This window comes from Pseudomonas sp. Pdm06 (assembly GCF_014851795.1).
Classification (GTDB): Bacteria; Pseudomonadota; Gammaproteobacteria; order Pseudomonadales; family Pseudomonadaceae; genus Aquipseudomonas; species Aquipseudomonas fluorescens_AA.
This window is the reverse complement of sequence record NZ_JACVAH010000001.1, coordinates 459,637-515,659: the sequence shown is the minus strand read 5'-3', so window position 1 is coordinate 515,659 and position 56,023 is coordinate 459,637. Positions and strand designations below refer to the sequence as shown.

Below are 56,023 nucleotides of genomic sequence, written 5' to 3'. Positions count from 1 at the left end.
CACGATGCGCTCGACCTGCCGGGCCACGCCATGGTCCGGCGGCACGGCCAGCACGCCGTAGACCGGGCGCGCGCCCGCTTCGGCCAGCACCAGTCCGGCCAGCGACGTTCCAGTGCCGCAGGCCAACCACCAGCCGTGGTAATCCACCCATCCCAGTGCCGCCAGTTGTTCACCGACACTGGCCACCCACGTCATGCAACCTTGCGCCCCAGGCAATCCCGAACCGCCCTCGGGCACCGGATGCAAATGTGGATAGCGGAGCTGCCACGGTCCCCAGAAATCCGCTGCGTGCCGCTCTCGGTATCCGCCATAACCCAACCAGTGCAGGTCCATGCCAAACGCTTTCAGGTCGCGCACCGTCGGCGTGTCCTGGGGATGACCGCGCAACAGCCCGGCCGTGGGAAAGCCGAAGCGCTTGCCCGCCGCCGCCAGCGCATGCAAATGGTTGGAGTAGGCACCGCCCAGGCTCATGATCCCTTCGGCACCGGCCTCATGGGCGGCACGCAGATGATGGACCAGCTTGAACCACTTGTTGCCGCTGATCAGCGGATCGATCCGGTCCAGGCGCAACACCGCCACTTCGACACCGGCACGGGCGAGCCAGTCCAGGTGAAGGGGTTCGAGGCGGGGTTGGGGATGCCAGTCGAGGGCGGGAAGCAGCATGGCGGCAGGCCGGGTGGGAACAGGCCGGTATCTTAACAGCTTGGTGGCGGGTGACTTCAGGTTCACCCCTCCCCACTGTGGGAGCGAGCTTGCTCGCGATAGCGGCGGATCAGCCAACATCATGCAACTGACTCACCGCAATCGCGAGCAAGCTCGCTCCCACAAGGGTTTTCCTGGAGTTGAGCCTTACAACTGCGCCGCCAACCGCGAACCCTGATTGATCGCCCGCTTGGCATCCAGTTCCGCCGCCACGTCGGCACCGCCGATGAGGTGAACGGTCTGTCCCGCCGCTTCCAGGCCTTCCTGCAGCTCACGCAGCGGATCCTGGCCGGCGCAGATCACGATGTTATCCACGGCCAGCACTTGCGGCTCGCCGGTTTCGCCGATGCGAATGTGCAGCCCGTCATCGTCGATCTTCAGGTATTCGACGCTGTTGAGCATCTGCACCTGCTTGTTCTTCAGGCCCGTGCGATGAATCCAGCCGGTGGTCTTGCCCAGGCCGTCACCGACCTTCGAGGTCTTGCGTTGCAGCAGGAACACCTGGCGCGCCGGTGCATGGGGTTCAGCCTTGATCCCGGCCACGCCACCACGGGCCTCGAGATGGGTGTCGATGCCCCACTCCTTCCAGAACGCCTCGCGGTCCTGGCTGGTGGCGACGCCTTGGTGAACCAGGAACTCCGACACGTCGAAGCCAATACCGCCAGCACCGATCACCGCGACGCTGCGGCCCACCGGCTTGCGCTCGAGGATCACGTCCAGGTAGCTCAAGACCTTGGCATGCTCCACCCCGGGAATCGCCGGCACGCGTGGGGCGATGCCGGTGGCGAGGATGATCTCGTCGTAACCGCCAGCCACCAATTGCGCCACATCCACCCGCGTGTCGAGGCACAGCTCGACATGGCTGGTCTGCAATTTGCGTTTGAAATAGCGCAGGGTTTCGAAGAACTCTTCCTTGCCCGGCACGCGCTTGGCAATGTTGAACTGACCACCGATTTCACTGGCCGAATCGAACAGCGTCACCTGGTGCCCACGTTCGGCCGCCACCGTGGCCGCAGACAACCCGGCCGGGCCGGCACCGACCACGGCGATTTTCTTCACCTGGGTCACCGGCAGGTAGTTCAGCTCGGTTTCATGGCAGGCCCGTGGGTTGACCAGGCAACTGGTGAGCTTGCCGCCAAAGGTGTGATCCAGGCACGCCTGGTTGCAGCCTATGCAGGTGTTGATTTCATCGCTGCGGCCGGCAGCGGCCTTGTTGACGAACTCTGGATCGGCCAAGAACGGCCGCGCCATGGAGACCATGTCGGCATCGCCTTCGGCCAGGATCTGCTCAGCCACTTCCGGGGTGTTGATGCGGTTGGTGGTGATCAGTGGGATGCTCACCGAACCGCGCAGCTTGGCCGTGACTTTGCTGAACGCCGCCCGCGGAACCTTGGTGGCGATGGTGGGAATTCGTGCTTCGTGCCAACCGATACCGGTGTTGATGATCGTCGCGCCGGCCTGCTCGATGGCCTTGGCCAATTGGACGATTTCGTCCCAGGTGCTGCCACCTTCCACCAGATCGAGCATCGACAGGCGAAAGATAATGATGAAATTCGGGCCTACCGCTTCGCGCACCCGACGGACAATTTCCACCGGCAGGCGCATGCGGTTTTCATAGCTGCCGCCCCAACGATCGGTGCGGTGGTTGGTGTGGGCCGCCAGGAACTGGTTAATGAAATAACCTTCCGAACCCATGATCTCGACGCCGTCGTATTCGGCCTTCTGGGCCAGGACCGAACAGGTGACGAAATCGCTGATCTGCTTCTCGATACCCTCCTCGTCCAGTTCCTTGGGCTTGAACGGGTTGATCGGCGCCTGGATCGCGCTCGGTGCCACTTGCTTGGGGCTGTAGGCATAGCGTCCGGCGTGAAGAATCTGCATGCAGATCTTGCCACCGGCCTCGTGCACGGCCCGGGTCACGATCCGGTGCTTGAGCGCCTCTTCTTCCGTGGTCAGCTTGGCCGCGCCGGAGTAGACCCCGCCCTCGTCGTTCGGCCCGATCCCACCGGTGACCATCAGGCCCACGCCGCCCCGGGCGCGCTCGGCAAAATACGCCGCCATGCGTTCGAAGCCACCGGGTTTCTCTTCCAGGCCGGTGTGCATCGAGCCCATCAGGGTACGGTTGCGCAACGTGGTGAAACCCAGGTCCAGCGGGGCCAGCAGATGCGGGTAATGAGAGGCGGTCATTGGTAACTCCACAACGGGCGATCACGGAAAAAAGCGCAGCTCTGCGGCGTGCGTCTGTCATGGCCCACAGCGTAAGAGCCCGGATGCGGGTGCTCAATGACCGTAACTGACAAGTTAATGATCCAAATGTGCAGCGCACCGATCAGCTGTGCGTGACTCTCGGTGGAATGCACCAGTCCTATCAACGCTGGTCCAGGTGCTCAACCCTAAAATAACCCTAATAACACGGTCGCCCTCGCATGCATCCCCAACGAAAAATGCTGCACAACGAGTTGCACGCCCGCCCGTCGCTGTACTTCGACGAACCGGCTCACGTCTTCCACCTGGCGTTTCTGGGCGACAACGCCCAGTGCAACGCGCTGCTCGAGCGACTGTGTCCCGATACCGTTACCGCAGAGACCGCACAGGGCATCACCCGCCTGGAAGGACATCCGCTGAAGTGGGAACGCCACGCCGAGTTCTTCACCCTGACCCTGGTCGTGCCGGCCAGCAGCAATGAGTTGCACTGGACGACGCTGCCCGAAAGCCTTGCCCGGGGGATCGAAGGTCACGCCCAGCACCTCATCAATGCCGTTCAGGTGGTGGTGCGCGCAGAAGCCGGTCTCGACCTGCCCAGCTACGGTTTCAAGGACCCTTGCGGCTCATGCGTGGGCGGTGGCGATGCCGTGGTCTGGAGCGATTTTCGCCTGACCGAGGACGGCACCAATCGCCTGCTGTTCATCAACCGACGGCTCAACGCGTATCGCCAGGGGCGCATGATCCGGCGCCTGCTGGAAATCGAGACCTATCGCATGATGGCGTCCTTGTCGCTCAACATCGCCAAGGCACTGGACCCGCAACTGAACGAATTTGATCGCACCCTGGTGAGCCTGTCCGAACGCAACGCCAATGCCAGCGGCGTGCATGCCAAGGCCCTGCTGGAGGACATCGCCCTGCTGTCTCGCCAGGTGGTCAGCAGCACGGTCAGGAATCGCCACCGTTTCAGCGCGACCCGCGCCTACGCACAATTGGTGTTCGAACGCCTGGGGGAGTTGCGTGAAAGTCACCTGGGGGATTGTCAGCGACTGGGCGTGTTCATCGAACGGCGTTTCAAACCCACGGTGCGTTATTGCGCTGCCACCGAACAGCGCCTTGAACAACTGGCGATGAGCGTCGCCAACCTGGGTGATCTGCTGCAAGCCCGCGTGCAAGTGGAGATGGAAGACCAGAACGCCGAAATCCTGCGCAGCCTCAATGCCCGTGCCGATGCACAGATCAAGATCCAGCGCGCGGTGGAAGGCCTGTCGATCATTGCCATCACCTACTACCTGATCAACCTGTTCAAGTTGGTCTACAGCGGGTTGCATACCTTGGGCGCGAGCCTCTCGGCCCGTGAAGCGCTGCTGGGCATGACGCCACCGGTGCTGTTGATCATGCTGCTGATTCTGATCCGGATCAGAAAGGCCAAAAGTCACTAGCGCGCCTTGCCAGCGCAGAGGGTGTCCAAAGATTCCTGGGACACCCTCTGCGGGTGCCTGCCGTGCGTACAAATCAGCGTCCGCCCTTCGCTAATCCCTTGTTTTACCGTACCCTGCCCCGTAGCTCCTGATGAAAAATCACGAACCTGCACACGGCCGCTGACTGTTCCCCCATGCGCAAATTTCTGTACCTGCTGTTTTCACTGGCCTTGATTGCCGCCCTGGTCACCTACGCACTGTGGACGACCGATCGTCCCGCGGGTCATTACCTGTCAGACCTGCGTATCAACCTGGCGGTCGACCAGGGCACGCGCGCCGACCGCGGCAACCTGCTGGGCATCCAGCCTGAACTGTTCCCCACCGACTACCAGAACCCCGAGCGCCTGCACCGCAAACTGGCGGCCTACCTGCAGGCGGCTCGCGACCAGGGTTTTCTCAATGCCAAGACCGTGGTGGTCCTGCCCGAGCACATCGGCACCTGGTTGATGATCGGTGGCGAAAAAGACGAGTTGTACCAGGCCACCACCCTGAAGGAAGCCATGCACTGGCTGGCGGTCAGCAATCCACTGGCGTTTATCCAGGCGCTGGTCAGTGCCCAAGGCGATAACCGCCTGGAGGATGCCTACCTGCGTATGAAAGCCCAGGGCATGGCCCGCGACTATCAAGCGCTGTTCGGCGGGCTGGCCAAGGAGTTCGGCATCACCCTGGTGGCCGGCTCCATTGTGCTGCCCGAGCCCAGCGTCAGCGACGGCGAGCTGAAGATTGGCCGCGGCGCGTTGTACAACAGCAGCCTGGTGTTCAGCAGCGATGGCCGGCCCATCGGCCAGCCACAACGCCAACGCCATCCGGTATTCGAACAGCAGGATGTGCTGGGCGCCGACCATCCGGTCCCCCCCCTCGTCATAGACACCCCCGCCGGGCGCCTGGGCGTGCTGATCGGCAGCGACAGCTGGTACCCGCTCCACTACCGGCAGCTCAACGAACAGGGCGCGCAACTGATCGCGGTGCCCGCCTTCATCATCGGTCGCGGCGCCTGGGACAAGCCTTGGAGCGGGTATAAAGGCCTGTCCACACCGAGCGAAGTGAGCCTCAAGCCCGGTGAAGTGAGCGAGGGGCAAGCCTGGCATCGCCTGACATTGACCGGTCAATTGCCCATCAGCCAGGCCCGGGGCGGTGTCAGCGTATTCCTGCGTGGCCAGTTCTGGGACAGCGGCAGCGCCGGCCAGAGTTTCATCAGCCACAACGGCCAGCACTTCCCCGATGGCGAAGCCCGTGGCGCGCGCCTGCTTAACCTGTGGTTGTGAGCATGAAACCGCAGCCGATGCGCCTGGGGGACCTGTCAGTAGGTTTCGTCCACAGCCTGGCTGACGCAATTGCCAGCCATGGGCAAGACCCCAAGCCTCTGCTGGAGCAGTACGGCCTCGATGCCGCGCGCCTGGCCGAGCCCGGCGCACGCCTGTCGATCCCACGCTACATGCGCCTGGGCCACGCCGCGATTCAACAGACCCAGGACCCGGCCCTGGGCCTGCGCATGGGTCAGCTCGGGCGCTTGAGCCAGGCCGGGCTGGCGGGCGTTACCGCTGCCCAGGCACCGACGGTGCGCGAGGCGGCCCGCTGCATGATCCGCTTCGAGCCGCTGTATGGCTCCAACTATCGCGGCCAATCGAGTTTTCATGAGGATGCCCGCGGCGCTTGGCTACGGTTCTATTCCATCAGCCCGTACAACGCCTACAACCGCTTCGTGGTGGATTCGATCATCGCCGGCTGGCTGGCCCAACTGTCCAGCGTCAGCGGAATCGCGCTGCGGCCCGAACGCATCGAAATCGAATTCGAGGAACCGGCGTACCTGGAGGCTTATCGCACGCTCGGTGACTGCCCGATCCAGTTTGGCGCCGAACAGAATCAACTGCGACTGGGCCTGGACAGCCTCGCCCAGCGCAACCCACAGCATTGCCCCAGCACCTGGCACCACCTGGTTCAATTGTGTGAACGGGAATTGGAACAACTGACCCGCACCCGCAGCCTGCGTGAGCGCATCATTCAACTGCTGGGACCGTTGCTCAGCGGTGGCCGGGAACCCGACCTGGAAGAAGTGGCGGCTCGCCTGAAACTGCCGACCTGGACCCTGCGGCGCAAGCTGGCCGAGGAAGGCACGCAATTTCGCGCCATCCTCAACGACACCCGCCGCGACCTGGCCATGACCTACATACGCGATACCGAACTGGCGTTCGGCGAAATCGCCTACTTGTTGGGGTTTGCCTCAGCCGAGGCCTTTCAACGAGCCTTCAAGCGCTGGAACGACCAGACGCCTGGGGAATTTCGTCGTAGTCACAGAGGGCGTTGAGCTTCAAGCGCTAGCTTGCTCTCTTACAACTCCGTTGCATCTTCGGCGGGTTCCAGCGGGTCCAGTTCATAGGCCTGGTATTCCAGCAGCTCTTCCTGATAATCGTCCATTACGTGTCCTTCCCCTGTCATTGAATCCAATGCCTGATGGCGCTGGCATCAGCATAAAGCTGCTTTATGAACAAAACATGAAGCAAAGGCTTCATGAATTAAACGTAGCACAGGGTCGGGAAATTACCGCGTGAAGTGTGACAGGGCGTAACACCCTGCCACGGGAAGCTCAGGAAGCCGGAAGCGGCTGGATCGGCTCGCTCGGGGCCGGCAAAGAGCTGGACGGTGGTGGTGGCGGTGTCACGGTTTCCGTCGTCGGCGCAGACTCGAACGACTCAGGCGCAATCGGCGCTGGCTCGCTCGGCGGTACGACGGGCTCCGACACCGCAGGGGCGGTTTCGACGGGGGCCGGCGCAGCCTCCTCTACCGGCGTGGCTGCTGCGGGTGCAGGCGCAACCGGTTCCGACGCAGGTGCTGCAGCTGGAGCCGGAGCCGGCATCAAGGCGGCCGGTTCAGCCTTGGTTTCCGGGACACCCAGCTCAGTTTTTGGCTTATCGGCATTCTCGGCCTTCTCGGCAGCTTTCTTCGCTTCGGGGGGCAGGAACAGCTCCACCAAGGCAAAGAAACGCTCATAGAACTTGGCCGCCGACACGGTTTCGCTGGCGACCTTGACCATCGAATCGTCCGAAGAGCCGATCGGCATCGACACCGAACCCAGCACGCCCACCCCAAGGCTGGCGGAGTTGTTGGTTTTCTTCAGGGCATAACGGTCCTGCAAAGCGTTGGCGAACATGGTCGCACGGTGTCCGGCACCGCCGTCCTCGGCACAGACCAGGTTGAAACTGATCTCCATGTGGGTCTCGCCGGTCTGCTGGAAACTCTTGTGGCCACTGACCAGCTTCGGATCGCTGCTGGTGATGATGTAGCCCTGGCTGAGCAACGCCCGGCGCCCGGCCTCGCAGGTCGCCGCGTCGCTCACTGGATAAGTGCGCGAGAACGTCCCGGAGTCATCGAAGTTCTCGTGCTCGTAGATGGCGGCTTTCTTCGACGAGCAACCGGCTGCGGCGGCCAGCACCAATGCAAGCCCGACGGTGCGCATGTGAAATGATTTGAACATTGAACATCCTGAGAGAAACGGTCCGGGGCGTATTGTGCAACAGAACGCGACCTGGCAGCGTGGCTAATCTTGTTTCAAGGGGGTTACAAGTTTACTGGGGGTTGTTTGCAGGAAAAAGACGCTAGCGGGGTAGATCGACGAACACCCGTGTTTGAGCAACAAGCAGATACAAAAACCCTGGCATTTTGGCCTGACGCCGTTCACTTGAGCCGTTACCGAAGAAATGGATATCCCCCACCCCCCCAAAAAAACCCAAAAAAAACGGCGCTTCCCATTTCTGAAGAAGCGCCGTTTTTTCAAGTGAGCAGCATCACAGCCAGGTTTGAAAAAGCATCAAGCGATTAGAAACGCTTGATGTCCGCCTGACTCTCCAACTGCTTGCGATAGGCCGCGAAGTCCTGCTGACCAACACGGGACGCAAGGTAGCGACGATATTCCGCTTTCTCTTCGTCAGTCGGTGCCGCCGCTTCGTTCACGCCGTTCAGACGCACGACCACCAGGCTGCCGTCAGGCAAAGTCACGCTGCTGAACGTCGGCTTGTCCTTGGACTCAGGCTTGGGCATGCGGAACAGTGCTTGCAGCACCGCTGGGTCGATGCCTTCCTGGTTGCGGGTGGCCGCCTCGGTGGGTTTCCAGCCTTGGCCGTCAACCGCTTTGTCCAATGCCGTCTTACCGTCGCGCAGACTGGCGATCAGCTCGTCGGCGCGGGTCTTGGCCGCTGCGCTGGCGTGTTCCTTGGTCAGTTGCGCACGAATAGGCCCGGCCACTTTTTCCAGGGGCAGTTGCTCAGGCTTGCGGTGTTCCTTGGCACGCAGCACCACGACGGTTTCCGGGTCCAGTTCGATGGCGGTGCTGTTGGCACCCTCATCCAGCACTTCCGGGCTGAACGCCGCAGTGACCACGGCACGGTTGGCCGCGATCCCTTCACCGCCTTCACGACCGAACGGGGCCGATGTGTGGACGGTCAGCTTCAGGTCCTGGGCCGGCTGCGCCAGGTCGGACGCTTCGAACGAGGCATCCTCCAGTTGCTTGGTCGCCTCCACGAAACGCTGCTCCACCTGCTGAGTCTTCAACTCGCGAGTCAGCTTGTCCTTGAGACTGGCGAAGGTCGGCACTTCAGGCGCTTCGACACCCAGCAGCTTGATCAGGTGCAGACCGAAATCGGTGCGGACCGGTGCCGAGACCTGGTCCTTGCTCAAGGCGTACAAGGCCTTTTCGAATTCCGGATCGTAGACACCTGGACCGGCATAGCCGAGATCGCCGCCATTGTTCGCCGAACCCGGATCCTGGGAAAACTCCTTCGCCAGGGCTTCAAACGACTCGCCTTTGGCCAGGCGAGCCTGGATCTCTTCGATCTTCGCCTTGGCCTGGGCTTCGGTCACCTTATCGTTCACTTCGATCAGGATGTGCGCAGCGCGACGCTGTTCGGACAGGTTGGCGATTTCTTTCTGATAGGCCGCTTGCAGGTCTTCGTCCTTGACGCTGACCTGATCGAAGAAAGAGGCTTTCTTCAGTTCGAGGTAATCGATGACCACCTGGTCAGGCGTCATGAATTCCTTGGCGTGTTGGTCGTAGTAAGCCTTGACCTCATCATCGGTCAGCTTCACCGACGCAGGATCGGCCTTGATGTTCAAGGTGGCGAAATCACGGGTCTGCTTTTCCAGGCGGGCGAATGCCAACACTTGGGCATCGGTGACAAAACCGCTGCCCGCCAGGCCGGCGCGCAACTGACCGATCAGCATTTCCTGAGCCAGCATCTGGCGGAATTGCATACGGCTGTAACCCAACTGGCGAATCACCTGATCGAAACGCTCGGCACTGAATTTGCCATCGACCTGGAACTCAGGCGTTTGCAGGATGACTTGATCGAGCGCAGCTTCCGAGAAAGCGAATTTCGCATCGTGTGCGCCTTGCAGCAACAACTTGCGGTCGATCAGGCCCTTGAGCGCCGAATCGCGCAGCATTTTTTCGTCCAGCAGGGAGGCGTCGAAATCCTTGCCCAGCTGTTGCATGAGCTGACGGCGTTGCATGTCGACCGCCTGGCTCAGCTCGTTCTGGCTGATATTTTCGCCGTTGACCTTGGCCGCGTCGTTACTGTTGGTAGTAGCTTGGAAAATGGCATCGAAACCGGTCAACGCCATCAATGCGACGATGACCCCGATGATGGTCTTGGCAATCCAGCCTTGTGAATTGTCCCTGATATTCTGCAGCATGCGTCCCCCAGAAACGGTTGAACTTCAAATTTAGGCAACCGTGGAGCGTGGGTAGAATCCGGATAGAAGAAAGGCGCATCCGAGGATGCGCCTTCTCGTAACTGGCGGAGCGGACCAGGCTCGAACCTGCAAGCCCTGGCGTGCCAGGCCGGTTGTAACCGGCCATATTACCGCTCCGCTGCCAAGCCAGGCATGACCCCGACCCGGATAAACTCAACGAAACCTTAGTTAACGGCTTCTTTCAGTGCTTTACCAGCTTTGAAGCCTGGCTTTTTGGCAGCAGCGATTTCCAGCGTCTTACCGGTCTGCGGGTTGCGACCGATACGAGCAGGACGATCGGTCACGGAGAAGGTGCCGAAACCAACCAGAACAACAGAGTCGCCAGCCTTGAGAGCGCCAGTGACGGATTCGATTACAGCGTCCAGCGCACGGCCAGCAGCAGCTTTCGGGATATCAGCGGATGCAGCGATAGCATCAATCAGTTCCGACTTGTTCACTCTAAGTCCCCTTATATCTATTTGAGATGATTCTAAGTTTTTTTGGTGAAAGCAAAAACGAGTGCTGAATGGCCTGCAGACACTTAAGAGCCGCTTTATAACAAGGGCTCTAAAAAACTGTCAAGGAAGGCCCTCCAGGCCAATGCGTATTAATGCGTGCTAATTCTTTCCTTAGAGTCAGACTCTCGCTTTTCTTCCTTCGCGACAATCTCAGGAGCCACATCCGGCAAGGGCTCCGGCGCGTATTGCAGCGCAATTTGCAGGACCTCGTCAATCCATTTAACCGGTTTGATCTGAAGATCTTGCTTGATGTTGTCAGGAATTTCCTTCAGATCGCGGACATTCTCTTCGGGAATGATCACGATCTTGATCCCGCCACGGTGTGCCGCCAGCAGTTTTTCCTTCAGGCCGCCAATCGCCAGGACCTGGCCGCGCAGCGTGATTTCACCCGTCATGGCGACATCGGCGCGCACCGGGATGCCGGTCAATGCCGAGACCAGGGCCGTGCACATGCCTACACCGGCGCTTGGACCGTCCTTGGGCGTAGCCCCTTCAGGCATGTGGATGTGTGTGTCGCGCTTCTCATGGAAGTCCAGGGGAATGCCCAGGCTTCGGGCACGACTGCGCACCACCGTCAGCGCCGCGGTGATCGACTCGACCATCACGTCGCCCAGGGAACCGGTCTTGATCAGTTGCCCCTTGCCCGGTACCACGGCCGCTTCGATGGTCAGCAACTCACCACCGACCTGAGTCCACGCCAGGCCAGTCACCTGGCCGATCTGGTCCTGCTGCTCGGCCAGGCCGTAGCGGAACTTGCGCACACCCAGGAAGTGCTCCAGCAGGTCCGCAGTGACCTTGACCGCGAAGCGTTTTTCCAGCGCATGTTCCTTGACCGCCTTGCGGCAGACCTTGGCAATCTGCCGCTCCAGACCACGCACGCCGGCTTCGCGGGTGTAGTAGCGGATGATGTCGCGAATCGCTTCCTCGTCGAATTCCAGCTCGCCTTTTTTCAGCCCGTTGGCCTGGATCTGCTTGGGCGAAAGGTACTTCACGGCGATGTTGATCTTCTCGTCCTCGGTGTAGCCCGGTAGACGAATCACCTCCATCCGGTCCAGCAATGCCGGCGGAATGTTCATGGAGTTCGAGGTGCAGAGGAACATCACGTCCGACAGGTCGTAGTCGACCTCAAGGTAGTGATCGTTGAAGTTGTGATTCTGCTCAGGATCGAGCACTTCGAGCAACGCAGAAGCGGGATCGCCGCGCATGTCGCTGCCCATCTTGTCGATTTCGTCCAAAAGGAACAGCGGATTGCGCACGCCGACCTTTGTCATTTTTTGAATCAATCTTCCTGGCATCGAACCGATGTAGGTCCGGCGATGACCACGAATTTCCGCCTCGTCACGCACACCACCCAAGGCCATGCGTACGAATTTGCGGTTGGTCGCGTGGGCAATCGACTCCGCGAGGGAGGTTTTACCGACCCCGGGAGGACCGACCAGGCACAGAACCGGGCCGCGAATCTTTTTCACGCGTTTCTGTACGGCGAGATACTCAAGGATGCGCTCCTTGACCTCTTCCAGGCCGTAATGGTCGGCGTCGAGGATGTCTTCAGCCCGCGCCAGGTCCAGACGCACCTTGCTCTGGGCTTTCCACGGCACCTGGACCAGCCAGTCGATGTAGGAGCGCACCACGGTGGCTTCGGCAGACATCGGCGACATTTGCTTGAGCTTGTTCAACTCAGCCTGAGCCTTGGCCAAGGCATCCTTGGGCAAGCCAGCGGCATCGATGCGCTTTTTCAGCTCTTCGATTTCGTTGTGACCTTCGTCGCCATCGCCCAGCTCCTTCTGAATGGCCTTCATCTGCTCATTCAGGTAGTACTCGCGCTGGCTGCGCTCCATCTGCTTCTTGACGCGACCGCGAATGCGCTTCTCGACCTGCAACAAATCGATCTCGCCGTCGAGCAATGCCAACACATGCTCGACACGGGCCGACAGGTCGATGATCTCGAGGATTTCCTGCTTCTGCTCGATCTTGAGGGCCATGTGGGCCGCCATCGTATCGACCAGCCGCCCAGGCTCGTCAATGCTGTTGAGCGACGACAGGACCTCTGCAGGCACCTTCTTGCCCAGTTGCACGTATTGTTCGAACTGCGACAGCAGGCTGCGGACAAACACCTCTGATTCACGCTCGGGCGCATCGACTTCTTCGATCAGCGACACTTCGGCCCGGCAATGGCCGTCCACTTCGCTGAAACGTTCGACAGTCCCGCGCTGCTCGCCTTCGACCAGGACCTTGACGGTACCGTCGGGCAACTTGAGCAATTGCAGAACCGTTGCAATCGTACCTACGCGATACAGTGCGTCTTCGCCGGGATCATCGTCGGCTGGATTTCTCTGAGCCAGCAGAAGAATCTGCTTGTCACCCGTCATCGCAGCCTCGAGGGCTTCGATGGACTTCTCGCGCCCCACGAACAGCGGGATAACCATGTGCGGATACACCACGACATCGCGCAATGGCAGGAGAGGCAATTCGATGGTTGTCTTCATGATTTCGCCTCTACGGCGGCCCTAGGGCCGGAAACAGATGGAAGTAAGCTTGAAACCAAGATGGGGGCAGCCTTGAAAAAAAACAAGCGCTAAGACACGTCTAAAACACGCTAAAAGCAAAGGGGCCCGAAGGCCCCTTCTTTATTCCGGCAGCGGGACGCTTATGCGTCCGGTGCGGCCTTGGCAGCCGGCTCACTGTTTTCATAGATATACAGTGGCTTGGACTTGCCTTCTATAACGCTTTCGTCGATCACGACTTTACTCACCTCGGACTGCGAGGGGATTTCATACATCGTGTCGAGCAATACGCCTTCGAGAATCGAGCGCAACCCACGGGCACCGGTCTTACGCTCCAGGGCACGTTTGGCGACCGATTTCAGCGCGTCGGAACGGAATTCCAGGTCTACACCTTCCATTTCGAACAGCTTGGCATACTGCTTGGTCAGGGCGTTTTTCGGCTCGGTCAGAATCTGCATCAACGCCGCTTCATCCAACTCATCCAGCGTCGCCAGGACTGGCAGACGACCGACGAATTCCGGGATCAGACCGAACTTGACCAGATCGTCAGGCTCGACTTCACGCAGGGACTCACCGACCTTCTTGCCCTCTTCCTTACTGCGTACTTCGGCATTGAAACCGATGCCACCACGGGTGGAACGGTTTTGAATAACCTTTTCCAGGCCGGAGAACGCACCACCGCAGATGAACAGGATGTTACGGGTGTCGACCTGCAGGAATTCCTGCTGCGGATGCTTGCGACCACCTTGGGGTGGAACGGAAGCGACCGTACCTTCAATTAACTTGAGCAAGGCCTGCTGCACGCCTTCACCGGAAACATCCCGGGTGATGGACGGGTTGTCGGACTTGCGGGAAATCTTGTCGATTTCATCGATGTAGACAATACCCATCTGGGCTTTTTCCACATCGTAGTCGCACTTCTGCAACAACTTCTGAATGATGTTCTCGACGTCTTCACCTACATAACCCGCCTCGGTGAGGGTGGTTGCGTCGGCGATGGTGAACGGAACGTTCAGCAAACGAGCCAGGGTTTCGGCAAGCAGGGTCTTACCCGAGCCTGTCGGGCCGATCAGCAGGATGTTGCTCTTGCCGAGTTCGACCTCGTCATTCTTTTTGTCACGCTGGTTCAGGCGCTTGTAGTGGTTGTACACCGCTACGGCCAGTACCTTTTTCGCACGTTCCTGACCAATCACATACTGATCAAGGATGCCGCTGATTTCTTTAGGCGAAGGCAATTTATGCGCGCTGCTTTCGGCCTGGGCTTCCTGCACCTCCTCGCGGATGATGTCATTGCACAGGTCGACGCACTCGTCGCAAATGAAGACCGAGGGGCCGGCAATCAATTTGCGCACTTCATGCTGGCTTTTGCCACAGAAGGAGCAATAAAGCAGTTTGCCGTTGTCCTCGCCGTTGCGGGTGTCAGTCATTCGATCGATCCAAATCCGATAGGCTTGCAACACAAGATGAAGGCAATTGCGGGCTTTTTCAAGCCCGCAGGCGGCCGGTCATCCCAACCACCTGCATTTTGAGCGGCTTAGGCAGGCATTTGACGCTTGTTGATCACAGAGTCGATCAGGCCGTATTCGGCTGCACGCTCGGCGCTCATGAAGTTGTCACGTTCGGTGTCGCGCTCAATGGTTTCGAGGCTCTGGCCGGTGTGATGGGCCAGCAACGAGTTCAGGCGCGAACGAATGTGGAGGATTTCCTTGGCATGGATGTCGATATCCGACGCCTGGCCCTGGAAGCCACCCAATGGCTGGTGAATCATCATCCGCGAGTTAGGCAGGCAGTGACGCTTGCCCGCTGCGCCACCGGCGAGCAGGAAGGCCCCCATGCTGCAGGCCTGACCGATGCAGATGGTGGAGACGTCAGGCTTGATGAACTGCATGGTGTCGTAGATCGACATGCCCGCAGTCACCGAACCGCCAGGTGAGTTGATGTACAGATGGATATCCTTGTCCGGGTTTTCCGCTTCAAGGAACAACAGCTGCGCCGCGACCAGGTTGGCCATGTAGTCTTCAACGGGGCCGATCAGGAAGATGACGCGTTCCTTGAGCAGACGCGAGTAGATGTCATAGGCACGTTCGCCGCGGGCGGACTGCTCGATAACCATCGGGACCAGGCCGCCTGCGGCCTGGATGTCAGAGCTCTGCTGATAAAAAGAATTGCGGGACATGTCTCGCAGTCACTCCCAAATAGTTATGTCTTGAATACGCATAAGCCAGCACGAAGGCTGGCTTATGGGTGTTTATTTCTTACCGCAGAACCATCAATCGGCTTGTGGAGCTTCCACCGGCTTGACCGCTTCTTCGTAAGAGACCGCTTTATCGGTCACGCTAGCTTTCTGCAGAACAGTATCCACAACTTGTTCTTCCAGCACAACAGAACGGACTTCGTTCAGTTGCTGGTCGTTCTTGTAGTACCAGGACACGACTTGCTCAGGCTCTTGATAGGCCGAGGCCATTTCCTGGATCAGCTCACGAACGCGGGCTTCGTCAGGCTTGAGCTCGAACTGCTTGACCACTTCGGCAACGATCAGGCCCAGCACGACGCGGCGCTTGGCCTGCTCTTCGAACAGCTCGGCCGGCAGTTGGTCCGGCTTGATGTTGCCGCCGAACTGCTGAACAGCCTGCACGCGCAGACGGTTCACTTCGTTGTCCAGCAGGGCCTTTGGCACTTCGATCGGGTTGGAGGCCAGCAGACCGTCCATGACCTGGTTCTTGACCTTGGACTTGATGGCCTGGCGCAGCTCGCGCTCCATGTTCTTGCGAACTTCGGTGCGGAAACCTTCCAGACCGGTTTCCTTGATGCCGAACTGGGCGAAGAACTCTTCGTTCAGCTCAGGCAGTTTCGGCTCGGAAACGCTGTTGACGGTCACGGTGAACTCGGCGGCTTTGCCAGCCAGGTCCAGGTTCTGGTAATCCTCAGGGAAGGTCACGTTCAGAACGCGCTCTTCACCGGCCTTGGCGCCAACCAGGCCGTCTTCGAAGCCAGGAATCATGCGACCGGAGCCCAGTACCAGCTGGGTGGCCTTGGCGGAACCGCCAGCGAACACTTCACCGTCGACCTTGCCGACGAAATCGATGTTCAACTGGTCTTCGTTCTGGGCAGCGCGCTCGGTCACTTCGAAACGGGTGTTCTGCTTGCGCAGGATGTCCAGCATCTTGTCCAGGTCGGCATCCGACACGTCAGCGCTCAGGCGCTCGACAGCGATGGACTCGAAACCGGCAACCGTGAACTCCGGGAACACTTCAAACGTGGCGACGAATTCCAGGTCCTTGCCTTTTTCCAGCACTTTAGGCTCGACGGACGGTGCGCCAGCCGGGTTCAGCTTCTGCTCGACGACCGCTTCGTAGAACGAAGACTGGATCACGTCGCCCACGGCTTCCTGACGCGCATCAGCTTCGTAACGCTGACGGATCACGCTCATTGGCACTTTGCCTGGGCGGAAACCTGGGATTTTGGCCTTTTGGGCAGTCTGCTGCAGACGCTTGTTGACCTGAGTCTCGATGCGCTCAGCCGGCACGGTGATGCTCATGCGGCGCTCAAGAGCAGAAGTATTTTCAACAGAAACTTGCATGGATATTCCTCGTTGCACAGACGTTGGCCGGGCGTTTCCGACCCCAGAATCAAGGGCATGCATTCTAGTAGGTCAAACTCAAGAAGTCACCCTACTGAAAACGCGCTGGAAACAGGCGCCGGATTTAGGACGGGGCAAACGGTCATGCCCCACCCGGATTGCAAATACAGTCGATTCAGTCCAAGGCTCTGCGCCAACGCTTCTATATATAGAAGCGGCTTGTCCGGTCGCGCAGCGCCCCGCCCCACAAGGAGACCAACGGGCATACCGCGCATCATCACGAAACACATTCGCGACAAACCGACCGCTGCGCACAACCGCAAAAACAGTACCGATGCCAAACACAGAACCACTGAAAACAAAAACGGCGCAGCCCCTTTCAGGTACTGCGCCGTTTTCTGCTATTTAAATAGCCACTTGTATGGTGCGGACGGAGAGACTCGAACTCTCACACCTTGCGGCGCTGGAACCTAAATCCAGTGTGTCTACCAATTCCACCACATCCGCGTATCAAGCTTTTAAAGCAAAGGCGCCAGATTGTTAGATCTGGCGCCTTTCTAGAATATGGGGTGGACGATGGGGATCGAACCCACGACAACGGGAGTCACAATCCCGTGCTCTACCAACTGAGCTACGCCCACCATATTGCCTTGTTGCCTTACTTGTGCCAAAGCTGCCTAATTGGCGCACCCGGCAGGACTCGAACCTGCGACCATCCGCTTAGAAGGCGGATGCTCTATCCAGCTGAGCTACGGGCGCCTTTTTAATCTGTATTCTTGGACGATTACAAACTAAGTGCTTTCAGTTTTGCCGAGTTGAAACAACCAACTCCGCTCCACCTTCTTAACCAGTGCTAGGCTGTGCCCGACAAGTGCGACGAATGTTATAGACGGCCTGATAGGTCGTCAACTCTTTTTTAAAAAAAATTCATTTAATTAAAGGGGTTAGGGGAATTTGCAGACCAAGCGCCTTTGCCCTCACGCCCCGGCATGCGAGAATGCGTTCTCTTTTTTTCCCCTCTCGATGGTTAACCACGCGCAATGACTGCACAACTTATCGACGGCAAATCGATCGCCGCCAGCCTGCGCCAGCAGATCGCCCAACGAGTCACCGAGCGCCGCCAGCAAGGCCTGCGTACGCCCGGCCTTGCGGTGATCCTGGTCGGCAGCGATCCTGCCTCTCAGGTTTATGTCTCGCACAAGCGTAAAGACTGTGAAGAGGTCGGCTTCCTTTCCCAGGCCTACGACCTGCCTTCCGAAACCACCCAGCAAGCGTTGGCCGATCTGATCGATCGCCTGAACGACGATCCGAACATCGACGGTGTTCTGCTCCAGTTGCCGCTGCCTGAACACCTCGACGCCTCCAAGCTGCTGGAGCGTATCCGCCCGGACAAAGACGTCGACGGTTTCCATCCTTATAACGTCGGCCGTCTGGCCCAGCGTATCCCACTGCTTCGTCCCTGCACCCCCAAAGGCATCATGACCTTGCTGGAAAGCACTGGCGTGGACCTGTATGGCCTCGATGCCGTGGTGGTGGGGGCGTCCAACATCGTCGGCCGCCCGATGGCCATGGAGTTGCTGCTGGCCGGCTGCACCGTGACCGTGACCCATCGCTTCACCAAGGACCTGGCCGGCCATGTCGGCCGTGCCGACCTGGTGGTGGTGGCCGCTGGCAAACCCGGGCTGGTCAGGGGCGAGTGGATCAAGGAAGGCGCCATCGTCATCGACGTGGGTATCAATCGCCAGGACGACGGCAAGCTGGTGGGCGACGTGGTCTACGAGACCGCCCTGCCCCGCGCTGGCTGGATCACCCCGGTACCCGGCGGCGTAGGCCCGATGACCCGGGCCTGCCTGCTGGAAAACACGTTGTACGCGGCCGAGACGCTGCATAGCTGATCGACGCGCCAACAAAGACCCTGTGGGAGCGAGCTTGCTCGCGATAGCGGTGCATCGGCCAACATCCAAGTTGACTGACACACTGCCATTGCGAGCAAACTCGCTCCCACAGGTGTTTCCGGGGCCTGGACTTAGCCGCCAGGTATCGATCGCGCAAACTACAAAATTTTCAGATTCGATTCGCCAGAATCGCCCTTCATTAAACTTTATTTATTCACAAGCCTTGGCGATACAGGCATATAGCGCTGCTATCGCCCATACTCCTAAAATGCGACGTTTTCTTTAAAAAGTCGTTGCTCAACGGCACCTTCAACTCCATCGAGTCTACTCGCGTGAAAATCCGTCTTTCGATCATCAGCCTGTTCATCGCTTTCACAGGCCCCTTCATCACGCAAAATGCCGTTGCACAGGAAACCATCGCGGCCCCTCGGGATGCGGCCAAGCTGCAAGTCGCCTCGGGCAGCGCGATGCTGTTGGACCTGCAGACGGATAAAGTCGTTTATTCGAGCAACCCGGACGTGGTGGTGCCCATCGCTTCGGTGACCAAGTTGATGACCGGCCTGATTGTGCTGGATGCCAAACAGAACCTGGACGAATACATTTCCATCACCATCGCCAACACCCCAGAGATGAAGGGCGTGTTTTCCCGGGTCAAGCTCAACAGCGAACTGTCGCGCCGGGACGTACTGCTGATCGCCCTGATGTCTTCGGAAAACCGCGCCGCCGCCAGCCTCGCCCACCACTATCCGGGCGGCTATGCGGCATTCATTGCCGCCATGAACGCCAAGGCCAAGGCATTGGGCATGACCAGCACTCATTACGTCGAACCCACAGGCCTGTCGATCAACAACGTCTCCACCGCCCGGGACCTGACCAAGCTATTGATCGCCGCCCGCAAGTACCCCCTGCTGAGCGAACTGAGTACGACCAAGGAAAAGACCGTTACCTTCCGCAAGCCTGTGTACAGCCTGGGATTTCGCAACACCGACCACCTGGTCCACAAGGCCAACTGGGATATCCAGTTGACCAAGACCGGCTTCACCAACCAGGCCGGCCACTGCCTGGTGCTGGTGACGAAAATGGGCAATCGCCCGATGGCGCTGGTGATCCTCGACGCCTTTGGCAAGTACACGCACTTCGCTGATGCCAGCCGGATTCGTAGCTGGGTGGAAACCGGAAAAAGCGCCGCCGTGCCCGCGGTGGCCCTGCAATACAAGGCCGCCAAGAATCTCAAGAGCCGCCAGAGTGGCGTGGTGGAAGCCTCCAAATAATTCAGCGGCACAAAACTGTGGGAGCAAAGCTTGCTCGCGATAGGGATGGGCCAGTCGACAATACCGTTGACTGGTCTGCCACCATCGCGAGCAAGCTTTGCTCCCACAGGTTATTTATGGCTTCAAGTCACCCAGCGGATCATAGGGCTTGGGCTTGCGCTCATCCTTCTTGTCCAGGGGCGCCTTGGCCGGCCCTACCGGATCGACCTGGGGATCCTCAAGGTCCGGCGAATCCGGATCGAACCCCAGGTCATCACCGCTGGAATGCTCTGATGAATGTGGCCCCGTAGGTGTTTTCGACTGTGCCATGCGTGCCTCCTCCAATCACGGTCGGAAAAATCCCCAACCCTGACGATAAGAGCCTCAAGCCCGCGGGGTCGTGCCCGGCAAGTGACGAACGGGACGCTCGATCAATGCGCAGCGCCCAGGGCCTTGGTGGCCCGCGCCGCGGCTTGTTCCTGCCCTGCCCCACCCAGATCAGCCGCCGCTTTCAGCCAACGCTGCGCGTCGACATTGGCGGGAAGCTGCGTGGGTCGCTGGACCAGCACCGCCCAACCGCCGGCGCTCTGGAAGGCCGACTCGAAGGCACTGAAGCTCATCAACTGCCGCCGGTTCATGCCTGCACGCAGCAACACCGTCTGCTTCTGACGGTTGTAGCCGGCGAGAATCCCATACCGAGGCGCCGCCCAGAACGCCGAACCGTCGACATAGCGCACCAGCACCGGATAGCCCGCCGCGACCTGCTCCAACAGCGCAGGCAGCTTGGCGTCCAGGGGATACACCAGCAACCCGTACTCCCGCGCCAGGGTGGGCATATTCTGCTGCAAATCGGCTTCGCCACCGGGCAGGTGCAATGGTTTTTCCAGCAGCCCCGGGGTGATCACAGTGCCTTGCAACGTCAGCAAGGCGGCCAGGGACTGCGGAGCCCCCTGGTACATTTCGCCACGGTAGAACGGCACGCTATTGAGCTCCACCCGCTCGGGCAGGCGCTGGATCTGCGGCGATACGCTGCCCGCGCAACCCGCCAGGGCAACGAGGCAGGACACCGCCAGTACCAGTGATCGAAACGATGAAATGACCGGCGACATGACGACTCTCTTGTTCAGGCACCCGGCATCCGGGCCAGGCTTGGGTCGACGATCATAAGGTGCGCACAGCCCTGGGTATAGCCATAACCATCGTTTTACGGCGGCAATAGAACGAACCGATCCGAACCCCAGCGCCATGGATCGATTAGCTGCAACACTTGAGCGACTAGACTGTCCATTGTACTGGGTACGATATCCCGAACCGGGGATAGGAAGGAGGCACAAATGAGCCTGACCACGACAATCCTGATGCTGATATTCGGCTGGCTGAGCGTAGCCACGGCCATGCTGTGGGGGGTGCTTCGAATCGCTCGACGCCATCATCACGCGCCACCTGCGCCATCGGAAAAAGCCGCCAAACCTGCCCGGCGCCACGCCGCCGCACACTGAGCTTTCACGTTCAAACCCATAACGCTCAAATAAAAAAAGCCACCCGGGCCTGGACCCGGGTGGCTTCTGTCTGCCTGGAATCAGGCGTTGTCGGCCAGCACCTTTTCCTTGGCCCGGCGGGACAACATGTTCAACACCTCGATCGCCGCCGAGAACGCCATGGCCGCATAGATATAGCCTTTCGGTACATGGGCGCCGAAGCCTTCGGCGATCAGCGTCATGCCGATCATGATCAGGAAGCCCAGGGCCAGCATGACCACCGTCGGGTTGTCATTGATGAACTTGGCGAGCGGTTCAGCCGCCAACAGCATCACCAGCACCGATACGACGACGGCGATGATCATGATCGGCAAATGCTCGGTCATGCCCACGGCGGTGATGATGCTGTCGATGGAAAACACCAGGTCCAACATCAGGATCTGACCGATGGCCGCGGCAAAGCCCAGGGTCACGCCGGACGTGGCCGACTTGGGATCATTTGGCGCAGGATCCATGCTGTGGTGGATTTCAGTGGTCGCTTTCCACAGCAGGAACAGGCCACCGGCGATCAGGATCATGTCTTTCCAGGAGAACGCCTGGCCCAGGATTTCGATGACCGGTTCGGTCAACTGCACAATGAAGGCAATGGTGCTCAACAAGCCCAGGCGCAGGATCAGAGCCATACCGATACCGATCCGCCGCGCCTTGGCACGATGCTGTACGGGCAGCTTGTTGGTCAGAATCGAAATGAAGATCAGGTTATCGATGCCTAGCACGATTTCCATCACGACCAGAGTCGCCAGGGCAATCCACGCGGTGGGGCTGGCGGCGAGCTGTAAAAGATAATCCATGGGTCAGTCCTGACTGATGTGACGCGTTAGATGGTTTTAGTAGGGGTTTGTGTTTCGTCAGCTTCGTCCGCCGGCTCTTTCTTCGGGCTGATCAAGCCACCGGTGGCTTCGCTGATCGCCTGTTCGGCGGCTTTGTGGGTGTCGTCGATGGCCTGCTTGGCGGTTTCCGCTGCCTGTCCCATCAGTTGCTGGGCACTTTTTTCAGCCTGTTCACAACCTGCCAGTGTCGTTACGGACATCACCAACAGGGCTGCCAGCCCCAGGGATTTGTATGTCATGGAATGAATGCCTCTTGGGAGAATAAAAGGAGCACGAAAAGTGGCCCACCAATGGCGAGGCATTCTAGAGACGCGAATACTTCAGGAAAATTCGTATTTTCAGCGGTTATACTTCGGTTTTTACGAAGCAATGTGATCCCATGCTCAATTATCGACAACTGCATTACTTCTGGGTGGTGGCGAAAACCGGCAGCATCGTGCGCGCGTGCGAGCAGTTGAACCTGACGCCACAGACCATCAGCGGCCAGATTTCCCTGTTCGAGCAGACGTATAACATCAAATTGTTTCGTCGTGTCGGGCGGCAGTTGGAACTGACCGAAGCCGGCCGCCAGACGCTCCCCTACGCCGAACACATGTTCCAGTTGGGCGGTGAGCTGGAACTGATGCTGCGGGCCCAGCCCAACGAACAGCAAACCCTGTTCCGGGTCGGGGTGGCGGATGTGGTGCCCAAATCCATCGTCTATCGACTGCTGGCGCCGACCATGGAGTTGAGTGAACCGCTGCGCATCACCTGCCGCGAGGACAAGCTCGAACGACTACTGGCGGACCTGGCGATCCAGCGTCTGGACCTGGTGATCTCCGACAGCCCGATGCCGACTCACCTGGATATCAAGGGTTACAGCCAGAAACTGGGGGAATGCGGGATCAGTTTTTTCGCCACCGCCGCGCTGGCCGAACGCTACGGGCAGGATTTCCCCCATGGCCTGCATGACGCTCCGCTGCTGATTCCCGGGCCCGAAACCGTGGTGCGCAGCCGCTTGCAACGCTGGTTCGCCGAACAACAGATCCAGCCGCGCATCGTCGGCGAATTCGACGACAGCGCACTGATGCAGGCCTTCGGTCAATCCGGCAGCGGGATTTTCATCGGCCCGAGCGTGATCGCCGAAGAGGTCAAGCGCCAGTACGGCGTTGAAGTGATCGGCCAGACCGATGCGGTGAGTGAATCCTTCTACGCCATTTCCGTGGAACGCAAGGTCAGCCACCCCGGCATCGTCGCGATTGCCGAAGGTGCGCGTCGCGAGTTGTTCAGCACTTAGCCATCCATGCAAGCCGCGCGGGGCTTGACGGTCATCAGCAGCAACGCCAGCAGAATCGATACAAAGATGAACCCGGCCGCCGCGAACCCGACACTGCCCAGGCCCAGGTTATCGATGACTCGGCCACCGACCATCGCCCCCAGGCCAATCCCCAGGTTGGCCCCTGCAATGTTCAACGAGGCGGCAAACGCCGGGGCCTGCGGGGCCGCCTTCATCAGCCGCACATGGCTGACCAGGAACAACGCGGCCTGGGTCACGCCCCAGATGCCCATCGCCGCCGCCAGCGCGAGGGGCGAATGAATGCTCGGCACCAACGCCACCATGCCGCCGATCAGGAACAGGCAGAACACCATCGACGCAATCAACGGATGCCGGTCCACCGCACGACCGCCCAGGGAATTGCCCAACAGCCCGACTGCGCCAAAGCCCATCAGGCACCAGCCCACCAGGGTGCCATCGAAACCGGCGAGGCGTTCGAGGATATCCGCCAGATAGGTGTAGGCGGTGAACATGCCGCTGAACACCAGGATCGACAACAGCACGTGCCCCTGCATCAATGGGCTGCGCAGGATCTTCAATTGGGAACGGAAGCTCACCTGATGCTGGTGCAAGTTGGTTTTCGGCAAATAGATAAACAGCAACAAGGCCTTGGCGAAGGCAATGACCGCCAGGATCGCAAACGCGCTGCGCCAGCCAAACGCATCGGCAATCAACGTGCCCACTGGAATGCCGAACACCGTGGCGCAGACGATGCCGAAGCCGATCCGGGCGATGGCCCGCCCGGCCAGCTGCGGCCCGACAATGTCCACCGCCGTTTCACTGGCCAGCGCCCAGAACACCGGCAGGCCCAGGGCCGGGATCAACCGGGCAATGGCCATCACCCAGATGTTGGGGGCAAAGGTGGCCAGCAGGTTGGCCAGGCCGAACATCACCAGCACGCTGATAAACAGCTTGCGCCGCTCGAAGCGAGCGAACCAGGCCGTCAGGAATGGCCCGAACGCCGCCACCGTAAACGCGAACAACGTCACCAGCAGCCCAGCCTGGGGAATGGTGACGTGCAGGTCGCGGGCAATGGACGGTAACAGGCCAACGATGACGAATTCCGTGGTCAGCACGGTAAAACCGGCGGCCGACAACAGGAAAATGGGTAACAACATGCAGAACTCCAGCAAAACGAAGACACCAGCGTTAGCCGGAGGCCCGCTGGCGGAAAGAAAGTGAGAGCGACAAAGCCTAACAGAATGCGCGCGTCATACAAACGCTCGGCATGACCCGGATAAGGGTGACGGACTGCCACAGGTCCGTCAGATTTTTCATCGGCTGTGATAAAGTCCGCGGCCTGCAAATGCCCTACTTTCTCTCGGTCCGCTCATGTGGCCTGCCCGCTTGTTGCCCTGATTCGTCGACCGTTGAACACAATAAAATCAGAGATGCCGCTATGACAGCTTCGTCCGTTACCCCTTTGCAACGCCTCAAACGCACCAGCCTGGTGGCGCAAATCATCATTGGCCTGATCGCCGGTATTGTCCTGGCATGGCTGGCGCCCGACCTGGCGAAATCCACCGCATTCATCGGCAAGGTCTTCGTGGCCGCGCTCAAGGCCGTGGCGCCGATTCTGGTGTTCGTGCTGGTCATGGCGTCCATCGCCAACCACAAGCACGGCCAGGAAACCCATATCCGCCCCATCCTGTTTCTCTACCTGCTGGGCACCTTCGCCGCGGCGGTGGTCGCGGTGGTTGCCAGTACGCTGTTTCCGTCCAGCCTGGTGCTGTCGACCCAAGACGTCGCGGTCACAGCGCCCGGTGGCATCAGCGAGGTGCTGCAAAGCTTGCTGCTGAGCGTGGTGGATAACCCGGTCCGGGCGCTGATGGACGGTAACTTCATCGGCATCCTGGCCTGGGCCATCGGCATGGGCATCGCCATTCGTCATGCGGGCCAGACCACGCGTACCGTGCTCGAGGACCTGTCCAACGGCGTGACAGTGATCGTGCGCCTGGTCATCCGCTTCGCCCCGCTGGGGATCTTCGGGCTGGTGGCCTCGACCCTGGCCACGTCCGGCTTCGGCGCCCTGCTCGGCTACCTGCAACTGCTCACCGTGCTGATCGGTTGCATGCTGTTCGTGGCGTTGGTGGTCAACCCACTCATCGTGTTCTGGAAACTGCGTCGCAACCCTTACCCACTGGTGTTCACCTGCCTGCGGGAAAGTGGCATCACGGCATTTTTCACGCGCAGCTCGGCGGCGAATATTCCGGTGAACCTGGAACTGAGCAAACGCCTGGGCCTGCACGAAGACACCTATTCGGTGTCGATCCCGCTGGGCGCGACCATCAACATGGCCGGCGCCGCCATCACCATCACCGTACTGACCCTGGCGGCCGTGCACACCCTGGGTATTGTGGTCGACGTGCCAACCGCCGTGCTGCTGAGCGTGGTCGCCGCCATTTGCGCGTGCGGTGCATCCGGGGTGGCCGGCGGTTCGCTGTTGCTGATTCCCCTGGCGTGCAGCCTGTTTGGCATTCCCAGTGAGATCGCCATGCAAGTGGTCGCGGTGGGCTTCATCATCGGTGTCCTGCAGGACTCGGCGGAGACGGCGTTGAACTCGTCGACGGATGTGCTGTTCACGGCGGCGGCGTGCCTGGGTGAGGAAGAGAAGCTCGCGCGTACGGCGTGACAATTGCCGTGGTTGTGGGCTTGTCATCGCGAGCAGGCTCGCTCCCACAGGGGCAGCGGCGCTCACACAATAGCCGCTACGTCACCAATCCTTTGTGGGAGCGAGCTTGCTCGCGATAGCGGCGCCGAGGATGTAACAGACAGCCACAAAAAAGCCCGGGAACGGCCCACACCGTCCCGGGCTTTTTCATGCCTGCGGGGTTAGAACGCGCCCATGTAGTCGCGCTTGCCCACTTCCACGCCATTGTGGCGCAGCAATGCATAAGTGGTGGTGACGTGGAAGAAGAACTGCGGCAGGCCGTAGGTCAGCAGATAATTCTGGCCACTGAAGCGCTTCTCCTTCGGCGTCCCCGGGCGGGTAACGATTTCGATGCCTTCCTTGCCATCGATCTGCGCAGGGCTGATGCCGTCGATAAAGGCCAATACCTTGGCGATCAAGGCTTGCAGCTCGGCGAAAGTGGTCTCGCTGTCCTCATACTTCGGCACCTCCACCTCGGCCAGGCGGGCGGACACGCCCTTGGCGAAATCCACCGCGATCTGCACTTGGCGCACCAGCGGGAACATGTCCGGGTACAGGCGGGCTTGCAGGAAAGCGTTCGGGTCGATGTTCTTCGCGGTGGCGTGGGCTTCAGCCTTGTTCAGAACATCGCTCAACGCGTTGAGCATCTGCTTGAAAACCGGGACGGAAGCGGCGTACAGGGAAATAGTCATGGCAATCTCATGCAGGTGGCAGGAAAGAATGAATCAAACGGCTGCGATTATAGCCACGCCTTGTTGCACGGCTTGTCTTTTATTGCGCAAGGATTAGGCTAGGCGGCTTCCACAGCATAGGGAACGCGCGATGAGCATCGAAGAACAACAGCAGGCTGAAGAACCACGGCTCAATAGCACGGAAATCCGCATCCTCGGCGCGCTGGTCGAGAAACAGGCCACCAACCCCGAGACCTACCCGCTGACCCTCAACGCCCTGGTACTGGCCTGCAACCAGAAAACCAGCCGCGAACCGGTGATGAACCTCAACCCGGGCCAGGTCGGCCAGAGCCTGCGGGCGCTGGAAGGTCGCGGTTTCACCAAGCTGGTGATGGGCAGCCGCGCCGACCGCTGGGAGCATCGGGTCGACAAAGCCCTGGAGCTGGTACCGGCCCAGGTGGTCCTGATGGGCCTGCTGTTCCTGCGTGGCCCGCAAACAGTCAATGAGCTGTTGACCCGCAGCGGACGGATGCACGACTTCGAAGACGCCGAACAAGTGGTGCACCAGCTCGAACGTCTGATCGCCCGCGGCCTGGCGTTGCTGGTGCCACGCCAGGCCGGCCAGCGCGAAGACCGCTATGTGCACGCCATGGGTGACCCGGCGGACGTCGAAGCGATTCTCGCCGCCCGCCAGCACCCGGTGGAGCGTGGCGCCGGCGGTGGTGTCTCGCTGGAACGCATCGAAGAGCTCGAAGCGCGGATCGCGGCACTGGAGGAACGCCTGGCGCGGCTGGAATAGCAGCGCCTACGCCGACCGGGCGAAGGCCACGGCTTTTTCGAATTGCTCCAGATTGGGCCGCACACCGGTGTACAGCACGAATTGCTCCAGGGCCTGGATCGCAATGACTTCCAACCCGGTGATGACCCGTTTGCCTTCGGCCCGAGCGCGTACGATCAACGGCGTTTCCGACGGGATCGCCACCACATCGAACACGGTCTCGGCCGCGGCGATGGTCTCGGGCTCAAACGCCAACTGATCGGCTTCCGGGCCGCCGGTCATGCCGATCGGCGTGACGTTGATCAGCATCTGCGGCCGCCGGGCGCCCAGTTCCGCTTGCCACTCATACCCCAGGGACTCGGCCAGGGCTCGCCCGGTGGCTTCATTGCGGGCAACGATCAGCCCGTTCTTGTAGCCCCCATCGCGCAAGGCGCTGGCCACAGCCTTGGCCATACCGCCGCTGCCGCGCAGGGCAAAGGTCGAATCCTGGGGCACGGCATGGCTTTGCAGCAATTGGGCGATGGCGATGTAGTCCGTGTTGTAGGCCTTCAGATGGCCGTTGGTATTGACGATCGTATTGATCGACTGGATCGCGGCGGCAGAAGGATCCAGCTCGTCCACCAGGGCGATGCAGGCTTCCTTGAACGGCATCGACACGCCGCAGCCGCGAATGCCCAGCGCGCGGATACCACCCACCGCCCCAGGCAGGTCCTGGCTGCTGAACGCCTTGTAGTAGAAGTTCAGCCCCAATTGTTCATACAAATGATTATGAAAGCGCAGGCCGAAGTTTCCAGGACGCCCCGAGAGCGACATGCACAGTTGGGTGTCTTTGTTGGGATTGATCTGCATGCGTGTCTCCTTGCATTCACTTTCGGACAGACGGAAGCACCGTCGCCAAAGGTCTATTCGATGATGATACCGCCAGGCCCGGCCCGATCTCAGGCCACTGGATGACGCGGCGCGGTAAAGAAAAGCGCTACAGACCTTACACAATATTTACCCAACGGCGTCGCAAATCCTGAGAAAATCGCTGTCATAGCAAGTATCCCCGCGACCCTCATCGGGTCTGTTGCAGACCACAGGCGCCGGGGCCGAAACGAGGAACAGCCATGAATCGTAGACTTCCCATCATCGCCCTGCTCATGGGGGCACTCGCGGTCACCGGCCAGGCATCCGCCCACGGTCGTGGTGGTTGGGAGGGGCCCGCCGTTTTTGGTGCCATCGTCGGTTCGGCCATCGTTGGCTCAGCCATCATCAACCGTGATCGGCCGGTGTATGTGCAACAACCGGTCTACGTCCAGCCACAGCCGGTCTACTACCAGGCCCCACCACCGGTCTACTATCAGCCGCAACCGGTGTATGTGGAACAGCCTATCTACTATCGCCCGGCACCGGTGTATTACGGGCCACCACGGGGCTACTACTACGGCCCACCCCGGGGTCATTACGGCCGCTGGTAAACAGCTCCCGGGCGGCACAAAAAAAGCCTGTGATCATCGATCACAGGCTTTTTCATGTCTGCTGATAAACCGGTATTTGTCAGACGTGCTCGCTGCTTTTCAGTCGGATCGGCCCATGCTCCGCCGGCTCGTGGACAGGTTCCACCACGGGAATCTCGTTGCCATCACAATCATGCAGCTTGCCGTCACTGAAATAGTCGCCTTCGCGCAGCGCCGCCAGGTCCTGGTAGCGCAACACCCGCTCGGTGCCGGCGGCGAAGACTGACTGCTGGTCGGAATTGCCCGTGGTGAAGTGATTGAACGCCAGGTTCAGCACGATCGCCATGATTGCCGAAGAACTGATGCCCGAATGAAAGATGGTCGCGAACCAGCTCGGGAAATGGTCGTAGAAATTCGGCGCGGCAATAGGAATCATGCCGAAGCCGATGGAGGTGGCGACGATGATCAGGTTGACGTTGTTGCGGTAATCGACTTTCGACAGCGTGCGGATGCCGCTGGCAGCCACCGTGCCGAACAGCACGATACCGGCACCGCCCAGCACCGAGGTCGGCACTGCGGCAATCACCCGGCCCATGAACGGCAACAGGCCGAGCACCACCAGGAACACCCCTCCGGTCGCCACCACGAAACGACTCTTGATTCCGGTTACGGCCACCAGCCCGACGTTCTGGGCAAAGGCACTCTGGGTGAAGGAACCGAAGATCGGCGCGATCATGCTCGACAGCATGTCAGCCCGCAAGCCGTTACCCAGGCGCCTGGAGTCGACTTTGGTGTCGATGATCTCGCCCACCGCCAGGATGTCGGCAGAGGTTTCCACCAGGGTCACCATGATCACAATGCACATCGACAGGATCGCGGCGATATGGAACGTCGGCATGCCGAAATGGAACGGTGTCGGGAAGCCGAACATCGGGCCTTGGCTGACCGATGAAAAGTCCGCCATGCCGAGGAACACCGCAATGACCGTCCCCATGACCATCGCCAACAGAATCGACAACCGGGAGATGGTTGCGCTGCCCATTTTGCTCAACAGCAGCACCAGCACCAGGGTCACGGCGGCCAGGCCAATGTTCGCCATGCTGCCAAAATCGGCGGCGTGGCTGTTGCCGCCCATCGCCCAACGCGCCGCCACCGGCATCAGGGTCAGGCCGATGGTGGTGATCACAATGCCAGTGACCAGTGGCGGAAAGAACCGGGTGATGCGTGAAAACACCGGGGTGATCAGCAGACCAATCAGCGACGCTGCGATCACCGCGCCAAGGATGGCTTGAAAGCCCCCTTCCCCCCCGCTGCCGACAATCGCCACCATGGTCGCGACGCCCGAAAACGATACGCCCTGCACCAAAGGCAACTGGCAGCCGAAAAACGGCAGGCCAAGGGTTTGCAGCAACGTGGCCAGGCCCCCCGCGAACAATGACGCGGCAATCAACAGGCCGATGTCCGCCGGCGAAAGCCCGGCCGCCTGGCCGATGATCAACGGTACGGCGACAATGCCACCGTACATGGTCAACACATGTTGCAGGCCGTAAGCCATATTCGCGCCGACGCCGAGGTTTTCGTCCTCGGGCCGTGGGAGTGAAACATGGGGCGTTTTCATGGTTCGGGGATTCCCTGTTTTTTGTTATGGGCACACTGTATTCAAAACTCTGGACAAATGTCCATAGAGTTGTATACAACTTATTGTGTACACATTCGGAACAGGCCTGCGGCCAACCGCCTTTTTATCCTTGAAGCAACCCCACAAGCGCGGGCCGCAACAGCTCCCGTGGCGGCACGCGCAGGCTGAACGCCTGTTCCAGCAGATCGATCAACTCATCGGCATCGTCGATCACGCGCCGCTCGCTCTCCTGCCCTATGCGATGCACGGCGTAGCTGTTGCCGTTCAGGGTCTTGCGCAATCCGTCACCGGTGCGGGCCACCATCAACCGGCCCATGAACGGCGACTCCGGATGGCTGCAGACGTACCAATTGCCGACGGTGTAGTCGATGTCTTCCTGGCGTTGCAGGTCGAACAGGTACATCGGCCGCCATTCGCCGGCGACGTTGGCGCGCAACAGATAGCCGTCCGCAGGGGTCTCGATGCGGTACGGCTCATGGGGCGTGACTTGGGTATCACGGCTGTCCAGCAGCAGCGGCGCGGTGGGCACCATGCCGCCAAAACCGACGTCAGTGATATAGCGCACACCGTCGATCGTCACCAGGCTCAGCCGATGGGTCCGGGCAGGCCAGGCATCCTCCGGCGCATTCATCACCACGCGCCCAGTGATGCCACGGGCATCGAAACCCAATGTCTGCAACAGCGCCAGGAATAGCTGGTTGAGTTCATAGCAATAGCCACCACGCCCATCTTCAAAAACCTTGCGCTCGACCGATTCAAGGTCGATGGGCACAGGCTGACGCAGCAATGTCGACAGGGTTTCAAAGGGGAATTCAGCGGTATGGCGCCATTGCAGCTGGCGCAATGTATCGAGCGTCGGCACCGGTGGTGCGTCGAAACCCAGGCGCCGCAGATAACGGGTCGTGTCGCTCAGTTGGGGATGACTCATGACGGTTGTCCTTTTCCGGGGGCGGCCAGCGCTCACAACAAGCGCACGGCTAATGGGCGCAGGTATAAGGCATTCCCTTCACAGAGACAACAATCGGCCCCGTCAGCGCCGTTTACGCGAAGCCAGCCGGATCCAGGTGGGCGCATGGTCGCTGGGGTGGGGCTGGTTCCGGACCCAGGCGTCCACCCCGCCCTCGCTCAGGTAGGCGCTGGCGACCGGATTGAGCAGCAGATGATCGATGCGCAGTCCGGAGTTCTTTTGCCAGTGCTGACGGAAATAGTCCCAGAAGGTGTAGAGGCGCTCGTCCGGATACAGATGGCGCAGCGAATCGGTCCAGCCCTGGTCCAGCAACCGCTGGTAACACTCGCGGCTTTCGGGCTGCAACAGCGCATCCTTGAGCCAGGAGCGCGGGTTGTAGATGTCCAGGTCGGTGGGCACCACATTGTAGTCACCGGCGAGCACCACGGGATGGTCACTGGCCTGTAGCCCCTGGGCGTACTCGATCAGCCGTTCGAACCAGGCCAACTTGTAGTCGAACTTGGGGCCCGGTTGCGGATTGCCGTTGGGCAGGTAGAGGCACCCCACCAGCACGCCGTGCACCGCCGCCTCCAGATAGCGACTGTGGCTGTCGTCATCTCCACCGGGCAGGCCTCGGCGGCTCTCCAACGGCTGCGCGTCACGGGCCAGGATCGCGACACCGTTCCAGGACGCCTGCCCGTGCCAGATTGCCCCGTACCCCACCGATTCCAACTCCGCCGCCGGGAAATCCTTGTCCACGGCCTTGAGCTCCTGCAAACAGACAATGTCGGGTTTTTCCCGCTCCAGCCATTCCAGCAGGTTGGGCAGCCGTGCACGGATGCCATTGATGTTGAAGGTCGCGATCCGCAGGTTTTTCATAGAGCCAGCACTCGAAACGTCACGTTACTGGCTGTGACCGTCAACCCGGCGCGGTGGTTGCAACGGGTCTTCGTCAGCCCATGGCCGATGTTCCAATCGCTCTCAACGATCCGAGCGCGCCAGCGTATCCAGCCCGCCTTCTGTCGATAACACCGCCACTCGGTTGCGGCCACTGTGCTTGGCCTGGTAAAGCGCCGCATCGGCGCGCTGGATGAAGACTTCGATGCTGTCCAGGCTGCTGGGCACAAAGGCATAGCAACCCAGGCTCACCGTGAGGAAGCCGGTCGGGGAGCCGGAATGGGTGATGTGCTTATCGATGACGCTGCGGCGGATCTGCTCGGCCAACGCCATGGCCCCCGAAAGGTTCGTGTCGGGCAGCAGTACCGCAAACTCTTCGCCGCCATACCGTACCGCCAGATCGGCCTTGCGATGACAGCAACTCTTGAGCACCTTGGCCACTTCCGCCAGGCAGTGATCCCCGGCCACGTGCCCATAGGCGTCGTTGTAGCGTTTGAAAAAATCGATGTCGAGCATGATCAGACTCAAGGGACTGCGCTGACGAGCGCCCCGACCGAACTCGATGTCCAGGGCCCGTTCGAACAGACGCCGGTTCGCCAGCCCGGTGAGGCTGTCATGGGTGGCAATCAGCTCCAACGCCTCCTGCGCCTTGCGCAAGTCCGCTTCGATCTTTTCGCTGTTGCGTACCTGGCGCACGAAGACCCAGCCGAACAAGCAAATGCCCAGGACCACCAGACCCACGATGAGGCTGGATTGGAAGGCCCGGTCATGCCAGCCCGCCAGGATCGATTCTTCGGACATCGCGGCGGTGACCACCAACGGATAAGCCTGTAAATGTTGATGCCCATACAACCTGACGACACCGTCGACATCTGAACGGATGATCGCATCGCCAGACATCCCGTTGGCCGCGGTATGGTTGTAGATCCCTTCCTCGGCCAACGGGCGACCGATCCGCGCCTCATCGAAGGGGCGCCGGGCCAACAGCGTCCCGTCAGACAAGGCCAGGGCCATCTCGCCTTGCTCATCCAGGCTGAAGCTTTTGAAGAACCGGTCGAAGTAGGACATTTTGATACCGGCCAGCAACACACCCTGGAAGTTGCCGTCTCGGTCATTCAAGCGCCGGGAAACCGGGATGATCCACTCACCGTTTTGCCGACTGCGGATCGCCGGGCCGATATGGGGGACCAGGGAGGCGTTCTGCTGGTGGAAAACGAAATACTCTCGATCCGCCACCCCTGCCCCCCTGTGCAGGTCCTCGAAGGAGGTAATGACCCAATGACCGCGCTTGTCGAACAGGAACAGGCCATGCAACTGCTCAAGCGATTGCACGCGACGGGCAAAGGTTTGCTGCAAGCGTGGCTGAACCGCAGGCCCAAAACCGTCGACCTGGATCCAATCCGCCAGACTGGCCAGGACCAGATCGGCCTGGATGAAGGTGTCCTGGGCCTGCTGGGCCATGGCCCGGGTAAGGGTGGCCGAGGCGATGCGGGCCGACGCCACGTCGTGGCTGCGGGACTGCTCCAACTGCAGGTAAAGCAAACCGCACAGGCACAGGCACACCGCCGCGATAAACATAACCGCAGCCTTGAGCAGCGGCAGGCGTTTCAAGGCACCGGCAGGGATATGAAAAGGATCGTAGATGGAGATTGGCAAGCGAATTCCTGAAGAGGGCAAAGCATGCGCGAATTCGCGCATAACCCCCAATATTCGTGAGCTTAGCCTACCGCTTGTGAGGCGGCAATTTGCCCGTGCAGCGGAGCCGATGGGTGGCTGGAGTGGATCCAAAACCCCGCCCCTGGGCTTGCAAAAATGCCCGATTCAGAACGAAGAAATTCCCGTGGCGAGAGCATGCACACCCGCACTTGCGACAGCGTTGAAGGACTGTTTTTTACAAGCAAACCTTCCTGGGGCTATCTAAATTGCGTAACGCCCCATAACGTATGGTCGCCTTTGACTTCCAAGTGCCCCATCGACCATGAGCCAACCGACCCGAATCGATGATGAACAGGCCCTGACCCGACCCGGCGCCGTCAGTCTGCGCGAGGCGTTCTGGTTCTGGCTCAAACTGGGCTTCATCAGTTTCGGCGGCCCAGCGGGGCAGATCTCGATCATGCACCAGGAACTGGTGGAACGGCGGCGCTGGATTTCCGAGCGGCGCTTCCTGCACGCCCTCAATTACTGCATGTTGCTGCCGGGGCCTGAGGCCCAACAATTGGCGACGTACCTGGGCTGGTTGATGCACCGAAGCTGGGGTGGAGTGATCGCCGGCGCGTTGTTCGTGCTGCCTTCGCTGTTCATTCTCATCGCCTTGTCGTGGCTGTACATCGCCTTTGGCGAAGTGCCGGTGGTGGCGGGTATTTTCTATGGCATCAAACCGGCCGTGACGGCCATCGTGGTGCATGCCGCCCACCGGATCGGCTCCCGCGCACTCAAGAACAATTGGCTGTGGGCGATCGCGGCGGCATCGTTCACCGCGATCTTCGCCCTTGATCTCCCCTTCCCATTGATCGTGCTGGGTGCGGCTGCCATCGGTTACTTCGGCGGTCGCTGGGCACCGGAAAAATTCAGCCTGGGCGGTCACGATACTCAACACAAATCCTTCGGCCCCGCCTTGATCGACGACGACACGCCAACCCCGGAGCATGCCCGGTTCAGCGCCGCCAGGTTGGTCCGCCTGGTGGTCGTCGGTGCCCTGTTGTGGATCGTGCCCATGGGCCTGCTGACCGCCGTGTTCGGCTGGGGCGGCACATTGACGCAAATGGCCTGGTTCTTCACCAAGGCCGCGCTGCTGACCTTCGGCGGTGCCTATGCGGTCTTGCCCTACGTGTACCAGGGCGCCGTCGGGCACTTCGGCTGGCTGACGCCGACACAAATGATCGACGGCCTGGCCCTGGGCGAAACCACGCCCGGGCCGCTGATCATGGTCGTGGCCTTCGTCGGTTTCGTCGGAGGTTACGTGATGCAGGTATTCGGTCCCGAACAGGCCTTCCTCGCCGGGGTCGTCGCGGCCACGCTGGTGACCTGGTTCACGTTCCTGCCCTCGTTCCTGTTCATCCTGGCCGGCGGCCCGCTGGTGGAATCGACCCACAACGCATTGAAATTCACCGCACCGCTGACGGCGATTACCGCGGCGGTGGTCGGGGTAATTCTCAACCTGGCCTGCTTCTTCGGTTACCACGTGCTCTGGCCCAACGGTTTTGCAGGTGCACTGGACTGGCCGTCAGCGATCATCGCGATTGCGGCGGCAGTTGCGCTGTTTCGCTACAAGTGCGGGGTGATCCAGGTGTTGCTGGCGTGCGGGTTGGCCGGGCTGGCGGTGCATTTGTTGCGCTAGACGAGGCGCTTGCTCAGGTAGGTCGCCGAGGCCGGGCACAAGGTCTTGAACTGGGCCGTCGCGCTGATTGACGCGGGTGCCAGTGAGCGATCCTCCGGCAGATAGCCCTGGCCGGTAAAAAACGCCGCGGCGCTGTCGGTCAACAAGTGGAGCCGCTCCACCCCCTCGCGTCTTGCAAACGCTTCGACAGCGGCCAGTACCGCCACCCCAGCCCCCCGCCCGCGCTGCCCCTCAAGGACAACCAACGAGCGCAGCAACCGCTCGCCCCCCTCCCCCTCGATGCCAGCAAACCCCACGTCGACACCCTGGTGGTTGAAGCTGAAGAACTGTCGACCGGAATATGACAGGTCGTCCACGGGTAGCCCGGCTTGGGTGAGTACATCGCGCAAGGGTCCCAGATCGTTATTGCTTAGAGCTGTCATGTGCATGGTGGGTGCTCGTCTACGTCTTGCCTTGATCATCGGGCACCCCGAATTTGGTTACAACTCACGGAGTGCATCGGAGGTCGGGCTTCAATAGGATTGCTCGAAAGTAAGCCAATGGCGTACATTAGCAATGATTTTTATTGAAACTCCAATTTTTACCCGTCGGGTCAAAGAACTGATGGATGACGATGATTTCGCTGTCCTACAGAAAATACTGGTCTGCAATCCTTCCGCTGGTGAAGTTATGGAAGCCACCGGGGGGATCCGAAAGATTCGTATCGCAGCCAAAGGCCATGGCAAACGGGGGGGAGCCAGGGTGATCTACTACCACTTCGTCCATGCTTCGCGGATCGCGTTACTGATGATATATCCGAAAAATGAACAGCAAGACTTGACTGTCGATCAACGAAAAGCGTTGAAATTGATTGTCGAGCACTGGAGATAACCATGAGCAAATTTTTCGATGAGCTGATGGAAAGCGTGCAACAGATGGATGAAATCGTCCGAGGCGAACGCCAGCCATCACGGGAATTCATCGTCGATGCACTGCAAGTGAAGGCGATACGCAAGGCTACCGGCCTGACCCAAGCCAAATTTGCAGCACTGATCGATGTCCAACTGGGCACGCTTCGCAACTGGGAGCAGGGACGGCGCGAGCCTACCGGCCCCGCTAAAGCCCTGCTGCGGGCGATTCACAATGATCCGAAACATGTGATCAGCGCCTTGGCCGTTTAAGCATTGCCGAAATGAACAGAACGCTCGGCAATGCTTCCATGTGCCGAAAGCGCTTGCTTCAAGCCCCCATGACCTGGCGCAAATGAACACCCCACCCCATCAGCTAAGCTCAACCTATCATCACGACAGGGAATCGACATGAGCAAGGCAGACGAGCTAGCGGCCAAACTGAGGAAGACCCAGCAGACCCGCGCCGATACCGACAACTGCGCCGACCTGGCGATCGAGCACTGGCCGGCCCAGGTCTACGAGCTGTATCGCCAGATCGAAACCTGGCTGGCTCCCGTGTGCGAGGCGGGCCTGGACATTCGGCGCAACCCCACCCACGTCTTTGAAAGTCACTCCAGCGGTTCGACGTACAACTACGCCATCGACCAACTGATGATCGAAGGCAATCATCGCCGCATTTCATTCGACCCGATTGCGCGCTTCTCGGCCAAGGGAGAGGGCTGCATTGAAGTCCATATGAAAGGGCAGGAACACTGCATCGTGCGCACACTCGGTGAGCATGGCGAATCGCTTTGGCATATCCAGGCCCTGCGCTCGACAGGTCAACAGCCCGCTGAACCTGCCATTCTGGACGAGGACGCCTTGCTCTCGCTGGTAGAAGAAGGCCTTGGCCTATAACGTAAACGGGCGATCCTTGATCGCCCATTTTCATTGGAGGGCACGCTAGATCTGCGGCGCTGATTCGAGTGCTGGATCGTTTCCGGGCACCGGTAGCGCCAGTTCTTGGGCCGGTCTTCCTACCAGTAAATTCAAGGCATTGTCGATTTCGTCAGCCGCGCCTTGCGCGTATCGAACATCCGCCCAGCTCCAGTACGGATCGGATATCAGCCCGCCAACGGCCTGTGCGCACAATTCATCGCGGCTGATGCCCATCTTCCCGGCCGCGGCGATCACGGCCATAAGGGCTTGCTCTAATTGGGAAATTCGCTCTGTTGTCACAATGAACCAACGTGATGGATAACAAACCCAGAGCATATCAAGCCATCAATGTGCCACCAAGCTCAAGCGCCCAACGGTCGCCCTGTCAGCCTGCTTTGGCTTTGCGTCCGCGGGGGCTGCCGTTCACAGGCACGCTGTTGCCATATTCCGTCCACCAAACCGTCAGCGCCTCCATCGTCGGCCCAAGCCCTCGGGCCTTCTGCGTGATTTCGTATTCCACCCGCGGCGGCACTTGCGCGAACACCGTGCGAGACACCAGCCCATCCCTCTCTAGTTCGCGAAGTTGCGCCGTCAACATATGCTGCGTGATGCCGGGAATGGCCTTCCGCAGCTCCCCAAAGCGGTAGATCCGCTGATTGAGCAACCACATGATTTCCAATTTCCACTTGCCCGAGAGCAGCGCGAATGCGCGGCGCATTTGCTCGTGCATGTTGATACCGGCGCCCTCATTAGTCTGGTTTTCCATACTAACCGTCACTTTTTCATCCTTCTTGCGGGCTTTCATGTTAGGCGACATTCTCGCCCCATGTCGATTCAACCCAGCCCACTCAGGAGAAACCTCATGATTGAACACTACCTCTACTGGCTCAGCACCGCGGCGTTGGCCCTGCTTTACCTGGCGTCGGCAACGCTGTACGTCACCAAGAAGGCCTGGGTGGGTCAGGCGCTGGCCGACCTCGGTTACCCCAGCTACCTGATACCGATGCTCACCGTCCTGAAAATCCTCGGGGTAGTCGCCATCCTGTCGCGCCCAAGCGTGGCGCTCAGCGACCTGGCCTATGCAGGCATGCTCTATCACCTGCTACTGTCGGCGTCCGCGCACCTGGGTGTGCGCAAGCCGCTCGGCGCTCTTCCGGCCGCGATAGGCATCGTATTGCTGATCGCCTCCTTCCTGACCCAAAACGCCGTCCGCGAAGCTCCGTCGCCCTATGCGCCTGGTGCGGCGCAGCACCCGTTCATCCTCGACTGACGGGTACTGATCTCAACCCACCGTGCTATAAGGCGTTGCTTGCGTAGTCGATGAAGATTCCCGGGCCGCTGACCGAGCAGCCAGCACCGTCAGCACAGCGGCCATAGCCAACACGGCCGCACTGGTTTCGAAGGTCGCGCGATAGCCACTCAGATCAAACAGCAGGCCACCCACTGTCGCGCCCGCTGCGATGGCGAGCTGGACGATCGCTACCATCAGGCCGCCACCGGCTTCGGCATCTTCCGGTAGCGTTCGCGAAAGCCAGGTCCACCAGCCTACGGGCGCTGCCGTAGCCACCAGGCCCCAAAGGCCGAGCAGGAGGGTCGTGATCGTTACCGAGCCGCCGCCCCCCACCAGGGCAATGGCAATCGCGGCCATCAACAGGGGGATGACGATAAGCGTCCGATAGAGGTTGTTTTTCAAGCAGGTCCCGATCAGGAAGGTGCCCAGCAGCCCCGCCACACCGATCACCAACAACATGAAGGACAGCATTGAAACGCTCACTTGCGTCACTGTTTCAAGGAACGGTCGCAGGTAGGTGAACAACATGAACTGACCCATGAAAAACGTGCTGACCGCCAGCATGCCCAGCGCGACCGGTGCCCGGGTCATCAACTTGAAGACGTTGGTACTGCCCTGCTTCGCCTTCGAAGGCATGGAGGGCAGGCGCAACAGCAGCCAGACCAGGGCGATGGCGGCGACCGGCACAATGCAGAAAAACGCGCCACGCCAACCGATGATCGCCCCCAGGAAGCTGCCCAGCGGCGCAGCGACCACGGTCGCCAAGGCATTGCCGCCATTGACGACGGCCAGTGCCCGCGGAACCTGAGCGTCCGGCACGAGCCGCATGGCCGTGGCCGCCGACAGCGACCAGAAGCCGCCAATCGCCACGCCGATCAACGCGCGACCGACCATGAATACCGGGTAATTCGGTGCGAACGCCACCACGGTGCCTGAAACAATCATCAGCAAGGTCAGCCCCAGCAGGAGCCATTTGCGGTCGACCCGGGCGGCAATCGAGGCGATGAACAGGCTGGTGACCAGGGCAAACGCGCCAGAGACGGCAATGCCTTGACCGGCCTGCCCTTCACTGACATGAAGATCGGCCGCTACCGGCGTCAGCAAGCTGACGGGCATGAACTCCGAGGCAACCAGCACGAATGCGGCGAGCGCCATGGCAAATACCGCACCCCAGGCGGGCGGGTCTTGTGGCAATGAGTTATCGGTCATTGAATGACAATCCTGTGTTGCTTGATGGAGCTGTGGGAGCGAGCTCGCTCGCGATGACGGCGGCACATCCGACACCACCGCCTTAGGCAGACCGCTATCGCGAGCAAGCTCGCTCCCACAGTTTTGAATGGGGTGTTCACATATTTCGTGCCCGCCACACCTCCCCTGTGGGAGCGAGCTTGCTCGCGATTCTTTGGTGGATTGAGTGAGGGACTATTTTCAGCGCTCGATCCGGCCGGTCGGTAACGCATTACGCTGAGATGCTTGCCTGATCCTATGAGTTCTTCCATCGCGCATAGGCAGCGCTTCGTTTAGCGCGTTAATGTTCTGCCTATAGCGCTTGAGCCGAGATGACACCCGGAGCCGACATGGTCGTCCAACGCAGATCCGTACAAGAGACATTGACCGCCATCATTGGCGCCTGGACACCACACCCGGGCGACTTCGAAACGCCCATTCCCGGCCTGGTCTTCTTCCGGCGTGAAGCCCCGGCGCCGCCGGTGATTTGCATGATCGAACCGAGCATCGTGCTGGTGGCCCAAGGCAAGAAGCAGGTGTGGATCGGTGGCGAAGCCTATGGCTACGACACCGGCCGGTTCCTCATGACCTCCCTGGACATCCCGGCCAATTCCGAAGTGCTGCAGGCAAGCCCGGAGCAACCCTGCCTGGGCCTGGTCCTGAGGCTCGACTTGCGCATGGTGGCCGACCTGATCGCCCAAGGCAGCCTGTCGCCGCCGCATGATCGAGCGGTCGGGATCGGCGCAGGAACCGGCACCGCGACGCCAGACCTTTTGGCGCCGTGCGCACGCCTGCTGGCGTTGCTCGATGAACCGGAAGCGATTCCCATACTGGCACCGTTGATCCAGCGCGAGATCCACTATCGGCTGCTGCTCAGCGACCAGGCCGCCCGGCTGCGGCAGATCGCCTCGGTCGATAGCCAGGGCTACCGGATCGCCAAGGCCATCGACTGGCTGAAATTGAACTACACCGAGCCCGTGCGCGTGGACGACCTCGCGGCGCGGGTGCAAATGAGCGCGCCGACGTTTCACCACCACTTCCGCCAGCTCACGGCGATGAGCCCGCTGCAATACCAGAAGTGGCTGCGGTTGAACGAAGCCAAACGCTTGATGCTCAACGAACACGTGGACGTCGCGAGTGCGGCCTTCAAGGTGGGTTACGAAAGCCCTTCACAATTCAGCCGCGAATACGCCCGTTTGTTTGGTGTGCCGCCCAAGCGGGACATTGCGGCGTTGCGTGGGCCGGCCAAGGCTGGCTGATTCATCATCGAGCATGGCCCTGTGGGAGCAAAGCTTGCTCGCGACGCCGTTACCTTGGCTTTCAGAAGACCGCATCAGCTTCATCGCGGGCAAGCCTTACTCCCACAGAGCCATGCCTTTGCGCCAACGCAACACACCTCAACGCCAGGATCATCGTCGGATCAACCAGCGCCACCCTGTGCCCATTGATATCGAACGCCTTGCAATGCGCCAGTACCAGCGGCAACTCCGTACATCCCAGGATCAACACCCCAGCCCCCAACTCGCACAGGTGCTCAGCCGCCAGCAACAATTGCTCCCTGCAGAGCCCTTGCGTGAAGCCAGCCTTGATACCCCGTGGTCCGTAGATGGCGTCCATGACCATCGCCTGGTAATCGACACCTGGCGTAAGAAGCTGGAGCCCGGCATGACGCGCCGCCTGGTGATAAACCTGGCTCTGCACCGTACCGGACGTCGCCAGCAGGCCAATCGCCTTGCCCGAACCATAAGTGCCCGCGATCCACGCCACCGTCTCGCTCAGCATGTTCACGATGGGCACCCTCAGGTGCGCCTGGATCCGGTCGACGAAGGCATGGGCGGTGTTGCAGGGAATTGCGATGGCGTTGGCGCCGGCACTTTCGAGACGTTTGCACGTGGCGTACATCGCCATCGTCGGATCGGTCTCATCCCGCAACAGGTTCGCCGTCCGGTCCGGTATCTGCGGGTTTTGCTCGACCACCATCTTGATGTGGTCCTGGTCCTTTCCCGCTGGCGTATTGGCCACCACCTTGGCCATGAAATCCACCGTGGCGGCAGGCCCGACGCCCCCCACGATGCCCAGCTTGAAGGGTGGGCGCCTGGGCTGCTGGTCCAGCGTCGCGAAGTCGGCGTAGATCTCATTGATGTCCAGCACAGTGACCCCGCGACGCTGCAAGTCGGCACAGACCAGGGAAAGCTCGGTCATGCCGGGCAGGATCACCGTCGCCCCCTGGGCCTGCAATGAGAGACACGCCCGATAGACCGCCTCAAGCGGCACGCCTTCGAGATGACCGTCCTTGATGCCATTGAGGCCGTACATCGCCTCCATCAAACCTGCTTGAGCGTCTGCCTCGGGGTAAACGATCTGAAAGTCTTTGCCAAAATGTCGCTCGAACAATCCGCAATGGCGCACAAAGTCGGAGGCGATCACCCCCAACGTCGCCTGGGACGGCACCGTGTGGCTGACGTGCTGGGTCAAGGCGGCCATCATGTCCAGCACAGGAATGCCCAGCGCCTCCTCGATTTCAGCGCGAAACGTATGGCTGGCGAAGCATGGAAGCATCACCGCATCGAAGCCACTGTCCTCGAACGACTTGCACACCTGGAACACATAGAACTTGCGCGACGTCATGTTCGCGCCCTGGTCCAGCGGCAGCAGCACATCCTTGAAGGGGTGCTGCTCGAACAGGAAATGGTAGCGCCCCTGATCCTCGAGCACCGCCCGGGACTTGACCAACTTGTAGAACAGGTCGCCCCCGGCCAGTGACCCAAGCCCACCGACGATCCCCAACTTGCGCACCACAGAAGCCTTGTGGCTCGACTTCGCTTTAGCCTTCATGAGTCTCTCCTCAAGCCACCGGCACCGGCTCGGATCGCGACCGAGCCGGAGCATGTTCACCCTCTTCCTCGTCGGCTTCTTCGTGGGATTCGGACTTGGCGACAACCGCCGTCGCAATGCTGTTACCCACCACATTGGTGGCCGTACGGGCCATGTCGAGGAACTGGTCGATACCGATGATCAACAACAGCCCCGCCTCGGGAAGATTGAACATCGGCAACGTGGCCGCGACCACGACCACCGAAGCCCGGGCGACACCGGCCATGCCCTTGCTGGTGATCATCAGCGTCAGAAGAATCAGCAACTGCTGGGTGAAACTCAGATCAATGTTGTAGGCCTGGGCGATGAACAGGATGGCGAACGCCTGGTACATCATCGAACCGTCAAGGTTGAACGAATAGCCCAGGGGCAACACGAAGCTGGACACACGTTTTGGCGCGCCAAACTTCTCCAGCGCCTCGATGGTTTTCGGGTAGGCGGACTCACTGCTGGCGGTGGAAAAGGCCAGGAGAATCGGTTCACGAATGAGCTTGCCGAGGTGGAAAACAGAGCGACCGAGGAACAGGTAGCCGGCACCGAACAGCAACGCCCAGAGGATCAGGATCCCCAAGTAGAACTCGGCGATCAGCTTGCCGTAATCCACCAGCAAGCCAAGCCCCTGGGTGGTAATTGCCGAGGCGATGGCGGCAAACACCCCAATCGGCGCGAAGGCCATCACGTAGTCGGTGATCTTGAACATCACCTTCGCCAACTCTTCGATGGAATCGCTGATCCGGGTGTAGCCCGCCCGCTTCACCCCCGCCAACGCAAAGCCGAAAAACAGCGAAAACACCACGATCTGCAGGATCTCGTTGTTGGCCATCGCTTCGGCAATGCTGCGGGGGAACACGTGGCCGATGAACGCCTTGAGACTGAAGTCGCCGGTATTGACCGGCACGGCCGCCGTTGCGTGCTGGGCCATGTCCATGTTCAGCCCGGCACCGGGTTGAAACAGGTTGACCAGCCCCATTCCGATCAGCAGCGAGACGACCGAGGCGCTGACAAACCAGGCCATCGCCCGGGCCCCGATCCTGCCGACAGAGCGAGAATTGCCCATGCTGGCGATACCGCCCACCAACGTCGCGAACACCAGGGGCGCGATGATCATCTTGATCATGCGCAGGAAAATATCAGTGACCATCGAGAAGTAACTGGCGATCTCTTTGGCACTTTGCTCGCTCCCTGCGAAATGGTGACACGCCCAACCGACCAGCACGCCCAGGGCAATGCCCAGTGCAATTCGACGTGGGAGCTTATTTTTCTTCACGGTGCTGTCCTCAAGTAGTTCTTGGAGTTTTTTACTTGGCAGGATCGATTCTAAGGAGCGGATCCGGGAGGATGATGAGTAATCCGGCTAACCCCATGCGCTTTTGGAATAGTTAGCGAAAGGTCGCGCTATGCTGGAGGATTGCCCAGTAAAATCGCGCTCTCACAGGGGGGAGTTTCTCGATATGCAACTCAAATGGCTGGATGATCTTCTGGCGATTGGCGAATGGAAAAATTTCTCCCGCGCGGCCGAGGTTCGATGCGTGACGCAATCGGCCTTGTCCAGGCGTATTCGTTCACTTGAGGAATGGGTGGGCGTCAAGCTGGTGGACCGGGGCACCTACCCTGTCCAACTCACCCCCGCGGGAGTCACCTTCTGCGATGAAAGCCGAGAGGCCCTCGCCGGATTACTGAGGTTGCGCTCAACGCTGCGGGACGTGGAACGAATGCCGGGACGCTCCATCCAGATCACCGCCGGCCACAGCCTGTCGATGACCTTCCTGCCCAAGTGGCTCTCGCAGTTCCAGCAACACAACGAGCAGTTCAACGCCCGGGTGGTGGCCGCCAACATTCATGACGCCGTCATTGCATTGGAGGAAGGCAGTTGCGACTTGATGATGGTCTACCATCACCCACTTGCCCCCATCCTGCTGGACGCCGAGCGTTTTGGCAGCCTGGTGCTCGGCCACGACGCGTTCATCCCCCTATGCGCGCCCAACCGCAAGGGCGAACCGCTGTTCCGCCTGCCCGGCCGCGCCGGCAAACCGGTGCCCTACCTGGCCTATACGGCAACGACATTCCTCGGACGCGTCGCCGACATCGTCATCAACAACGGCCCTGAACCCATCGCGCTGGAGCGCTGTTATGAAGCGGACATGGCGATGCTGCTGATGCGCATGGCCATCGAGGGCTACGGCGTGGCCTGGTTGCCGCAGAGTGCGGTGGCCGACGAGCTGGAGCGTGGGCTGTTGGTGCGGGCCGGCGGTGAGCAATGGAGCACGCGATTGGAGATTCGCTCGTATTGTGCGATTGCCAATCGCAATCCGACGATGCGCAAGTTGTGGAAGACATTGGAGGGTGCTTCGTTGCATCGGCTGGGCAGCACACCGAGTGCGAACTGATCAACGCCACCCAAGCGTTGTTCGCAAAGGGTAGGTACACGCCGATTAACTGTGGGAGCGAGCTTGCTCGCGATGACGGCAGCACATCCAGCATCCTGCAAACTGACACACCGCTTTCGCGAGCAAGCTCGCTCCCACACAGGGATTTGTGGTGAACGCACTATCTGTGAACAACCCGAAAAAAACTGTGGGAGCGAGCCTGCTCGCGATGACGGCATCACATCCAGCATCACCATCAACTGACCCACCGCTATCGCGAGCAAGCTCGCTCCCACAGAGGATTGAGGGTGTACGCAACATTTGTGTACCCACCAAACCCTGTGGGAGCGGGCTTGCTCGCGATGACGGCAGCACATCCAGCATCCTGCAAACTGACACACCGCTTTCGCGAGCAAGCCCGCTCCCACACAGGGATTTGCGGTGAACGCAATATCTATGAACAACTCGGAAAAAACTGTGGGAGCGAGCTTGCTCGCGATGACGGCATCACATCCAGCATCGCCATCAACTGCCCCACTGCTATCGCGAGCAAGCTCGCTCCCACAGGTTCCAGGCTGCACAGGATGATGAGCAAGGCAATGCAGACGACCTTGTGAGGTCGCCCACTTCCCTTACGACGCCAGAACCTGCGCCTGCAACCGCCGCCCAATCACATCCAGCAAATCACACCCGTCGCGCAGGGGGATCGCCAACACTTGGGCAAAATCATGGAGTACCACCGCGTCCGTGCTGATGTCGGAACGCATGGCGAGGTTTTCCAGTAACTGGGTGACAGCGGCGATGCGGTAAGCGGCGGTGTCGTGCAACACGTCCAACGGCGCTTCCGTGTCGATCAGCAGCGCGTGGAAATTGTTTTCGATACCGGTGATGGGCATGTAACGGGACATAAGGGGTTACTCCTGCGGGGATGGGCGGTCAGTGGCGAATTGGGATGCCACTGGCGAAGGGAGCAAATCCGGGAGCGAGATTCGGATACTTGGCAGGAGATGTTCGTGGGTGACGCTAGACGAAAGCCACCTTGGATGGGCTGTGGCTTTCGGAGGGTTGGGGGTGAGTTTTTTCATTGGCTGATTCCTTAGTGAGAAAAAATCTGCCGGCATCACTTCCACATGATGGGTGGCAGCTGTACGCGGGTGTGGAAGTCCGAGCACTAAGGATCTCGGCGCGTCCGAAGACGCCCCGCGTACAGCCGCCGTAATTTAACAGCAGACATAAGAAAAGCGCCTGCTTTAAATTTTGCGGCGCTACGCGCCTTAGTGAGTAAGGGCTTCCACACCCTGCCGCTGAATTTGCAGCGACGGAAAGAACTTAGCGCACGGGGTGATTAGGTGGATAGTCAGCGGGGAGCGACGCAGCTTGAGGGAAATTTCCGATGAGGGTGTCCGGAGCTGGACTCAGCAGTTCAGGCGGTGGGATGCAAAGAATGATTTCGATACGAATGAGCGCTCAGCGCCATAAGCAAGGGCTGAGGTTTCATCGTATGGTTGAGCACACCCGTCCTGGCTGCAAGTCAAACGAAAGGGCTGACACAGGGTCTTTTTTATACATATAGAATATGCATAATGACAACATTCAGAACTCAGTATGATCCAGCAAAAAACGTCGCTAACAAGAAGAAACACAAGGTGAGCCTGGCCGATGCCGAAGCTGTGTTTTATGACGAAATGGCTCTTGAGCGTGAGGATAATGATCATGATGAAAGCGGTGGATTATCATGGGGCAAGACGCCTGCGGTCGTGTACTCGTCGTTGCATACACCTACCGTGAGCCAGATTTCGTTCGTCTTTTCAGCGCACGACTAGCCTCCAAAAAAGAACTACGTCAGTACCTGGGAGGTTGAACCCATGAAAGAAGAATACGATTTCAGCACAGCCAAGCGTGGGGCGGTTGCAAGCAGCAAAGGCAAAACCCGCATAACCATCATGCTTGATGAGGACGTGATCGAGGCCGCTCGCGAACGCGCCGAAAGTGCTGGTACTGGATATCAGACACTCATCAACAATCTACTGCGTCAGGCTTTGATATCTGAAACTGCCCACAATCTGTCACCGGCAGCCCAAAAGCGAACCCGAACAGTTAAACCCTATGCAAACGGTATTACCCGGTCCGACGTGAAGGATCTGGAAAAGCGCCTAGCCGCCATGACTGAGGAGCTGCACAAGATGGTGGACGCATCCAGGCCCGGTAAAGCCAAAGCATCGGTATGAACCGAGAAGATCGATTTACTCAGGAGCAAGGCACTGTCTTAACCCGGTGCCTTCACCCACACCCACAATAATCCGCTTGCCCATTTTCTCCCCCACCTCCAACGCCTGCCCATCCCGCTGCTTCCCACGCCGCGCCAAACCCACCAGGCGCGGAATCAACTCTCCTTCCGGCAAGTGCTGCCAGAATCGCCCCGGCATGTGCTGACGCAACGCCTGGGGATTGAGCCGCGCCGGATTGAAGATATGCCTGTAATAGGTCCGCCACAGCTCGGCGCCGGGATCTTCAGCGTGACGTGCCCAATGCTGCCACTGCTCGGGGCAACGTCGCTGGTAATCCAACGACCGCCCATCGAAACGGATACCGTCGCGAGGCGTTGCGATCAGCCAGCGTTGTTGCCCCAATCGCTCGGCAAAATGGCCGCTGGCACTTTCGAGGATGTCATGGGCCGGTTGATGAAAGGCGACCAGATCCAGTTGCAGTTGCTCGGCCAATGCTTGCGGCAAGGGAACGAAGCGCACGAAGGCATGCAGGTGATGAGCCTCGCGCTGGACCTGCTTGATCCGCCGCTGCAGCTCACTGCCCAGGCGGTCGCCCGCGAGCATGGCCGTGCGGTCGCCGTGGGCAACCCGCCAAAGCACCTCATACAGCAGATTCCAACGTTGTTCGCCCTGGTAGCGACCAGCCTGTTCGAGTTGGGTCAGCAAGGCTGCGGGAACCCGCGTACGGAACGGGCCCGGCCCTTGGGGCAGCGGCGCCGGCACGGCCAACAAGTCGGCCATCGGGCCCTGGGTCCACGTGACATCGCTCGGGTCGATGCCGTGGCCGAGCAGCGTTCGAGCCTGGTCCCGCCACGTAGAGAAATCATCCTCGCAATCCAGGGCAATCATGACCAAAGCCCCATCTGCACCGGCCGCTGGGGTTCACGCAACCGCGCCCGCAGCAAACCACTACGCACCTGGGCGTCGGCAGGCCGGTAATCGCTGGTGACAATGAACGGTCGCGCCTTCTCCAGCACGCACCGCAACTGCACCAAGTCGTCATAACGCACCCGCCGCTCCCGGCGCAACGCAACCAGGCGTTGCACACTACGCAGGCCAATCCCCGGAATACGCGCCAGCAAGGCGGGTTCGGCGCGGTTGACATCCAGCGGGAACACCTCGCGATTAGCCAGCGCCCATGCCAGCTTGGGGTCGATGTCCAAGTCCAGGTTGTGGGTTTCGCTCAAAAGCTCGCCTGCCTTGTAGCCATAACCGCGCATGAGAAAATCGGCCTGATACAGCCGGTGCTCGCGCAGCAACGGCGGCGCTGCCAGGGGCACACTGGCGGGGCTGTCGGGAATCGGGCTGAACGCTGAATAGTAAACCCGTCGCAAACCGTACCCCTGGTAGAGCGACTCGGCGTTGCTCAGGATGGCGTGATCATCGGTGGCATCGGCCCCCACAATCACCTGCGTGCTCTGCCCGGCCGGAGCGAAGCGAGGCGCCCGCGGCTCACCGGCCACCGCCTGTTGCCCCTGGTGGATGGTGCCCATGGCTTGGCGGATGGTCGTCAACTGCTTTTCCGGTGCGAGACGCTTGAGGCTGATATCGGAGGACAACTCGATATTCACGCTCAAGCGATCAGCCAACCGCCCCGCTTCCTCGATCAACAGCGGATCGGCATCGGGAATGGTCTTGAGGTGGATATAGCCACGAAACTGGTGCTCTTCCCGCAGCAACCGCGCCACTCGTATCAACTGCTCCATGGTGTAATCGGCCGAGCGAATGATGCCGGAACTCAGAAACAGCCCACTGATGCAGTTGCGGCGATAAAAATCCAGGGTCAATCGAACCACCTCCTCCGGCGTAAAACGCGCCCTCGGCACATTGCTGGAACGACGGTTGACGCAATACTGGCAGTCGTACAGGCAAAAATTGGTCAGCAACACCTTCAGCAACGAAACGCAGCGCCCATCCGGCGTATAGCTATGGCAAATGCCCATGCCATCGGTGGCCCCCAGCCCCTCACGACCACGGGAGCTACGCTTGGGGGCACCGCTGCTGGCGCAGGAAGCATCGTACTTGGCAGCATCGGCAAGGATGCCGAGCTTGGCGATAAGCTGCATGAAGTGAACTCGGACACTGGATATAAACACAGTATTTTGAGATGCACCGCAATGCAAGCGCCATTGGTCAATTCAACACCTGCCATGAGTCGCCCTGGCCGTGACGTAGGCCATGCCGGTGGGATGGGCTATAATCGGCCAACCAACGCGATTGAGGTCCAGCCCCATGGGCAATGTCAGCCTTGAAACCAAAAAGGCCTATGCCGCCAGGACGCGCAGATCCAACTACGCGGCTAGCCTGCGCCTGGAAGGCTTCAAAACGACCTTCGCGGACGGCGAACGCAAAATGCCAACGCGCGAAGAGGTCTTGAAGGCCTTCACCCAGACCAGAACCTGATGCCTGACAAATATGGAGTCGGCGAAGACGCTTATTGCTACCCCGGCTCCACGGTCCTTCGCAACAAGCTCGATATTCGAGATGAACCAACCCTAAGCGAAGCCGAACAACAACTCTCGGCCATCGCAGCGGACAACGTCGAATTCAGCCCTCCTCCCTACAGCCTGGCCTACCTTCAAAACATTCATCGAGTTCTCTTCTCGGACCTGTTCGAATGGGCCGGAGAACTGCGCACCGTTGGCATGTCCAAACAAGCCACCCGCTTTTGCCAACCCCAGTACATGGCGGCGGAAGCCAACAAGATTTTCATGAACATGGCGGCGGCCGACTGGTTCGAAGGGCTGGACAGAGCAGACCTGATTGTCGCCGTTGCAGAAACCTATTCCGACATCAACGTCGTACACCCCTTCCGCGAAGGCAACGGTCGTGCGCAACGCATCCTGTTTGAACACCTCATCATGAATGCCGGGTTTGAAATCAGTTGGTGGGGGATTGAGAAGGACGAGTGGATCTACGCCAATATCGCGGCTTATAACTGCGTCATGGAGCCTATGGAGCAGGTTTTTGAGAAATGTATCGGGCAGACGATTCAAGCTTGACCGTACAACGTTATTCCCTCGCTCACCGCCTTACGGTTTATTTCGCCAAGTGATACAGTCGCCGCCAATCAACATCTGCTGAAGCACTGAAAATGTACAGGACGAGATCTTTCCCACCCAACAAAAAAGGTCGCGACTTTGTGGTGGGCGACATCCACGGGCATTTCAAACTTCTAACAGCAGCCTTGAACAAACTAGACTTCAACACTGAGCTGGATCGCATCTTTTCCGTGGGAGACCTTATCGACCGCGGCCCCGATTCCATAGACATATTGAACTGGCTTGAAAAGCCGTGGTTCCATGCCGTGCGCGGCAATCATGAGCAGATGCTTATTGACTGCATTTCCGGCCATGGTGACATACCCCGACATATCCGAAACGGTGGGGCCTGGCTCTACGAGTTACAACTAACCGTCCAGCATGAGCTTTTAAAAGCTTTGCAAGCACTTCCATTGATTATTGAAATCAAATCAGCAAACGATCAAACAATTGGAATAGTCCATGCCGAAGCCCCTATTATCAGGAGTAACGATGGCTGGCAAGAAGCCAAAGATGCTATAACCGGAAACTTCGGAGAGCAACATCAGCGTCAAGCCTTGAAAACAGCGCTATATGCAAGAGAAAAAATCGAGCAACAAAACCACACTTCCGTCAAAGGAATAGACCGACTCTATGTTGGGCACTCCACAGTACCCAGCATTATGCGCTTGGGTAATGTCGTATATATCGACACTGGTTGCGCATTTTCCGATGGGGCATTAAGTCTCGTAGAGATAAGAACCGAAACAATCACCTCCATCGACATGAGCCAAGTTAGAAAAGGAACATTTTTTTGATTCCGTAGCCCACGCCTTCCGACCATCAAAGCCTTATTATTTTCTGCAAAAAAACAAACAGATTGCATTTTCTTCGTTGCCCCCGAGATAGAAGAAAAAACCGAAAGTAGAGTGATAACTAAAGCCCCACACACCAATGAAGCCACATTCAGATTTTGAGAGGATGCAGGCCATCAATTCTTAAGACCCAGCAATATTCAATCATTGAAACTACAGAGAACACTCATATCTTTGTCAAAAATTTTAAGTGCCTTTATACCAGAATGATTAAAAAGGCACCCTCCTGCCGATGCAAGCGCAAGTATGATCGAGGATTATTTACACTCCAACATATCAAATCCTTTCTCGGAAAAACTATCAATCAGATCTTGCATATATTCAGGCTCTGGCTGGATATCCACGATCCGAGACAACTCCCTCCCAACTTTGGTAAGCGCGACACCTGATATACCGAGAGAAGCCTCAGCATCAGGCAATGTGTTTTTTCTTCTTAGCTTCCACACTCTGCCTTGAAATGTAAAAGGAAGAGTGACGTGTTTTTTTTCGTCCTCGACACAAGGTCCGTATGTAGCTTTGGTACTCATATTAGAAGCCACGAGACCATACTCTTCCATTAGCAAGAGGCTATAATAATTTAGTCCATATTTCTTTAACCCGTTTGAACCGGCAGACTCCCCAATTTTTATTATTCTGGTATCAACACTTACCCCATCATGACCTAATGTAGCGGCAAGGGAGCAAAACTTAACAAACATCTCAGCTATATCAGAATCTAGCTGCCCTATTGTTCGAATAGTTTTAATCGAAAAAGTATTAGGCCTTTTTATTTCTCCTGCGAGAATTCGACCAAATAATGTTTGCATTTCTTCCGAGCTTTTATCCCTAGCCTCTCGCTCAAACGTGTTAAGCCAGTCATCACTGAACTCTCGCTCATCGCCAGCTAAATTTTCAGTATCACTTTCGCTTCGTAAATCTTCTAAGGCAATCGCAGCGATTTTATCAACGTTAACCTGCTCACGAACAATTTTTTTTGCAAATTTATCTGAAGCCAAATGAGCGTATGACAAATTTACTCCCATGTTGTCACTTATCTGAGAGGAACTTTTATCAATGAGTTTTAATCTGGCCTGTGTTTCGGCACGCTTTTCCATAGCGATGCCTTCCAATATTGCAATTGGAACCTGAATAGCAGCGGTGCATAACTGACCAAAAGCTTTCAATGCGTTTTTTCTTACAGGAGCAGGCAACCCAGATACAGTATCTACAATCCAATCACCCGCCGTTTCGGTCAAGCCTGTTATACCCCCGCCCAACGACTCTTCATTTGATGCATTTGGCCCGGAATTGTCCATTATAATCCCTGTTAGAATCGCTAAAAGTGGCGTAACGCTACTATATAACTGACGAGCTGTCTATATAGGAAAAACAGCCCCACAAATTCAACCTAAATTAACACTTTCCCAACCATTGACATTGCCGAAACCCTAGCATCACAGAGCGACGGGAAAAACATTCACACCATACGTCCGCCCAGCCGTTGCCGCCCCACCCCGCATCTTTGAGAAGGCTCTCAGTAGCTACAGTGCCCCTTCACCCCATCTAAGCTCAAGTCACAGGCCCGTACCGAACCGCCCCCCTTTTGATCCAGACGACGGAGGCTGGGCAGATGGTCCTCAGATTAAGTTAGAGGCCCAGCGACGGCCCGCAACCCCAACATAGCAATCAGCGCCCTAAGATTCTCGACCAAAACCGGGGAGTCTCTGACACTACCGGGAGATTCAAATCTCTCACCGATCAAGCCCGTCAGCCTTACCCGATCCCATTCCTGATAAACTCCCAGCCTTTGCCCTACCCATTCAGATTCCTCAATGTCCTTAACCACTGCCGCCCCCCAATCACTCTCCCGCCGCTTCTCCGTCGCCCCCATGATGGATTGGACCGACGCCCACTGTCGCTTCTTCCTACGCATCCTCTCCAAACACGCCCTGCTCTACACCGAAATGGTCACCACCGGCGCGCTGCTCAACGGTGACCACGAACGCTTCCTGCGCCATCACCCATCCGAACACCCCCTGGCCCTGCAACTGGGTGGCAGCGTCCCTGCCGACCTGGCCGCCTGCGCCCGTATGGCCCAGGAGCACGGCTACGACGAGGTGAACCTCAACGTCGGCTGCCCCAGCGACCGGGTGCAGAACAACATGATCGGCGCGTGCCTGATGGGGCATCCGGGGTTGGTGGCCGATTGTGTGAAGGCCATGCGTGATGCGGTGTCGATTCCGGTGACGGTCAAGCATCGCATCGGGATCAATGGGCGGGACAGTTACGAGCAGTTGTGTGAGTTCGTCGGGACGGTGCGCGAGGCCGGTTGCACGAGTTTTACCGTGCATGCGCGGATTGCGATTCTGGAGGGGCTGTCGCCGAAGGAGAACCGCGACATCCCGCCGCTGCGTTATGACGTGGCCGCGCGGTTGAAGGCGGATTTTCCGGAGTTGGAGATTGTGCTCAACGGTGGGATCAAGACGCTGGAGGCCTGCCACGAGCATCTGCAGACGTTCGACGGTGTGATGCTCGGGCGCGAGGCTTATCACAACCCGTATCTGCTGGCCGAAGTGGATCAGCAGTTGTTTGGCAGCACCGCGCCGATCATCACCCGGGCCGAGGCACTGGTGCAGTTGCGGCCTTATATTGCCGATCACCTGGCCGCTGGCGGGGCGATGCATCACATCACTCGTCATGTGTTGGGGCTGGGCACCGGGTTTCCGGGGGCGCGGCGGTTTCGGCAGTTGTTGTCGGTGGACATCCACAAAACCAAGGATCCGTTGGCGTTGCTGGATCAGGCGGGGCAACTGCTGGAAGGGCGTTAACCGTCACTTGCTTTGAACCTGCACGCTGTTTTGGCATCGTATCTACCGATACCGCCCCGGCCTTTCAAACAGCCGTTTTCAGGTTGTTGCCGCTGGGGCCGTCGATACCTCTTCACGCCCTTGAGTGGCTGCCGGCCCTCGGGTAATGTCAACGGACCCATAGGACAGAGCACGCTCATGACTTCCAAGCTGGAACAACTCAAACAATTCACCACCGTCGTGGCCGATACCGGCGACTTCGAGGCCATCGCCCGCGTCAAACCCGTGGACGCCACCACCAACCCTTCCCTGCTGCTCAAGGCGTCGGCCATTCAGGGCTATGCCGAGCAACTGAACGCCTGCGTGGCGGACTGCAAGGGCGATGTGGGCCTGGCCAGCGACCGTTTTGCCGTAGCGGTCGGGCAAGAAATCCTGAAAGTGATCCCGGGGCGTATTTCCACTGAAGTAGACGCGCGCCTGTCGTTCGATACCGAGGCCATGTTGAAGCGTGCGCATCGTCTGATCGACCTGTACGAAAAGGCCGGTATTGGCCGGGATCGGGTGTTGATCAAGATTGCCTCCACCTGGGAAGGCATTCGTGCAGCCGAACAGCTGGAGCGTGAAGGCATCCAGTGCAACCTGACGCTGCTGTTCTCCTTCGCCCAGGCCGCGGCCTGTGCCGATGCCGGGGTGTTCCTGATTTCGCCGTTCGTGGGCCGTATCTACGACTGGTACAAGAAAGCCAATGGCAACGACTACACCGGCGCGGATGATCCGGGCGTGCAGTCGGTGACGCGTATCTACAACTACTACAAGGCCAACGACTACAAGACCGTGGTCATGGGCGCGAGCTTCCGCAACCTCAACCAGATCGAGCAACTGGCCGGGTGCGACCGCTTGACCGTCAGCCCGGACCTGCTGGAAAAACTCGCCGCCGACGAAGGCAAGCTGGAGCGCAAGCTGGCGCCAGGGCAAGCCGGGGAGGCACGCTTGATCCTCAACGAAACGCAGTTCCGCTGGTTGTCCAACGAGGACGCCATGGCGACCGAGAAACTGGCCGAAGGTATTCGTCAGTTTGCCCGGGACCAGGAGAAGCTGGAGGCGTTGCTGCAAGCCAAGCTTTGAGCTGATTCAGCCGGCATGCAAAAAGGGCGAATCTGGTTGGGTTCGCCCTTTTTTATGCGGCTTGGCTTAAGCGATGTGGCGGGTCGGCAAACGCCATCGCGAGCAAGCTCGCTCCCACAGGGGATGTCAGAACACCAGTGGGAGCGAGCTTGCTCGCGATGAAGCCGGTTCAGCCTAAAGGCTCAAGGCCGCTCCAGCGCATTCACCAGATCATGGAACGCTTCACGATTGGAATCGTTGAGCCCCATGAGGATCTTGTGGGCTTCAAGCACCTTGATCCGCACTTCCTCTTCCGACTGATCCTGGTCAGGCAGGTCGTCCAGGCATTCCGGACACGGCACAGGGTCGCCCACGATGTTGAACACCTGGTCGAAGCCCATCGATTGCAGCAGACGGGTGATGTCGTTGTGGGTGGTGACGACGGTCGGCAGCAGGCCGACCTTTTGCCGCGACAGGATCGACAGCTTGGCCAACAGGCCCAATGTGGT

Annotated in this window: 55 protein-coding genes, 3 tRNA genes and 1 pseudogene (2 of these 59 running past the window's edge); 25 read left to right on the top strand and 34 right to left on the bottom strand. The window is 59.3% G+C overall.

Translation table 11 applies throughout. From position 1 onward, the window contains the following. Together IB266_RS02295 and IB266_RS02290 are read right to left on the bottom strand one after the other, a co-directional pair. Positions 1-663, bottom strand: the 5' portion of a protein-coding gene (locus tag IB266_RS02295; RefSeq protein WP_192259879.1) for a 1-aminocyclopropane-1-carboxylate deaminase/D-cysteine desulfhydrase. The gene continues 246 nt to the left of window position 1, outside the view; only the first 663 of its 909 coding nucleotides appear in the window; its start codon is at positions 661-663; the stop codon falls past the left edge of the window. Between the two features lie 186 nt (positions 664-849). Next, on the bottom strand, positions 850-2,889 hold the full coding sequence (locus tag IB266_RS02290; protein WP_192259877.1) for an FAD-dependent oxidoreductase: 2,040 nt from the start codon (positions 2,887-2,889) through the stop codon (positions 850-852). Between the two features lie 239 nt (positions 2,890-3,128). On the opposite strand from IB266_RS02290, the gene IB266_RS02285 reads away from it, so the two are divergent. The 3 genes from IB266_RS02285 to IB266_RS02275 all read left to right on the top strand — a co-directional run bounded on the left by IB266_RS02285 (position 3,129) and on the right by IB266_RS02275 (position 6,690). Continuing rightward, positions 3,129-4,346, top strand: a complete 1,218-nt coding sequence (locus IB266_RS02285; RefSeq protein WP_192259875.1) for a DUF3422 domain-containing protein — start codon at positions 3,129-3,131, stop codon at positions 4,344-4,346. A 173-nt stretch (positions 4,347-4,519) separates the two neighbouring features. Next, complete coding sequence (locus IB266_RS02280; RefSeq protein ID WP_192259873.1) at positions 4,520-5,650, top strand: carbon-nitrogen hydrolase family protein; 1,131 nt, start codon at positions 4,520-4,522, stop codon at positions 5,648-5,650. A 2-nt stretch (positions 5,651-5,652) separates the two neighbouring features. After that, positions 5,653-6,690 (top strand): AraC family transcriptional regulator, encoded by a 1,038-nt coding sequence (locus IB266_RS02275; protein WP_192259871.1) that lies wholly within the window; start codon positions 5,653-5,655, stop codon positions 6,688-6,690. Positions 6,691-6,969: 279 nt separating this feature from the next. Here IB266_RS02275 and IB266_RS02270 read toward each other — a convergent pair whose 3' ends face one another. The 10 genes from IB266_RS02270 to IB266_RS02225 form a co-directional block, all read right to left on the bottom strand. Beyond that, complete coding sequence (locus tag IB266_RS02270) at positions 6,970-7,857, bottom strand: DUF2242 domain-containing protein (RefSeq protein WP_192259869.1); 888 nt, start codon at positions 7,855-7,857, stop codon at positions 6,970-6,972. A 341-nt stretch (positions 7,858-8,198) separates the two neighbouring features. After that, positions 8,199-10,070 (bottom strand): SurA N-terminal domain-containing protein, encoded by a 1,872-nt coding sequence (locus IB266_RS02265; RefSeq protein WP_192259867.1) that lies wholly within the window; start codon positions 10,068-10,070, stop codon positions 8,199-8,201. A 224-nt stretch (positions 10,071-10,294) separates the two neighbouring features. Beyond that, on the bottom strand, positions 10,295-10,567 hold the full coding sequence (locus IB266_RS02260; protein WP_002552737.1) for an HU family DNA-binding protein: 273 nt from the start codon (positions 10,565-10,567) through the stop codon (positions 10,295-10,297). 149 nt (positions 10,568-10,716) lie between these two features. After that, positions 10,717-13,113 carry an endopeptidase La gene (lon, locus tag IB266_RS02255; RefSeq protein WP_014339302.1) on the bottom strand — a complete coding sequence of 799 codons (2,397 nt, stop codon included), beginning with the start codon at positions 13,111-13,113 and terminating at the stop codon, positions 10,717-10,719. A 161-nt stretch (positions 13,114-13,274) separates the two neighbouring features. Further along, entirely contained in the window at positions 13,275-14,558 is a 1,284-nt protein-coding gene (clpX, locus tag IB266_RS02250) for an ATP-dependent Clp protease ATP-binding subunit ClpX (protein ID WP_024778305.1), read from the bottom strand. A 107-nt stretch (positions 14,559-14,665) separates the two neighbouring features. Then, positions 14,666-15,307 (bottom strand): ATP-dependent Clp endopeptidase proteolytic subunit ClpP, encoded by a 642-nt coding sequence (gene clpP / locus IB266_RS02245; protein WP_003183177.1) that lies wholly within the window; start codon positions 15,305-15,307, stop codon positions 14,666-14,668. A gap of 93 nt (positions 15,308-15,400) precedes the next feature. Further along, positions 15,401-16,711, bottom strand: a complete 1,311-nt coding sequence (tig, locus tag IB266_RS02240) for a trigger factor (protein ID WP_060738324.1) — start codon at positions 16,709-16,711, stop codon at positions 15,401-15,403. A 422-nt stretch (positions 16,712-17,133) separates the two neighbouring features. Continuing rightward, a tRNA-Leu gene (locus IB266_RS02235) sits at positions 17,134-17,218 on the bottom strand. Positions 17,219-17,276: 58 nt separating this feature from the next. Then, positions 17,277-17,352: transfer RNA gene (locus tag IB266_RS02230), tRNA-His, on the bottom strand. A gap of 41 nt (positions 17,353-17,393) precedes the next feature. After that, positions 17,394-17,470, bottom strand: a tRNA-Arg gene (locus IB266_RS02225). A 281-nt stretch (positions 17,471-17,751) separates the two neighbouring features. Here IB266_RS02225 and folD point away from each other — a divergent pair. Both folD and pbpG read left to right on the top strand, forming a co-directional pair. Then, a complete protein-coding gene (gene folD / locus IB266_RS02220; RefSeq protein WP_053120836.1) occupies positions 17,752-18,606 on the top strand; it encodes a bifunctional methylenetetrahydrofolate dehydrogenase/methenyltetrahydrofolate cyclohydrolase FolD in 855 nt (284 codons plus the stop codon). Between the two features lie 332 nt (positions 18,607-18,938). Next, positions 18,939-19,877, top strand: coding sequence for a D-alanyl-D-alanine endopeptidase (gene pbpG / locus IB266_RS02215; RefSeq protein WP_072405355.1), 939 nt, complete (start codon positions 18,939-18,941; stop codon positions 19,875-19,877). A 114-nt stretch (positions 19,878-19,991) separates the two neighbouring features. Here pbpG and IB266_RS02210 read toward each other — a convergent pair whose 3' ends face one another. Continuing rightward, positions 19,992-20,186: a DUF6021 family protein gene (locus IB266_RS02210; protein WP_060738326.1), complete on the bottom strand. Its 195-nt coding sequence runs from the start codon at positions 20,184-20,186 to the stop codon at positions 19,992-19,994. Between the two features lie 101 nt (positions 20,187-20,287). Next, the gene (locus IB266_RS02205; protein ID WP_192259865.1) at positions 20,288-20,965 is read right to left on the bottom strand and encodes a peptidase C39 family protein; all 678 of its coding nucleotides are present in this window, start codon (positions 20,963-20,965) and stop codon (positions 20,288-20,290) included. 225 nt (positions 20,966-21,190) lie between these two features. Here IB266_RS02205 and IB266_RS02200 point away from each other — a divergent pair, with 225 nt between their 5' ends. After that, complete coding sequence (locus IB266_RS02200) at positions 21,191-21,355, top strand: hypothetical protein (RefSeq protein WP_170842391.1); 165 nt, start codon at positions 21,191-21,193, stop codon at positions 21,353-21,355. 80 nt (positions 21,356-21,435) lie between these two features. On the opposite strand, the gene IB266_RS02195 is transcribed toward IB266_RS02200, so the two are convergent. Both IB266_RS02195 and IB266_RS02190 read right to left on the bottom strand, forming a co-directional pair. Further along, positions 21,436-22,185 (bottom strand): TerC family protein, encoded by a 750-nt coding sequence (locus IB266_RS02195; protein ID WP_192259863.1) that lies wholly within the window; start codon positions 22,183-22,185, stop codon positions 21,436-21,438. Positions 22,186-22,211: 26 nt separating this feature from the next. Further along, entirely contained in the window at positions 22,212-22,463 is a 252-nt protein-coding gene (locus tag IB266_RS02190; protein ID WP_092176397.1) for a hypothetical protein, read from the bottom strand. Between the two features lie 140 nt (positions 22,464-22,603). On the opposite strand from IB266_RS02190, the gene nhaR reads away from it, so the two are divergent. Continuing rightward, positions 22,604-23,500: a transcriptional activator NhaR gene (gene nhaR / locus IB266_RS02185; protein WP_060738330.1), complete on the top strand. Its 897-nt coding sequence runs from the start codon at positions 22,604-22,606 to the stop codon at positions 23,498-23,500. On the opposite strand, the gene IB266_RS02180 is transcribed toward nhaR, so the two are convergent. Next, positions 23,497-24,657 carry an MFS transporter gene (locus IB266_RS02180; RefSeq protein ID WP_192259861.1) on the bottom strand — a complete coding sequence of 387 codons (1,161 nt, stop codon included), beginning with the start codon at positions 24,655-24,657 and terminating at the stop codon, positions 23,497-23,499. The two genes, nhaR and IB266_RS02180, sit on opposite strands and share 4 nt — an antisense overlap. A gap of 281 nt (positions 24,658-24,938) precedes the next feature. Here IB266_RS02180 and sstT point away from each other — a divergent pair, with 281 nt between their 5' ends. Further along, on the top strand, positions 24,939-26,171 hold the full coding sequence (gene sstT, locus IB266_RS02175) for a serine/threonine transporter SstT (RefSeq protein WP_192259859.1): 1,233 nt from the start codon (positions 24,939-24,941) through the stop codon (positions 26,169-26,171). A 200-nt stretch (positions 26,172-26,371) separates the two neighbouring features. On the opposite strand, the gene IB266_RS02170 is transcribed toward sstT, so the two are convergent. Then, positions 26,372-26,881 (bottom strand): DUF1993 family protein, encoded by a 510-nt coding sequence (locus tag IB266_RS02170; protein WP_060738333.1) that lies wholly within the window; start codon positions 26,879-26,881, stop codon positions 26,372-26,374. A 130-nt stretch (positions 26,882-27,011) separates the two neighbouring features. On the opposite strand from IB266_RS02170, the gene IB266_RS02165 reads away from it, so the two are divergent. Continuing rightward, positions 27,012-27,659 carry a YceH family protein gene (locus IB266_RS02165; protein ID WP_103309333.1) on the top strand — a complete coding sequence of 216 codons (648 nt, stop codon included), beginning with the start codon at positions 27,012-27,014 and terminating at the stop codon, positions 27,657-27,659. A gap of 6 nt (positions 27,660-27,665) precedes the next feature. Here the strand turns inward: IB266_RS02165 and IB266_RS02160 are convergent, their stop codons facing one another. Continuing rightward, complete coding sequence (locus IB266_RS02160) at positions 27,666-28,487, bottom strand: shikimate 5-dehydrogenase (RefSeq protein ID WP_192259857.1); 822 nt, start codon at positions 28,485-28,487, stop codon at positions 27,666-27,668. 260 nt (positions 28,488-28,747) lie between these two features. On the opposite strand from IB266_RS02160, the gene IB266_RS02155 reads away from it, so the two are divergent. After that, a complete protein-coding gene (locus IB266_RS02155) occupies positions 28,748-29,098 on the top strand; it encodes a hypothetical protein (RefSeq protein WP_060738336.1) in 351 nt (116 codons plus the stop codon). A gap of 79 nt (positions 29,099-29,177) precedes the next feature. On the opposite strand, the gene IB266_RS02150 is transcribed toward IB266_RS02155, so the two are convergent. The 4 genes from IB266_RS02150 to IB266_RS02135 form a co-directional block, all read right to left on the bottom strand. After that, positions 29,178-30,695: a nucleobase:cation symporter-2 family protein gene (locus IB266_RS02150; RefSeq protein ID WP_092197255.1), complete on the bottom strand. Its 1,518-nt coding sequence runs from the start codon at positions 30,693-30,695 to the stop codon at positions 29,178-29,180. 124 nt (positions 30,696-30,819) lie between these two features. Then, positions 30,820-31,644 (bottom strand): arylamine N-acetyltransferase family protein, encoded by an 825-nt coding sequence (locus IB266_RS02145; protein ID WP_192259855.1) that lies wholly within the window; start codon positions 31,642-31,644, stop codon positions 30,820-30,822. A 102-nt stretch (positions 31,645-31,746) separates the two neighbouring features. Beyond that, entirely contained in the window at positions 31,747-32,541 is a 795-nt protein-coding gene (gene xth, locus IB266_RS02140; RefSeq protein WP_060738339.1) for an exodeoxyribonuclease III, read from the bottom strand. Between the two features lie 102 nt (positions 32,542-32,643). Continuing rightward, on the bottom strand, positions 32,644-34,215 hold the full coding sequence (locus IB266_RS02135; RefSeq protein WP_192259853.1) for a GGDEF domain-containing protein: 1,572 nt from the start codon (positions 34,213-34,215) through the stop codon (positions 32,644-32,646). Between the two features lie 322 nt (positions 34,216-34,537). On the opposite strand from IB266_RS02135, the gene chrA reads away from it, so the two are divergent. Beyond that, positions 34,538-35,896, top strand: coding sequence for a chromate efflux transporter (gene chrA / locus IB266_RS02130; RefSeq protein ID WP_192259851.1), 1,359 nt, complete (start codon positions 34,538-34,540; stop codon positions 35,894-35,896). Here the strand turns inward: chrA and arsN2 are convergent. After that, on the bottom strand, positions 35,893-36,324 hold the full coding sequence (gene arsN2, locus IB266_RS02125) for an arsenic resistance N-acetyltransferase ArsN2 (protein WP_192259849.1): 432 nt from the start codon (positions 36,322-36,324) through the stop codon (positions 35,893-35,895). The genes chrA and arsN2 overlap by 4 nt on opposite strands. A 127-nt stretch (positions 36,325-36,451) precedes the next feature. On the opposite strand from arsN2, the gene IB266_RS02120 reads away from it, so the two are divergent. The 3 genes from IB266_RS02120 (at position 36,452) to IB266_RS02110 (ending at position 37,683) form a co-directional block, all read left to right on the top strand. Beyond that, a complete protein-coding gene (locus IB266_RS02120) occupies positions 36,452-36,766 on the top strand; it encodes a type II toxin-antitoxin system RelE/ParE family toxin (protein WP_106269851.1) in 315 nt (104 codons plus the stop codon). A gap of 2 nt (positions 36,767-36,768) precedes the next feature. Beyond that, positions 36,769-37,056: a NadS family protein gene (nadS, locus tag IB266_RS02115; RefSeq protein WP_060738344.1), complete on the top strand. Its 288-nt coding sequence runs from the start codon at positions 36,769-36,771 to the stop codon at positions 37,054-37,056. A gap of 138 nt (positions 37,057-37,194) precedes the next feature. Further along, on the top strand, positions 37,195-37,683 hold the full coding sequence (locus tag IB266_RS02110) for a hypothetical protein (protein ID WP_192259848.1): 489 nt from the start codon (positions 37,195-37,197) through the stop codon (positions 37,681-37,683). A 45-nt stretch (positions 37,684-37,728) separates the two neighbouring features. On the opposite strand, the gene IB266_RS02105 is transcribed toward IB266_RS02110, so the two are convergent. Continuing rightward, on the bottom strand, positions 37,729-37,965 hold the full coding sequence (locus IB266_RS02105) for a hypothetical protein (RefSeq protein ID WP_192259847.1): 237 nt from the start codon (positions 37,963-37,965) through the stop codon (positions 37,729-37,731). Positions 37,966-38,089: 124 nt separating this feature from the next. Beyond that, positions 38,090-38,509: a helix-turn-helix domain-containing protein gene (locus IB266_RS02100; protein ID WP_318646565.1), complete on the bottom strand. Its 420-nt coding sequence runs from the start codon at positions 38,507-38,509 to the stop codon at positions 38,090-38,092. Positions 38,510-38,566: 57 nt separating this feature from the next. Here IB266_RS02100 and IB266_RS02095 point away from each other — a divergent pair, with 57 nt between their 5' ends. Further along, positions 38,567-38,974 carry a DoxX family protein gene (locus IB266_RS02095; protein ID WP_192259846.1) on the top strand — a complete coding sequence of 136 codons (408 nt, stop codon included), beginning with the start codon at positions 38,567-38,569 and terminating at the stop codon, positions 38,972-38,974. A gap of 12 nt (positions 38,975-38,986) precedes the next feature. Here IB266_RS02095 and IB266_RS02090 read toward each other — a convergent pair whose 3' ends face one another. Beyond that, a complete protein-coding gene (locus IB266_RS02090; protein ID WP_192259845.1) occupies positions 38,987-40,204 on the bottom strand; it encodes an MFS transporter in 1,218 nt (405 codons plus the stop codon). Between the two features lie 368 nt (positions 40,205-40,572). Here IB266_RS02090 and IB266_RS02085 point away from each other — a divergent pair, with 368 nt between their 5' ends. Beyond that, entirely contained in the window at positions 40,573-41,481 is a 909-nt protein-coding gene (locus IB266_RS02085) for an AraC family transcriptional regulator (protein ID WP_192259844.1), read from the top strand. Positions 41,482-41,542: 61 nt separating this feature from the next. Here IB266_RS02085 and IB266_RS02080 read toward each other — a convergent pair whose 3' ends face one another. Then, positions 41,543-43,057, bottom strand: a complete 1,515-nt coding sequence (locus tag IB266_RS02080) for an amino acid racemase (RefSeq protein ID WP_192259843.1) — start codon at positions 43,055-43,057, stop codon at positions 41,543-41,545. Positions 43,058-43,067: 10 nt separating this feature from the next. Further along, positions 43,068-44,363, bottom strand: a complete 1,296-nt coding sequence (locus IB266_RS02075; RefSeq protein ID WP_192259842.1) for a dicarboxylate/amino acid:cation symporter — start codon at positions 44,361-44,363, stop codon at positions 43,068-43,070. Positions 44,364-44,547: 184 nt separating this feature from the next. On the opposite strand from IB266_RS02075, the gene IB266_RS02070 reads away from it, so the two are divergent. Beyond that, positions 44,548-45,483, top strand: a complete 936-nt coding sequence (locus IB266_RS02070; RefSeq protein ID WP_072405372.1) for a LysR substrate-binding domain-containing protein — start codon at positions 44,548-44,550, stop codon at positions 45,481-45,483. 611 nt (positions 45,484-46,094) lie between these two features. Here IB266_RS02070 and IB266_RS02065 read toward each other — a convergent pair. Then, the gene (locus tag IB266_RS02065) at positions 46,095-46,370 is read right to left on the bottom strand and encodes a hypothetical protein (RefSeq protein WP_025212783.1); all 276 of its coding nucleotides are present in this window, start codon (positions 46,368-46,370) and stop codon (positions 46,095-46,097) included. 675 nt (positions 46,371-47,045) lie between these two features. Here IB266_RS02065 and IB266_RS02060 point away from each other — a divergent pair. The 3 genes and pseudogenes from IB266_RS02060 to IB266_RS02055 all read left to right on the top strand — a co-directional run. Then, positions 47,046-47,201 (top strand): annotated as a pseudogene (locus IB266_RS02060) (BrnT family toxin); the annotation flags it as partial. Next, the gene (locus IB266_RS31025) at positions 47,198-47,323 is read left to right on the top strand and encodes a hypothetical protein (protein WP_412548280.1); all 126 of its coding nucleotides are present in this window, start codon (positions 47,198-47,200) and stop codon (positions 47,321-47,323) included. The pseudogene IB266_RS02060 and the gene IB266_RS31025, both read left to right, overlap by 4 nt. A gap of 4 nt (positions 47,324-47,327) precedes the next feature. Beyond that, the gene (locus tag IB266_RS02055; protein WP_060743052.1) at positions 47,328-47,690 is read left to right on the top strand and encodes a DUF6364 family protein; all 363 of its coding nucleotides are present in this window, start codon (positions 47,328-47,330) and stop codon (positions 47,688-47,690) included. A 15-nt stretch (positions 47,691-47,705) separates the two neighbouring features. Here the strand turns inward: IB266_RS02055 and IB266_RS02050 are convergent, their stop codons facing one another. After that, entirely contained in the window at positions 47,706-48,578 is an 873-nt protein-coding gene (locus tag IB266_RS02050; RefSeq protein ID WP_192259840.1) for a TIGR03915 family putative DNA repair protein, read from the bottom strand. Beyond that, on the bottom strand, positions 48,575-49,795 hold the full coding sequence (locus tag IB266_RS02045; protein WP_192259838.1) for a putative DNA modification/repair radical SAM protein: 1,221 nt from the start codon (positions 49,793-49,795) through the stop codon (positions 48,575-48,577). Before IB266_RS02045 ends, IB266_RS02050 begins: the two co-directional genes overlap by 4 nt. 166 nt (positions 49,796-49,961) lie before the next feature. Between IB266_RS02045 and IB266_RS02040 the strand changes: the two genes are divergently transcribed. The 3 genes from IB266_RS02040 (at position 49,962) to IB266_RS02030 (ending at position 51,567) form a co-directional block, all read left to right on the top strand. Continuing rightward, positions 49,962-50,132, top strand: a complete 171-nt coding sequence (locus tag IB266_RS02040; RefSeq protein WP_003199786.1) for a YhfG family protein — start codon at positions 49,962-49,964, stop codon at positions 50,130-50,132. Next, positions 50,132-50,731, top strand: coding sequence for a putative adenosine monophosphate-protein transferase Fic (locus IB266_RS02035; protein WP_192259836.1), 600 nt, complete (start codon positions 50,132-50,134; stop codon positions 50,729-50,731). Before IB266_RS02040 ends, IB266_RS02035 begins: the two co-directional genes overlap by 1 nt. A gap of 92 nt (positions 50,732-50,823) precedes the next feature. Beyond that, positions 50,824-51,567: a metallophosphoesterase gene (locus tag IB266_RS02030; protein ID WP_192259833.1), complete on the top strand. Its 744-nt coding sequence runs from the start codon at positions 50,824-50,826 to the stop codon at positions 51,565-51,567. Between the two features lie 314 nt (positions 51,568-51,881). Here the strand turns inward: IB266_RS02030 and IB266_RS02025 are convergent, their stop codons facing one another. Further along, the gene (locus IB266_RS02025) at positions 51,882-52,919 is read right to left on the bottom strand and encodes a DUF2806 domain-containing protein (RefSeq protein ID WP_192259831.1); all 1,038 of its coding nucleotides are present in this window, start codon (positions 52,917-52,919) and stop codon (positions 51,882-51,884) included. Positions 52,920-53,435: 516 nt separating this feature from the next. On the opposite strand from IB266_RS02025, the gene dusA reads away from it, so the two are divergent. After that, positions 53,436-54,431, top strand: a complete 996-nt coding sequence (dusA, locus tag IB266_RS02020) for a tRNA dihydrouridine(20/20a) synthase DusA (RefSeq protein ID WP_192259829.1) — start codon at positions 53,436-53,438, stop codon at positions 54,429-54,431. A gap of 177 nt (positions 54,432-54,608) precedes the next feature. Then, a complete protein-coding gene (gene tal / locus IB266_RS02015) occupies positions 54,609-55,535 on the top strand; it encodes a transaldolase (protein ID WP_192259827.1) in 927 nt (308 codons plus the stop codon). A 182-nt stretch (positions 55,536-55,717) separates the two neighbouring features. Here tal and rssC read toward each other — a convergent pair whose 3' ends face one another. Then, a protein-coding gene (gene rssC, locus IB266_RS02010; protein ID WP_025212773.1) for an anti-sigma factor antagonist RssC crosses the window boundary here: on the bottom strand, positions 55,718-56,023 show its 3' portion. The gene runs 177 nt beyond the window's last position; only the last 306 of its 483 coding nucleotides appear in the window; its start codon lies off the right edge, out of view — the gene reads right to left on this strand; it ends in the stop codon at positions 55,718-55,720.

Coding starts and splice junctions, on each gene's coding strand:
- IB266_RS02290 (WP_192259877.1), bottom strand. CDS start 2,889: ATGACCGCCTCTCATTACCCGCATCTGCTGGCCCCGCTGGACCTGGGT.
- IB266_RS02285 (WP_192259875.1), top strand. CDS start 3,129: ATGCATCCCCAACGAAAAATGCTGCACAACGAGTTGCACGCCCGCCCG.
- IB266_RS02280 (WP_192259873.1), top strand. CDS start 4,520: ATGCGCAAATTTCTGTACCTGCTGTTTTCACTGGCCTTGATTGCCGCC.
- IB266_RS02275 (WP_192259871.1), top strand. CDS start 5,653: ATGAAACCGCAGCCGATGCGCCTGGGGGACCTGTCAGTAGGTTTCGTC.
- IB266_RS02270 (WP_192259869.1), bottom strand. CDS start 7,857: ATGTTCAAATCATTTCACATGCGCACCGTCGGGCTTGCATTGGTGCTG.
- IB266_RS02265 (WP_192259867.1), bottom strand. CDS start 10,070: ATGCTGCAGAATATCAGGGACAATTCACAAGGCTGGATTGCCAAGACC.
- lon (WP_014339302.1), bottom strand. CDS start 13,113: ATGAAGACAACCATCGAATTGCCTCTCCTGCCATTGCGCGATGTCGTG.
- clpX (WP_024778305.1), bottom strand. CDS start 14,558: ATGACTGACACCCGCAACGGCGAGGACAACGGCAAACTGCTTTATTGC.
- clpP (WP_003183177.1), bottom strand. CDS start 15,307: ATGTCCCGCAATTCTTTTTATCAGCAGAGCTCTGACATCCAGGCCGCA.
- tig (WP_060738324.1), bottom strand. CDS start 16,711: ATGCAAGTTTCTGTTGAAAATACTTCTGCTCTTGAGCGCCGCATGAGC.
- folD (WP_053120836.1), top strand. CDS start 17,752: ATGACTGCACAACTTATCGACGGCAAATCGATCGCCGCCAGCCTGCGC.
- IB266_RS02210 (WP_060738326.1), bottom strand. CDS start 20,186: ATGGCACAGTCGAAAACACCTACGGGGCCACATTCATCAGAGCATTCC.
- IB266_RS02205 (WP_192259865.1), bottom strand. CDS start 20,965: ATGTCGCCGGTCATTTCATCGTTTCGATCACTGGTACTGGCGGTGTCC.
- IB266_RS02200 (WP_170842391.1), top strand. CDS start 21,191: ATGAGCCTGACCACGACAATCCTGATGCTGATATTCGGCTGGCTGAGC.
- IB266_RS02195 (WP_192259863.1), bottom strand. CDS start 22,185: ATGGATTATCTTTTACAGCTCGCCGCCAGCCCCACCGCGTGGATTGCC.
- IB266_RS02190 (WP_092176397.1), bottom strand. CDS start 22,463: ATGACATACAAATCCCTGGGGCTGGCAGCCCTGTTGGTGATGTCCGTA.
- nhaR (WP_060738330.1), top strand. CDS start 22,604: ATGCTCAATTATCGACAACTGCATTACTTCTGGGTGGTGGCGAAAACC.
- IB266_RS02180 (WP_192259861.1), bottom strand. CDS start 24,657: ATGTTGTTACCCATTTTCCTGTTGTCGGCCGCCGGTTTTACCGTGCTG.
- sstT (WP_192259859.1), top strand. CDS start 24,939: ATGACAGCTTCGTCCGTTACCCCTTTGCAACGCCTCAAACGCACCAGC.
- IB266_RS02170 (WP_060738333.1), bottom strand. CDS start 26,881: ATGACTATTTCCCTGTACGCCGCTTCCGTCCCGGTTTTCAAGCAGATG.
- IB266_RS02165 (WP_103309333.1), top strand. CDS start 27,012: ATGAGCATCGAAGAACAACAGCAGGCTGAAGAACCACGGCTCAATAGC.
- IB266_RS02160 (WP_192259857.1), bottom strand. CDS start 28,487: ATGCAGATCAATCCCAACAAAGACACCCAACTGTGCATGTCGCTCTCG.
- IB266_RS02155 (WP_060738336.1), top strand. CDS start 28,748: ATGAATCGTAGACTTCCCATCATCGCCCTGCTCATGGGGGCACTCGCG.
- IB266_RS02150 (WP_092197255.1), bottom strand. CDS start 30,695: ATGAAAACGCCCCATGTTTCACTCCCACGGCCCGAGGACGAAAACCTC.
- IB266_RS02145 (WP_192259855.1), bottom strand. CDS start 31,644: ATGAGTCATCCCCAACTGAGCGACACGACCCGTTATCTGCGGCGCCTG.
- xth (WP_060738339.1), bottom strand. CDS start 32,541: ATGAAAAACCTGCGGATCGCGACCTTCAACATCAATGGCATCCGTGCA.
- chrA (WP_192259851.1), top strand. CDS start 34,538: ATGAGCCAACCGACCCGAATCGATGATGAACAGGCCCTGACCCGACCC.
- arsN2 (WP_192259849.1), bottom strand. CDS start 36,324: ATGCACATGACAGCTCTAAGCAATAACGATCTGGGACCCTTGCGCGAT.
- IB266_RS02120 (WP_106269851.1), top strand. CDS start 36,452: ATGATTTTTATTGAAACTCCAATTTTTACCCGTCGGGTCAAAGAACTG.
- nadS (WP_060738344.1), top strand. CDS start 36,769: ATGAGCAAATTTTTCGATGAGCTGATGGAAAGCGTGCAACAGATGGAT.
- IB266_RS02110 (WP_192259848.1), top strand. CDS start 37,195: ATGAGCAAGGCAGACGAGCTAGCGGCCAAACTGAGGAAGACCCAGCAG.
- IB266_RS02105 (WP_192259847.1), bottom strand. CDS start 37,965: ATGGCCGTGATCGCCGCGGCCGGGAAGATGGGCATCAGCCGCGATGAA.
- IB266_RS02100 (WP_318646565.1), bottom strand. CDS start 38,509: ATGAAAGCCCGCAAGAAGGATGAAAAAGTGACGGTTAGTATGGAAAAC.
- IB266_RS02095 (WP_192259846.1), top strand. CDS start 38,567: ATGATTGAACACTACCTCTACTGGCTCAGCACCGCGGCGTTGGCCCTG.
- IB266_RS02090 (WP_192259845.1), bottom strand. CDS start 40,204: ATGACCGATAACTCATTGCCACAAGACCCGCCCGCCTGGGGTGCGGTA.
- IB266_RS02085 (WP_192259844.1), top strand. CDS start 40,573: ATGGTCGTCCAACGCAGATCCGTACAAGAGACATTGACCGCCATCATT.
- IB266_RS02080 (WP_192259843.1), bottom strand. CDS start 43,057: ATGAAGGCTAAAGCGAAGTCGAGCCACAAGGCTTCTGTGGTGCGCAAG.
- IB266_RS02070 (WP_072405372.1), top strand. CDS start 44,548: ATGCAACTCAAATGGCTGGATGATCTTCTGGCGATTGGCGAATGGAAA.
- IB266_RS02065 (WP_025212783.1), bottom strand. CDS start 46,370: ATGTCCCGTTACATGCCCATCACCGGTATCGAAAACAATTTCCACGCG.
- IB266_RS31025 (WP_412548280.1), top strand. CDS start 47,198: ATGGGGCAAGACGCCTGCGGTCGTGTACTCGTCGTTGCATACACCTAC.
- IB266_RS02055 (WP_060743052.1), top strand. CDS start 47,328: ATGAAAGAAGAATACGATTTCAGCACAGCCAAGCGTGGGGCGGTTGCA.
- IB266_RS02050 (WP_192259840.1), bottom strand. CDS start 48,578: ATGATTGCCCTGGATTGCGAGGATGATTTCTCTACGTGGCGGGACCAG.
- IB266_RS02045 (WP_192259838.1), bottom strand. CDS start 49,795: ATGCAGCTTATCGCCAAGCTCGGCATCCTTGCCGATGCTGCCAAGTAC.
- IB266_RS02040 (WP_003199786.1), top strand. CDS start 49,962: ATGGGCAATGTCAGCCTTGAAACCAAAAAGGCCTATGCCGCCAGGACG.
- IB266_RS02035 (WP_192259836.1), top strand. CDS start 50,132: ATGCCTGACAAATATGGAGTCGGCGAAGACGCTTATTGCTACCCCGGC.
- IB266_RS02030 (WP_192259833.1), top strand. CDS start 50,824: ATGTACAGGACGAGATCTTTCCCACCCAACAAAAAAGGTCGCGACTTT.
- IB266_RS02025 (WP_192259831.1), bottom strand. CDS start 52,919: ATGGACAATTCCGGGCCAAATGCATCAAATGAAGAGTCGTTGGGCGGG.
- dusA (WP_192259829.1), top strand. CDS start 53,436: ATGTCCTTAACCACTGCCGCCCCCCAATCACTCTCCCGCCGCTTCTCC.
- tal (WP_192259827.1), top strand. CDS start 54,609: ATGACTTCCAAGCTGGAACAACTCAAACAATTCACCACCGTCGTGGCC.